This is a genomic window from Pelovirga sp. C15f (assembly GCF_057178085.1).
In genome coordinates this window covers 114,186-158,012 of the sequence record NZ_JBXUCV010000006.1, presented here as the reverse complement: position 1 = coordinate 158,012, position 43,827 = coordinate 114,186, and the positions used below count along the sequence as shown (strand labels likewise).

The window sequence follows — 43,827 nt, the reverse complement described above, 5'->3', positions numbered from 1 at the left end:
GTGGCCTTTGAGCCGTGCCCGAAGGGCATCGGTCTCCAAAGGCTGGTTCGTCCGCCTGCGGACGGACTAGCCGAACGGCTCAAAGGCCACCCCGTTCATTCCGACCGCAGGTCGGGATGAACGCCGCACTTGAGCCGCCGCTTGGCCTGGAGCACAGCGGAAGGGCAAGCGGTCGAACTCAAAGTGCTTGTTGGGCCTCATTTATAAATACTCGCGAGAGAAACGAATGAGCTCGTCGATATATCCGATTCCAGTGTTCAAGCTCGGCACATACAGTGTTGGATGGGCGCATTGATTTCGAGTCGCCAAATGGCCTTGCAGGACCCTGAGGCGCGCTTTCCCGATATGCGCAACATCCTTAGCTACGTCTAAAATTTGAGCCTCCGCCACGTTCTCCTTCAGCTCGGCCAAGTCCTTGAACTTCCATGCCGTTCTCTTTGTTCGCATTTCAGCTTCCTTATTGGAATACAATGAGAACGAAAATATCTCAAAGAATCCGCACCACGCCATGACCATTCCAGCACGGATGCACCCTGTCTCCAGGCACCTAATGGATTCCTTGAAATATTCCTGAATGTCGATCGGGGCGCCCGATAGATGATTAAGGAGAGAGTTTAAATGGATGACACGCGACCGCGATGCCTCGTAGGCAGCAAGAATCTTGTGTGCCTCTTTCTCGGCGGCCTCCGCTCGCTTTCGCCAGACCTCTATTGGAAACACGTCGCTTAGCCCGGAAACAAATGGCGCCGCAGAGCCTTGAAGAGTTCGTCATATACTTCCGGTTTATCCGTCTCGGGAAGCTGGAGTTGTATGTTGATTGCTATTGTAGGGGAAGCGGGTGTCGAAGAAGGTGGCTGTACTAGCGGCGTGGGCGAACCCGCGCCTTCGGGGGCAGCTTCAGCGGCTCGTTCTTCAGCAGCAGCTTTTTCACCTCCTAGTTCAGCGTCTTCGGCTGCCGTAGTTTGAAGCGCAGGGCTTGCGACGCGTAACTTGCCGTTGCTTTCCTCAACCAATCCCGACAAGGTAAGCAAGTCAGTCACAGTCTTTGCTCCCGTTCTATTCGCTTTGGTGTTCTTTGCGCCCGAGGCGAAAAGTATATGTCCCATCACATCATCGGGCGTCATTCCTCCCTTTATTCGAATGGTCGAAATGACGTTTGATAGAAACTCGTTACCTCTAACAACCTCTCGCCAAGATGCAGAGATCTGTTCTTGAATATTGTGATCCAGCGCCCGCGCTAGTTTCTTGCCCGATTCTGTAATCTGCTTTTTTTTTCCGCCCGCAATAATGCCGACTTGAGACAAGAAAGGATTGTTGGGACTGATCGTCGTTCTCCCGATCGCCGTAAGCTTTGAGAGTGTGTCCAGGTCGACCTCTTTCCCCACATGGCCGTAACCCTTAATAATTTTTTCAAGCTCTCCGCGAGACGAAGAAGGTAAGCTTATTTCTTCAGCCATGGGTACTCCTCAATCGAGTTAGAATTATCAGAACAATTGCTCTTTTACGTGGCCCAACGGTCGTGATAAGCGGCGGCGACGCGAACTTGCGTGACCTACCACAATTTTATATTTTGCTTTTCGTGAACAACACCAGCATATTCCGTCCGCTTGATTATCTGGTTGGGCATTTATTCATTCAATAAACTATTGATCAAATCGTCTGCACCTGAAACTTTAAACTTAATTACATTCAGTAAATCTTTTAATATTTCTTCTCTCGGGAAAGTCCACAAGGAATTGCCAATATCGCTTACAAGTTCAAGAACTACCTCGCTATACCAGCGAGTTTCTGTAGATTTTGCATTTGTTAGAAATACATTTATCTTGGCAGACAAAGATGGCCCCTTGTACTTCCTTCGATATATTCTTAGTTTTTTGTTTTTGTATTCAGTTACAAATACTGAATTTATCACTTCTTCATTGTCTTGCCTTGGGACTTCACCAAAATCAACCGAGTGCCAAATTAGTTTATTTTCTCTTGTTAGAGATATAATCTTTGCAATAGCTTCAATGTTTTTATCTTTATTCTCTTCCATTATCTACATCTCCCATCTAGCGTCTTCATATAAGCTGCTGCATTCTTTAGTTATTTTATAGAGTGAAACATATATTGTTTCCAGCACTTCTTTTTCTGTTTTACGTGAATTTCCGTTTGAAAGTGGATTAAAATCAATTATTAATTGAATAATAGGATGTCGATTTGTATTAACTTGATTAATGTCTTTGATTAGTGTTTTTACTTGTTTTTTTAGTGGTCCATCTATTTTTTTGGCTAAAGACTTAAGGTCAATTTCAGCAGTTGCTAGTATTTCAAATGTCCTTGTAGTGTAACCGCCGAAACCATTCAAATGGTCCGAAATAGATGATGCTATATCTGAAAGGTTTTCATTTAATTGTGGTACACGTGCTGTGAAAATGTAAAATTTTTTCATTTTCTTAACAGTCAATAATACAAATATTGACAATATGAAGCCGGCAATTGATCCAATTGACCCCGCCGCCGAAATATAATCACCATTTAAGATTTTCAAGATTTCATTTACGTTCATATTGATTTCTTTTTTCTATTAAGAAGCCCAACAATAAATAGACGGTCTTTATAAAACTGTAAACACAGAAAGTCAGAGCTATATAAAATTCTCGACCGAATTATCGATGAATCAAAATTTCACCCATACTTCAAGATTTTACAATTACATTGACCTTTTCACTTTCCGGTATATACAGATCAGCATAAACCGGTTCAGATACTATCCATCGGACTTTTCACTCCCTTTCCGCTTTTGTTGAAAACATGCGTGTAAATCATGGTCGTACTCACATCCTTATGTCCCAAAATAACTACCAAAAAAAACGCCACCGACCGGCATAATGCCGACGCGGTGGCGTTTGATATTCAGTGTGGTGTTTTCCTCATCCTCAGCCCCCCTGAAAATGTAACTTTGTCTAGATACCTCATTGGCAAGGAGTTGTCAATTTTTGCCGTCGTTGACCCTCTTTCCCATTGTGACGCAGCGACAATTTATCTGCTGGTGTAAAAGAAACCGTCACGATACCCCCGGTCCGGGCCTTTACCACCGAACGTACGCGCGGAATCCCCTGGCGAGCGCAAGCGAGAGGGGGCGCCTGTTGCCTTCCGTGAGAAGGGGCAGCGACCTGCCAATATCAGCTAGCGATGAGAAAAGCACCGCCCTGTGCGCACCACAAGTCGCCCCACGCCAGTGGAAAGCTCTTTTTGCTGACTTTGTGGAGCGCTTGCCAAAAAGTCAGGCGGCGGGCGGGGCCGCGATCCCGCGACCTTGATGCTGATTTGGATTGGTCAGGACAGTTTCCCCCAATAAGTTTAAGACCGGCGGTTCGCGCACCGCCGAGCGCCGTCCTTTTGATAGGCGTCAAAAGGATGCAAAAACGCCTCCACTGGCGTGGGGCGACGTGAGATAAACGGTTATGGCGTTGCGATCTGGTTGAAATCTACGGAACGGTGATGGCCAGCAAATGAAGGTTTTCAACCTGGCCGCCCTGCGCGCAAGCGCTGAGGGGCTTATGACGGTTGGCCGCTGCGATGATTTATTTGCTGGTGTAAAAGTAACCGTCACGGTACCCCAGATCCGGGCCTTTACCGCCGAACGTACGCGCCGAATCCCTTGGCGAGCGTAAGCGAGAGGGGGGGCCTGTTGCCTTCCGTGAGAAGGGGCAGCGACCTGCCAATATCAGCTAGCGATGAGAAAAGCACCGCCCTGTGCGCACCACAAGTCGCCCCACGCCAGTGGAAAGCTCTTTTTGCTGACTTTTTGGAGCGCTTGCCAAAAAGTCAGGCGGCGAGCGGGGCCGCGACCTCGCGACCTTGACCTTAATATTGATCTTTAACAATCGGGCGACGCATGCGTTGCCCCTACAAAAATCACTTCAAAACACGCCTGCGCAGCATCAGGCACTCCTGTCCTTGCCCTTGCCTCGCCTCGGCGGGAAACGCCACCAGGCCCAACCCACCAACAACGCAAAGCCGCTGTAAACCACGGCAAAAACCCACATCGGCGCATCAACGTAGAGGATGCGCTGGACCCAGTGCTCGATAAAGCTCCGCTCGTAGCCGCCTTGGCCCGCCTGCTCCCGCAGGAAGGTCTCGAGTTTTGTCAGGGAGCAGTAGCGCCCCAACCAGGCCTGCAACACAACAATGACAATCGTCACCAGATGAGCCAGCCGCCACCACAGGCTGTTGACCCAGCGCCAGCCGCTCCGGTTGCCGATAAGAATGGCCGGAAGACCCAGCACCACGAAGATGACGATGCCAAAATGGATGAGCAGGACGGTGTCTGCGAGTGCCTGATAGGGCAAGGGTGCTTCTCCCTGCAATGAACAGCTCACGATAAACGGCGTTGGCCTGCATGTCAGGCCCCAACCCGGGAGACGTTGATGCTGATGGCAACTATTTGATCACCAATTACCATGACGGCGGCAGAAAGACTGGTGCAGCCACGCCAGACATCAGAAAAATGCAGCAACCAGGAATGTCGCTTGATCACCAGGCCCTGGCATAAGGTTTCGCATGACCAGCCGGTGGTGCGGTTGTTATATGTTGATATGACTTTTTGATTCTATGGATTTAATGGCTTTTTCCAACAATATATTAAATTCTTCGGGCTTTTCCAGCATGGGAAAGTGACCTGTATCTTCAATATAAAACAGCTGATAGTTTTGTATATGCTTTCTGTTTTCTTCCGCTGCTGTCGGCCATAATCTGGCGTTTATTGAGACAACAGGGATAGTGATGTCCTTAAAGACAATAGCGGCCTCTCCGGTTACATACTGCCCCAGGTAGTTGCGAAAGGCACTTAATGCAATGTCCTTGGGGGCAGAAGACATATCTTCTTTTACCCAATTCATCAATTGTTGATCTGTTCCTGCAGGGAACATGGTTGCAACAAAATTCTGCGTGGCGCTTTTGAAATCAGCTTCAAAGGGTTTTGCCATTTCGTCAATGACCCTTTGAGGAGTGAGCTCGGCAACGTTTTGCAGGGTATCAACGCCTACAATCCCAACGACGCTATCTGGCATCAAGCCAGCCGCTTCAGCAATGACACCGCCTCCCATTGAATGTCCGATTAAAATAGCTCTATCAATATTTTCCCTGTCCATAACGGCTTTCATATCCCTGGCGAATGACAGCATGGTAAAATCGGATCTGTCTAATGAAGAATGGCCGTGGCCGGCCAAATCAACGGTGATCACTTGATATTCTTTTGCGAATACAGGAATCTGTTTGTGCCAGTAACGCCCATCACAATTCCAACCGTGAATAAAGATCAGCGCAGTCTTTCCTTTGCCGGCCACATCATAGGCGATCCATTCTGCATCAAAAGACAATGCGACGTCATGCCTGAGATGCAGCTGGCTGCTCGTGCATCCTGTTAACAGGAGGAAAGGAATTAATATAAATAATATCTGTTGTTTCATGTATGTTCCTTGGTTTTTATATAACGCCGCATTCAGTGGCTTGTCAGCTGCAATGCTGCGCTAGGGAAGACCATGTGTACAGAGCGGGATTGCCTGACTGATAACTACTTGCGTCAAGATAAGACGCTTTCCAGACTTGTCTAACTCATCCCAGTGATCTACTGGTAGTAGCTCAACAGTGGAAGGGTCTAGCTTTTCCGGATCACCTATCCTTGAGGCATTAACTATTGCTTCTTTTACCAGGCAATCTGTGACCTTGTCTCCTAATGACTCCATTTCAGAGGCAAAAGTTTGAATTTCTTCATTGGTCAAAGGGCCACGGCTCACCTTAATTTGAAACAGATCTTCTAACGAAAAATCACATGCGCTACATAGCAATATGACTAGACCCACACAAATTAACTTAGCTCTAAACTTCAAACGCTAATCTCCTCCCCTGTTCTTGCAAAACAACTACAATAAAAAACGCCACCAACCGGCACGATGCCGATAAGAATGGCCGGAAGCCCAAGCACCACGAAGCTGACGATGCCAAAAGGGATGATCAGGACGGTGTCTGCGAGTACTTGATAGGGCAAGGGTGTTCTCCCTGCGACGACTAACGTCGCGCCATGACGGCCGGTTTTGAGGCGCAGAAACAGAACATCACAATCCGCATTAGCTGAATATCGATTTTTATCCTAACCTTGCCCGTCCTTTTGCTGCTTTTTCTTCAACTTTTCAACATGAATGATCAACATATCGACCGTTTTTTTGAGCAATTCCAACTCTTCAACACCCAATTCGTCTAATTGCTCCAAATTATATTCTATTGTGTCGATTATCTTTTTCCCGGGTCGCTGAAAAGGACGCATAAAATATGTTGTGACTGTCGCCACGATGGTCCCAAAAAACAGCATGGAGCCAACGACTATCCAAATTCCACCAAATAATTGAGCCATACCGGACTTTGGTGCATCGGCGATTCCTGCTGTTGAAAAAGCGGCAACTCCCCAATATAGGGCGTTGCCGTAAGAATGGATCGCGCCATCTTCAATTGATCGTTCAGAAAAATAGATCAGCGCAGAAAAAAACAGCCACAACCCCACCATTAAAACGAGCATTTTTACAAATGGGGTATGGACCAAAATATCTTTGGTAAATCTTTTAATTCGTGTGTTGACCCTGGATTTATTCATGAACATGTCTTTTATTAGAACTGTTTCCCTTCCGGGTATTGACCTACTTGGAGTATACACCAAAAACAAGTCTTAACTTCGTTAATGGCGCTGGCACATTAGAATTTTTCCGCCAGGGCAGGAACAACTGAGATGTAAAAATAACCACTGTTTCAACCCGGGCCGAGCACTTATCACCGAATGTTCGACAAATATCCCATCACTCCGGCATCCATGCCAGACCCATCACGGTCACAGAAATGTCGGTCTTGCGCGGGCGGATGTGGGTGGTCTCAATCTGCACCTGATCGATATCAAACTCATCCTGAATGCGTTGCAGTTCCGTTTCCAGTTCCGCTTCAAGTGCTTGATAGCGACTTTCCACAGCGGCCAGGGACTCAGAGGCATCGTCGATGTCGCGCTTCTTAGCGGCGGTGCGGGCGCCGCCGCGCATGGTGGTGGTTGCCCGGCCCAGGGTCCCGGCGGATATGGCTTTACGTCCCAAAAGCGCCCCCAGCAAGGTGGCGCCGAAGGAAATCGCGGTAGTCATCTTCTGCTGGCCGTATTGGTCCTTCGACTTGTCAACCCGCACCTGCGCTTTACGTACCTGCTCCTGCAGGGTGGTTAAGCGTCTTGAATACCTTTTGCGCATCTTTTCTATCTGATCATCGCGCTTCTCGCGCAACACCAGGGCAATGCGGGCCCTGAAGTCACCTTCGCTCTCCTCCGACGTTGATGACAGTTTGACTTCGGGGCAGGTTTTCAGCTCCAGGGTGATTTCCTGGTAAATATGCGCCGGCAGCATCTTCCCCCAGATCTTGATCTGGTTTGGCCGCACACTGGCGTCGGGCACTGCGGTAAACTCTGCCCCGGCGAGGGGTTGGCGATCAAAAGCCGCCAGTTCGGTCAGCGATTGATCAGCCTGGTTCCAGGCGAATTCTTCGCTGTGTTCAACGGTCGGATGCATGAGTTGCAGCGTCTGCCAGCAATCGATTCCGGATCTGGCATTGACAAAATGCAGGCGCGCCTCAGCAAAGATAAGCGGTCGGTAATGGATCGTTGAAGCTCCCGGATGACGCGGGCGCAGGAAAACTTCTTCCACCCCGGGTGGCAACCTGGTACCTGACGTGAGCATTGCTGACAGGGCCGTATCCATCTCTGCCGGCGCAGAATTCATGCTGTCCGTCGTCGTGCGATTGGCGGTATCCCTGAACACCGCCGGCTTGCTAGCGGGAAGGGGGGACGGGGTCGCAGATCCGGTCAACAGCTTGATCTGGCTCATGGCCAGGGGACCGCGCAAAAAAGACATGGCCCAGCGTGACTGGAACAAGAGGGGATGACCCCGATGCACATTGTGCATCAGGAAAACCCGCTTGCCCAGACCGGAAAGCAGCTGATCAATTTCGGCGCGCGCGAATCCTGCGCCGGCCCCCTGGGTAGCGCTTTCCAGGCCATCCAGCACGCGGGCTTTATCGCGATCGGTTTGCAATCGCCCAATCAACCAGGTGCCGGTGTTGGCAAGCCCCTTGTAATCAAGATCGACCGGGTTCTGGGTTGCCAGCACCACGCCCAGCCCATAGGCCCGTGCCTGCTTAAGCAAAGTCAGCATCGGTTGCTTTGAGGGGGGATTCGCCGTCGGCGGAAAAAATCCGAAGATCTCATCCATGTAAAGAATGGCGCGCAAGCTGGACGTACCCGACTGTTGACGCATCCAGGCCAACACCGCGTTGAGCAGGATAGTAACGAAAAACATACGCTCAGTGTCCGCCAGGTGGGCGATGGAAAGAACAGCAACGCGGGGCTTGCCCTCTGAGGTATAAAGCAAACGCTGAATATCAAGGGGTTCTCCTTGCGCCCATACGGAGAAACCGGGTGACGCGATCAGATTGTTCAATGCCAGCGCCAGCGCCATCCGCTCGCTGGCAGGATAATAGGAGTCAAGATCAAAGACCCCCACCTTGCTGAAAGGGGGTTTTTGAACCTCATGGATCAACGTGGGAATATCCAGATCCTGGCCGAGACGCCAGTGGTGCTCCAGGATGGTCGACAGCAGGATATGTTCGCGACTGCGGATCGGATCACCGTTGATACCGGCAAGGGCCAGCAATCCGGAGACGGCCGCCAGCACGTAATCACGGAAAAGGGTGGTATCTGCAACGGTTTCGGCAGTCGGCGCGGCAAAGGAGCGCAGTATGCTTATGGGCTTCCCACCCTCGCTACCGGGGGTATAGATGCAAAATTCGGCGGCGGATTTGAGCCGGGCGATGCGTTCCACCGGCTGATGCCAGGCGGCCAGACCGGCTTTCCAGTTCTGCGCTGTCTGCTCCGACAGTTGGGTCATGGTCATGCCCTTGCGGGCGGCGTCCTGGGGTTCAATCCAGGGCGCAAAATCTGCTGCGGCGAGATCAGGAAAACTGAGCAGAAGATTGCCCATATCCCCTTTCGGGTCGATCACGATGGCTGGGATGCCGTCGATGGCCGCTTCTTCCAGCAGGCTGACACAGAGGCCGGTCTTGCCACTCCCGGTCATGCCGACGCATACGGCGTGGGTAGTCAGGTCCTTGGCATCGTACAACAGGAGATCATCAAGGGTCTTACCCTGCTGTGCATCAAACAACCGACCCAGGTAAAATGAGCCCAGCTTTTCATAATCGTGCATCATGGCCTAACCTCCCTGTTGATAAGCCGCCCCACGGGACATAGCAGAACTCAGGATACAGAAGGAAATCAAGGGCTGCGTGCGCGAGCCGGTTGGATGAGCTGACTATCCGATTTTTGATACCTCGTATCCTCGGACAGTATAAACCGCTTCACAGGCCATTCATTGTTTTTTTGTGCAACCGGCAACGAAAAAGGGTCGCCAAAACTTCCGGCGACCCTTTTTTGTACGTCATATAGATTCTTTGATCAACTTACACCGCGATTAAAACCCCAGACGAATGATCACACTGGGCACTCCGATGATAACCGAATTTTTAGGATACTGGGCATGATGCCTTACTACTTTTTTCGGCTGGTGACGATGTGAATAATACTTTTTATAGTAACCATAGGCCGGCGCATGACGGGGTGGCCGGTGATAGTTTCTGGGCTGCCGGTCATCCCACCGGTCTGAGCGCTCATAACGATGGTCACGGTGCTGGCTGGTTTGGTAGATGACCACCTTTTCCCTGGTCACAACCTTCTGACCGCCACCATGTCCATCACCTCGTGCAGCCGATGCCAGCGCCGGGGTTACCAGGAACAAACTTACTGCCAATAACAATACCAGAGTCCTTTTCATATTTGCCTCCTTGGTCTCAAGGCTGCGAAGGTGATCTTTGGCCCGGTGACTGCTGCCTTCACCTTGCCCACCTTGCTGCGTGATGATTTCAGTTATAGCCGACTAAAATCTTCTACGCATTGGACATCGACCGGAATACCTCTGGATGTCGGGTTACATTTATTTGATTTCAGTATGTTACAAGCTGGTTCCGGAGAAAGATAAAGCACTAAAAATCATCGAATCAGCGCTTTTTCTGAGCCCTTGCACCTGGCTGGCGCTTTTCAGGTACAGATCACCTGACGTTTCCGCCCACAAACTTCCGTGAGTGAGCTGTAGCATTAAACACTGTGGCGATTAGCACTCAAGCCAATTGAAACAGCCACATCAGGCCGACCGCAACCGCGACCGCCGGCAGGAGATTGCCTACCGGCAAGCGTTTTAAGCCGATCAGATCCAGGGCGATAGCAGTGATCAGCAGGCCACCAACAGCGTTCATTTCGACAATGACCGCCGGGGTCAGGAGCGCACGGCTCATCTCCGCTGCGAGGGTAATGGCGCCCTGATAAAAGAACAGAGGAATGATAGAGAAAATGACACCGATTCCGAGGGTCGATGCCAGGGCGATGGAAGCAACACCATCCAGAAAGGCTTTGGCATAGAGGATGGTCGGTTCCTCCCCCATGCCATCCTGCAACGCACCCATGATCGCCATGGCGCCGACGCAGTAAAGCAAACTGGCAGTGACAAATCCCTCGGCGACCTTGCCCATCCCGGAAAAGCGCTGTTGCAAATGCAGACCAAAGGATTCCAGGCGTTTTTCGATGGCCAGAAGTTCGCCAATCAGACCGCCGGCAATCAGGCTGCCGATGACAATCATGATCTGTTGGCTCTGCAAAGCCAGTTGCAGCCCGATTAACAGTACCGCCAGACCCAGACCCGCCATCAGGGTGTTTCTGATCCTGGCGGATAGATATCGCCCCGCCCACCGACCGATCAGGGAGCCGATAACGATAGCGCTGATATTTACAAGGGTTCCCTGCAGTATCATGAAGATATCCGGACCGTTCGGGTTGTACCTGAAGAGGCGTAGCACTCAACAAGCTCATTTTGCTGACGGGTTGAGGGTGCCACCATATCCCAAAAAAACTCAAAGGGAAACACGCAATATCAACGACACTAAACACCGTCACAGGCAGTCAAAAAGGCCTGAGTGCCTGTGGTCGCCTGAGTCAGTTAGCGTCCTTTCGTAGCCGCCGGGAACAGTTCCAGTAATCTTCCACGGCGATAATCAAAAATATCCCTTAGCATCTGCCCTACCTTCAGCGCGTGGACCATATCACCCACCGGCCCAAAGGGAAGTGCGTAGGTCACATGATCAATCATTTTTGTCTTGTTGGCACCCAGGCTTTCAACCTGGTGATAATGATACCACAGGCGGTAAGGGCCAAGACGCTGTTCATCGACAAAGGAAATCCCTTCACGTATATGTTTGATCTCCGTTAACCAGCGATGGGTACCGAACCAGGGAATGCGGATCCGGTACAAGATTGTCAGTCCGTTGTACATCCGTTCCGGCAATTCACTGACAATCCGGAAATCCAGATCGGGCGGGGTCAGCTGGTTAAGATTTTCAGGTGTTGCTATGAAATCCCACAGGGTCTCACAGGGAACATCAAGGAGTATTTCACGGTGAAGTTCATGCATGTCAAAGCCTCTTCAGGTTGAGGGAACAACCGATTGCCGACAAAAGTTTGTCTTCTTGTCATTTTTTTAAGTCAGGACGTCAAAAGACCACTGGTCACGCCGGATCTTTACTGATCTGTCTGCCCAGAGCCATGGCACTGGCCCAGGCATCCTCCACTGTGCGGCCGATACACCAGTCAGCACATATACCTATTTGCAAACCCTGACTCCACAAAAAGTCTTTTCCCAGAGGAGTCTTGGTAAAGGCATAGCGCCAACGGTGGGCAAATAACAACTGCGGGGGCGTTGCTGGAGAAAGACCCTGGCTCAATAACGCACCCAGCTCGGCGCCGACGGTCTCCGGTGCATCTTCAAGGTGCTCCTGCGACCAGTCGGCAGTCGCCTGCAACAGGTAAATACCTGTATTGTTGCGCCCGGCCTTGGCGCTGTTTGCGACAATCCGGCGCAAACCCGGAACCGGATCAATCATGACTTCTGCGGGCTCGCTCAAGGGTGCAGACAACTGCACGGCCGCAACCCAGCAAGGTTCCATCTGCGCCTTTTTCACCTCGTCAGCCATCCCGGCAATGTCGCGCACCAGCGCATAGGTCTGGGGCGCAGGTGCGGTGATGACCACCAGATCCCAGTGACCCAGCAGGGACTCCCCATCATTATAGAGCAACCAGTTGCTGCCCTCACGTTCCAGTCTGGCAATCCGGGTAGAGGGCTGGAAGGGGATCTCGCCGAGCAATGAGCGGGTGATGCTGCTGTTACGCGGGATTCCAATATAACCCGGCAATTCGTCCTGCTTCGGTACTCCACTCACCTGTGCCCGCCAAATCTGCCATACCCCGGGCGCAAGATGACGTTGCAGATAACCGGCAAAGGCACTTGACTGGGCGGCAAAATAGGGAGCGCCATGATCGATCCAGCCGCCCTGCCAGGAGCGACTCGACATGCGCCCACCGGTGCCCTTGCTCTTATCGAAGAGGGTAACGGCCTTGCCCTGTTCCCGTAACTGCCGGGCAATGGTTACCCCCGCCATCCCGGCGCCGATCACTGCTGCTCTCATCCTTGACTCCTGTCTATATCGGGGAATTCTATCTGCTGAAGGCACTCAGCCCTTACGGCTTCAAGTACGGCAATGGTTGCTTCGAGCCGGGCATCACCAATCTCGCCGCGCCCGGTCCAGTCGTTCCCCTGACGCACGTATAAACTGCGCAACTCGCGCTCCAGTTGTTCAAGCAATGATTCGGGAGCTTCGATCAGTTGCTCGGCAAAAAAACCGGGTAAGTTTTCCAGGATGGTCTCTTTGTGGGTATCAACATAGGTCATATTCATTATCTTTCTCTCCGTCATTGTTTGTCACGCAGCATCCAGGCGGCCAGCGCCAGACTGATCATCGACAATACGGTGCCGGGTCGGCTCAGCCATTGCTGAAAATAGAATGCCAGCGCCAGAAAAAAAATCATCAGGCCAAGGCGGCGCAACTGTTTGCCCATCTTTTTAACCAGATAATCCCGGTCGGGCCGCGCCATCCGCACCGTCAGGTCGCCCTGCTGTGCCTGTTCGATAACGGTTCGTGCCTGGGAAAGCGTCAGGGGTAACTGCACCAGCTCGCGCTTGAGCCGCTCTGCGACACCACGATCCTCGCCTAATGCGCGGGGCAGATTGTCTTTAAGGATCGGCAAAATATCCTTGATCCCGTTGAAGTTGTTGACATATTGGGTACCCAGTCCTTCAATCAGGGAGCTGACCCGCATCACATAGATGACATCCTGGGGCAGCTTGAAGGGCTGGTCCTGCAACAACTCCAGCACCCCGAACGCCAGGCCCTGCATACTCGCTGCGTCAAGATGATCGCTGTCAAAAATAGCGAACAGGTTTTCGGCAATCCGGCTTAAGTCACTACCGTCAGCCTCTTCGGTTAACATCCCCATGCGCCGCGTCGCGCCAACCAGCAGCGGATAATCACGCTCGTAAGCGGCTTTGACCGCATAGATCATCGCCTGGCGCATTTCCTGCGGGATTCTGCTGACCATGCCGAAATCAAGGAGAATGAGCTGCCCTTGTTCGGTTACCAGCAGATTGCCGGGGTGCGGATCAGCATGGAAAAACCCCTTGACCAGCATCTGTTCGGTATAAAACAGTACCAGGGTTGCCATCAGAGCAGAAAAATCAACCCCCCAGGCCTCGATCTGACGAACATCATCAATGCGCGCACCCTCTTCAAAACTCATGACCAGGGCATCATCGCTGGACAGGGCTTTAACCGGAACTGGAAAACGCACCCCGACAGTGCTGTAGGTCTGGCTGAAGAGCTCAAGATTGGCCAATTCCTGGGTCATGCTGACTTCCTGGCGGATCACCCTGGTAAACGCCGCCAGCACTGATTCGATGGAATGCCGGGTCTGATCGCTAAACAATGGACGAAACAGGCGTAAAAACAGGTTAAGCAGAATAATATCAACCCGTACCTGGACGCGGATATTCCAGCGCAACAGCTTGACCGCCACCTCCTGACCACCATCACGCAGACGGGCACGATGAACCTGACCGATAGAGGCGCTGGCGAGGGGCTGCTGATCAAAATACGCAAACACGTCCGGGTCACTAAAAGCGCGCCGGAAGACCCGCGAACGGTCAGCAGCTGACATCGCCGGCATACGGTCATGCAACTGCCGCAATGCGACGAGATAGTCCTCATCAAAAAAATCCGCCCTGGTTGCCAGCACCTGAGCCAGCTTGACAAAACTGGCGCCAAGCATGCGGACAGTATCAACAAGTTCATCGGGAGCTAACGGCCGCCACCACCACCAGCGTGAACGCCGCCGGAACAGCAGAAAAACCGTCATCAGAAAACTGAAAACGGCATAGCTGCGCCCCGGTCGGCAAAGATGCAAAATGAGTCTGAAGCTGTTCACTTAGCTTTTAAGATCCTTTTTGAGCGCCTCCAGATCCGCCTTGGTCGCCAGACCGAGTTCGTTGATCACCTCGGTAATCTGCTCGCGCAAAAGATCTTTTACATGATCTTTTTCCTGCGCTCCCCGTTGACTGAGCTCATCGAGAAATTCCCGTGCATTGGCTTCTGCTTCGCTCTGCCACTTTTTGACTTCCTCACTGTTATTTTCCAGCTTATCCTTCACCGACAGGGCTCCCCCCAAGGCAATATAAAAAAGCTGCTCCAGTTTCTTGTCCATAAATAACTCCTTTTACTTGATACCGGGTTTCCAAAAATTTATTTTTAGTATAGTATTCCAATAAATACCCTATTGTCTAGGACAAAACCATGATCACCATCCAGCAGCTGAGCCAGGAACTTGGCATTGGCGTAGACACCCTGCGGGTGTGGGAGCGCCGCTTTGGCTTTCCCGCCCCTGAACGCAACGCGCGCGGACACCGCCTTTATCCGCCGGCACAGATTGATGATTTGCGTATCGTCAAAAAGCTCCAGAATCTGGGTCATCGTCCCAAACAACTGTTTGCTTTGACACCAGCGCAGCGCAAAGCATTACTAGGACAGCAACAGCCTGACGAACGTCATCAGAACCTGCAACATCTGGTTACAAACGTTGCAGCGGCAGAGGTTGAAAGGGAACTGCGTACCCAGTTGCACCAGCGGGGAGCCAAGGCTTTTATCCTGGAGTTTGCGGTTCCTTTGCTGGAAGTGATGGATCGCGGCTGGCTGACCGGCGAGCTGAGTATTGCCCGCGAGCATCTGCTCTCAGATTGCCTGGCAACCCTCCTGAAGGAACAGCTGGTTCCCCGAGCGAATGGTCCGAGGATCGTCTTTATGACGTTGAGCGGCGAACGCCACAAGCTGGGCCTGCTGTTATCTGCGGTTTTGTTTCACCAGCAGGGGTGCGACTGCCATCTGGTCATGGAGGAGCTGCCGGTGGCGGAAGTAACGTCTATGGTGGATTTTTTTGCTGCGGATGCCGTTGCCCTGTCATTCAGTATTCAGATCACTCCACGACAGGCAAAGCAGGATCTGGCATGGTTACGTAAAAACTTGCCGAACCATATCAATATCATCGCCGGCGGGTTTGCCTTGCGTAACGGGCTGCACCTGCCGGGGATCAGTGTGTGTACCGACCTGGGCCAGATCAGCAGCCTGTGTGCCCGCGAATTCCCCGATCTCAATCCAGAAAAACCGCCGGGCTGAACGGTTTGCCTTGGGTTGAAACCGCAGAAACGGTTGCCTAATACTGGTACGCGCGGCGCATGCGCAATTCCAACCGCCCTGCCAGGGTTGAACAGCTATAGGTCAAAAGAAAATAGAGAGCGGTTACGGTCAACCACACCTCAAAGGTCAAATAAGTGGCGGCCATCAGTTCCAGTCCCTGGAAGGTCAGTTCCTGAACCGAAATCACTGCAACAATGGCTGAGTCCTTGATGGTCGAAATCGCCTGCCCGGTCAATGGGGGGATCATCCGTTGCAGTGCCTGGGGCAGAATCACCCGGCGCAGGATCTGCCAGTGACGCATTCCCAGAGCGCGGGCGGCCTCCCACTGACCCTCTTCGATACTGTTAATCCCGGCGCGGACAATTTCCGCTACATAAGCACCCTCGAACAGGGCCAGGGTAAAAGCGGCGGCGACAAAAGTTTCGATCTGGTCGATGGGAGCAACCAGCACCGGCACCAGGGTCTGCACCCAGTCGGGGGCGGCGTACAAACGTGCACCGATCTCAAGTTGCGGCAGAATCTGGTCGCTGATAAAAAAAAAGAAAATAAATATCAGCACCAGTGGTGGCAGATTGCGCAGCAGGGTGACATAGGTACCCCCCAGCAAACGGTTAAACAGGTGCGGGCTGATGCGCAACAGACCGGCAATAACCCCGAAGGGCAGCGCCAGCAGCAGGCTCCAGAAACTCAGACGGATGGTTGTCAGCAGACCGAGCAGGAGCATGTTGGGTACCCACCCGCCTTCGCTATCGCGGCGCAGCAGATACTGCGGGATGACCTGCCAGTTCCAACGATACTCGAGGCCAATACTGACCCGGTAGCCGAGATAGGTAATCAGGGTCAGCAGTGCCAGGAGCAACAGGGTATCAAGCCACCCCCAGCGCGGGGAATGTCGCAAAAAATCCTCCTATGAACAGGCCTTTTGATGCTCAAGCCGGATTGACCTGCAATCTATTCGATCTGATCACGCCAGTCTTCAGTAGTAAACCAGTAGTTATAGCGGTCCTCCAGCCAGCCGTCGGCAAAGCGCAGGCGAATCCAGTTGTTGAGAAAGTTAAGAAAATCAGGGTCTCCTTTGCGAACCGCAAAACCGATGGGTTCACGGGTAAAGGTTTTGCCGGCCAACGGCAGATAAAGCCGTTCCGGGTAACGCAAGGCCTGAAACTCCGGGAACGGCTGCGAAGCAACCATGGCGGCGGCCCGGTTGTTGAGAAGCTCCTGCAACGCCTGCCCTTCGTCATCGAACAGTCGCAGTTGCGCCTGGGGCAGGTAGCGCTCGGCGGCAGCGGCGGCGGTGGTACCGATGCGGGCGACGATCTCGACATCCGGTGAATTAAATTCTGCAATGCTGCTGCGTTCACCTGCCAAACGCCGATTAGCCAGGATCGACATGCCGGAATATTCGTAGGGATCACTGAAATTGACCTTGAGATTACGCGCCGGAGTGATCCCCATACCCCCGATGATGATATCGAACTTGCCGGTCAAAAGGGCTGGAATGATTCCCGACCAGCGGGTTGGCACCAGCTCCAGTTCAACCTCCATGTCCTGCGCAAGTTGTCTCGCCACCTCGATTTCGAAACCGGTAAAGCCGCCGGTCTTGTCCTTCATGGCCCAGGGCACAAAGGTCGAAAAGCCAACGCGCAGGCGGTTGTTTTGGATCACTTGCTCGAGGGTGCTCTCTTGAATCAATTGCTGCCGGGAATTGTTGGCCGATAAGGGAGCAGCGCAGAAAAGAACCAGCGATAGCAGCAGGATCAATCGGGTTTTCATTTTTTTTCTCCTTGAAAACGAGTGGTCAACGGGAAGGAAAAAACTTATTTTCCAGATATCTTACCAGAAGAGTCAGTATCAGGGTAACGCTAAGATAGATGGCGGCGACAACAAACCAGATTTCAAAGCTTAAAAAGGTTTCGGCGATGATCTGCTGGCCGCGCATGGTCAGGTCATAAATAGCAATGGTCGATACCAGGGCTGAATCTTTAACCAGGGAGATTCCTTGACTGGTCAGGGGTGGAATCATCTGGCGCAGGGCCTGGGGAAGGATAACGTGGCGATAGCACTGGGCTCTGTTCATCCCCAGGGAGGAAGATGCCTCCCACTGGCCGGAAGGGATAGCAAGGATGCCGGCACGGATAATTTCCGACGCATAAGCTCCCTCAAACAAGCTCAAGGCCAGGACGGCAGCAGCAAAACGTCCCATGTCAAAAATTGGTGCAAAAACAAAATAGATGACAAAAATCTGGATCAGTAGCGGGGTGTTACGAATCAGTTCCAGATAGACTTTTGCAAGACCGGTTGCCATCAGGCTGCTGGACAGGCGCATCAGCGCCACCACCAGGCCGATAACGAGGGACAATCCGAGACTGATCACGACAATTTCGAGGGTGACCCACAATCCCTGAAACAAGAGTCCGAAGCGCCAGCCGTCGGCGGTGGTTTCGATCAGGTAGCGGGTTACCCGCTGCCATTGCCAGTTGTAGCCGAGCCCCTCGGCACCACTCAGCAGCAGATAACAGCTCCCCGCAACCAGCAACATAAAAGCACTGACCTGCAGCAGATCAGCGATCTTTTTATTTAATCTAAAAGATGAAGAAGAGATGGCTAACCTCTTTCATATCAGTTTATCTTTGGGATTGTTTTTGAACATATCGCTGATGATATTCCTCCGCCCGCCAGAAGGTCGACGCCGGGACAATCGCGGTGACGACAGGATCATCATAATGCCCGGAGGCGTCAATCACCGCTACCAGTTCCGTGGCGAGTCGACGTTGTTCTTCATTGTAATAAAATACAGCAGAGCGATACTGGCTGCCGATGTCCCACCCCTGGCGATTGAGGCTGGTGGGATTGTGAAGGGTAAAAAAGCGCTCGAGCAATTGCTGATAGCTCACGCGGGCCGGATCATACTTCAGATCCACCACCTCGGCGTGGCCGCTTTCGCCACTGCAGACCTGCTGATAGGTGGGATGTTCGACATCACCCCCCATGTAACCGACCGCGGTATGAACAACACCATCAAGAACCCGTAACTTTTCTTCTACGCCCCAAAAACATCCTGCAGCAAAGGTAGCCCTGTTCATGATTTCACCTTTTTCAAAAACAACTGGAACTAGAGCCCGGACCGCTATAAGGTCAACAGGGCGAGTAGATTAATGCACCCGATCAAGAATCCCAAAAAGGCCCCGAACAGATTGATGTACTTGAACTGTTCCTTCATCACTCCCATAAGCAGATCCTCGACCTGGAGCAGATCAAGGCGATTGACCTTGTCTTCAACCATGCGCCGGACATTGAGGGTTTCGACCAGACGCGGGGCCTCCTGTTTCAGCATATCCTCCACCAGCCGGCAGACGGAAATGTCAATTTCACGGCGCAGATCCTGGGGCAGTCGCTCTGAGATTACGCCAAGGGGTTTCTGATAAATCCATACCTGTGTCTGTTCACTGATAAGTTCCTTCACCACCCGCTGCATCTGCTCTGAGCGCAGGGTTTCAACAAGATTCTCAGCAATCCGGTCAACCCCGCGCCTGATCCCGTCATCCGGCAGCAGCGCTGTCAGCAGTTGGTTAAAGGGGCGGTGCTTGATGCGATCCACGGCACTTTCTGTCAACACCAGGGCCGTATCAATGGTGGCACGTGACTGCAGACGATTCACCACCTGTTCACGGATAAATGCCTGGGTTCCCTCTATTTTTTGTGGGGAAAGATTTTCGGTAAAGCTTGCTACGGGACGATCAAGCAGCTGATCAATGCGCTGGCGCAGCAGGGTCGCCATCTGTTCGCGGGTACGTGGCTGGTGCAACCAGACAGCTATTTCATCACCGGCACGATCAAGAAATTCGGGGATCATGGCATAGAGCTTTTTCAGATCGATAAAACCGCTCAGCAGTCCGGCGAGCCCGCCCAGGGAATCAAGAAAACCGTCAATGGCCTTCTTCCCTTTTTTCACTAACTGGGCGCGAAAGACCGGATCCTGGAGCATCTCGCCAAACTTTTCAATCAGCGGTGGCAGCTCTTTTTCCAGTTGGGTCAGCAGGACCTCGACCAGTTCCGCCGGCAGATGATCCCGCAGCGGACGCTTGCTGGACAGCAACTGCTTGACCTTGCGATCAACGGCACCACCGACCAGGGCTGAGGTTGCCGGCGATTGAAACAGACGGGTATAGCGATTATCGAGATGGGTCTGCCAGGCGCGGTTGCGCTCCGGCGTCAGCAGGCCGGCAAGATCGCGCTCCAGCCACTGGTCCCCCTGCTCGCGCAAAAAACTGCGCACCTGTTCAGCAAACTGGTCACTGGCAAAGTATTTTAAAAGTAACGCAGCGAACTTGTTCCGGGACAGCAAGACAATTTCATCGAAGCGTGGGCGAAAATGCTCCGGTATCAGACTTGCCAGGGAGCCGCTGGGACGATCCAGCAGGAGGCTGAGCTTCTGCGTTACTGTCATCCGCAGTTCCAGCTGAATCGATTCTTTTCCCAACGATCGCCCGACATCGTCTGCCGTCAACAGATGATCACCGACCATCTCGCCCATGCGGCGTGCCAATTCAGCGCGCTTGGCCGGAATAATGCCGGGTGTCAGGGGAACCCGCAACCCGAACAGTCGCCACGCTCGTAACGGACGAAAGAGCATACGGATAGCGATGTAGTTGGTGACATAACCGATCAGCGCCCCGAGCAGTGGCGGTATCAGATAAGGTAGATAAGAGGTCAATTCCATGGTTACAGATGATACCGCCGGTTACTGATCCATTACGATCAGGGAATGGTCGCCGATATTCATGCGCCGCGGCACGCCGATCAGAGTGACTGAGTCGCCTAACAGCGACAGATGAAGGTTCATGTGGCTGACTTTGCAATCGGCATTGATAATCGAATCGCTGATGGTGCTGAAGTCGACATCGCTACCCGCAGCCACGGAGACATGGGGTCCGATAATTGAATGACGGATGCGCGCCCCCCGTTCAACATGAACCGGTTCAATCAGCACGCAATCCTCCACATCGCCATGAATATGGTGACGTCCTTCAAGCAGGTAGCGGTTGGTCTCAAGCAGGGTCTCGGGTTTGCCGCAGTCGAGCCAGGCATCGATCTGCGGTGCCTTGAATTTTTTTCCTTCAGTCATCATCCGCATGAAAACAGCGGGCAGATAATATTCCCCCTTGACCGTATCACCGGCGGCGATGGTGGCCTCTATCGCAGCAATAAATCCGGCACCATCCTTGAGATAATAGAGACCGACCTGAGCCAAACGTGAGACCGGGGTGTCGGGTTTTTCTACCATGTCAACGATATAGTCTCCGTCCATGACGTTGACCCCGAAACGCTGATAATCTTCAACTTCGCGGGAATAGATGAGGCCGTCGGCATCAGCGCAGAGATGATCGATCCGGGTCAGGTCGGTAACAAAGATGGTGTCGTTAAAGACCACCAGCAGATCATCGCCCGGCCGGATCGACGGCGCCGCCAGGGCTACGGCATGAGCCGGCCCGAGCCGCTGTTGCTGGACATGGTAGCTGCAGCTCAAGTCAGGGAAGTGCGCGGCCATAAAAGCTTTTACCTGACCGCCATTTTCATCCGTGATAAAAATATATTCATCGATATTCAGGGTCTTAAGGCGCTCAATGATGTGTTCGAGAACGGTTTTACCGGCGACCTTGACCAGTGATTTGGCCTTGGTATGGGTATGAGGACGCAGGCGGGTGCCCTTGCCGGCAACGGGGAGGATAGCTTTCATGGGTTTTTCTCCTTATTGTCCGCTAACGGTTTGTTCCGGCAGGTAGCGTCAGCCGTTGTCTGACGCGCCCGCGTTGTCACAGATCTCACCAATCAGATCGTAATCGGAAGAGTCGGTAATACACAGCTTCACGTAGTCGCCGATATTTGCCTGACCGGCAGTAATCAGACAGTGGCCATCAATATCCGGAGCCTGGCGGCGGCTGCGTCCTTTTAACAGCAGATCGGTTTCATCGCTGTAGCCTTCAATCAGCACATCTTCAATGTGACCGATCAGAGCACGATTTTTCTGGAAGGATACCCGCGCCTGAGCCTTCATCAAGCGTTTAAAGCGTGAGGTTTTGGTAGCGGCCGCTACTTGTTCAGGTAGCTGCGCCGCCGGGGTTCCCTCTTCACGCGAATAGCGGAATACGCCGACGCGCTCAAAGTGCCCTTCACCGACAAACTGCAGCAGTTTGTCGAATTGTTCGCGGGTCTCGCCGGGAAAGCCGACAATAAAGGTGGTACGCAGGGTCAAATCGGGAACCAGCTGACGCATACGTTTAAGCAGGGTCCGCGTGCCTGCTTCATCGAGGCGACGGTTCATCCGGCTTAAAATGCTGTCATCGATATGCTGGAGGGGCAGATCCAGGTAGTTACAGATTTTATCCTCCCTCGCAATCAGCTCCAGCAGTTCGTCGCTGATCCCTTCCGGATAGGCATAGAGCAGGCGCAACCAGACCAGACCGTCGATTTTGACCAGCTCACGTAGCAGCCCCGGCAGGGTGGCGCCATCGTTGCGGTCATGGCCAAAGGCGGTGATGTCCTGGGCGATCAGGTTCACTTCGGTGACCCCGTTCGCCACCAGGGAGTGCACTTCGGCGACCACCGAGTCGACGCTGCGCGAACGTAAATCACCGCGCAGCTGCGGAATCACGCAGTAGGAACAATGGTTGGAACAACCTTCGGCGATCTTGACATAGGTACTGTAAACCGGCGACGAGTTGACCCTGGGGGTGGTATGGTCATAAAGGAAATCGGGAATGCCGATTTCCCGCCGGGGAGTCGACAGCTGCAGTTGCTTGTCGATCAGTTCAACAATCCGTGCCCCTTCCGACGTGCCGATGAACAGATCGACCTCAGGCAGCTGCTCCTGCAGTTGCTCCTGATATCGCTGCGGCAGACAGCCGGCGACAATCAGCATTTGGCAGCGCCCGCTGTGCTTGTATTCTGCGACCTCAAGGATGGTGTCTACCGATTCCTCTTTGGCATCGTTGATAAAGGCACAGGTGTTGACGATGATAATGTCGGCCTGTTCTTCTTCGACAACGATATTAAAGCGACCGTCAGGCAAATGGCCAAGCATGACCTCGGCATCGACGAGGTTTTTCGGGCAACCAAGGCTGACCAGACTGACATTGAGTATGTTCACGGGCATGCAGATTTCCACGTGCAGAGGTTAACAGCAGATTCGACAGAGTGTGCCGGAAAGATAAAAAATCAAGAGCGCATATTCTCAAACTGCAGTTCAATCCCTAAGTCCTGGCCCTTGAGGAGCTGCATCACTTCCTGTAGATCATCAATTTTCTTGCCGGTAACACGAACCTGATCTTCCATGATCTGGGCCTGAACTTTGAGCTTGGTGTCCTTGATCAGCTTGACAACTTCCTTGCCTTTTTCCTTGCTGATCCCCTGGATGATGGCGACCCGCACCCGCACGGCTCCGGCTGATGCCGGTTCGACCTTGCCATAGTCAAAACATTTGGGGGACAAGCCGCGACGCACCAGTTTGCTGATCAGAATATCCTTGATCGCTTCGAGCTTGTATTCGTCCGCGGCAAGGATTTTCAGGGAATCCTTTTCCAGCTCCAGTTCATTGACGGTTCCTTTGAAGTCATAACGCTGGGTGATCTCCTTGATCGCCTGGTTGACTGCATTGTCAACCTCCTGCAGATCAACCTTGGAGACAATATCGAAACTTGGCATTTCTATCCTCCCTGAACTAAAGATCTGTTGATGATTATCCAAGCTGTAGCGTAATTATTCAGCTGCAGTCCTGCGCGCAGGGTCGGGGAACCTGTGGCAAGGGTTTTTGTCGCCATGGACGGCGACAAAAAGCGGTCATGGAAGACGAAAAGCGTCCCTTGACATAGGGTTCCCGACCCGGTGCAGAACAGATACGTTGTGGCTTTATAGCACAAAACCGCTCGCCGGCAATAGCGCAGGAGCGGTGAAAAAGGGCAGGGTGATGTCGCAAAAAAGCGGTCGTTATAGGTCCAGACGGAAGAAGTCACGTGCCTTGAACTGCGGCTCGCTGCTCATGCGGGTTGGCGCACTGCCTGGAGAAAAGGCTTCATAGTAGGCATCCTTGCTGTCTTCCGCGACGAGCAGGCCGTTCTGCCGGTCGATGGGATAAAACTCAATGGTATCGGGAACCGGAAAATGTTCCGGCGGATACAGTTTGATCGCCTCCTGCATGAACGCGATCCAGGCCGGCAGAGCTGCACGGCCACCGGTTTCTCTCCGGCCGAGGGGTTGTTCCTGATCATAGCCGATCCAGGAAACCGCCGCCAGCTGCGGGATATAACCGACGTACCAGGCATCTTTCAGGTCGTTAGTGGTGCCGGTTTTTCCCGCCGATGGACGGTTCAGCGCCCGTGCCTGACGCCCGGTGCCGTGCTGGACCACGCTTTCCATAATGTTGGTGGTCAGATAAGCGGTTTCCGGTGAGATGACCCGGCGTGGGGCTTGACGGATCAGGCGTTGGTCGGCGGCCATCCCAGTGGCAAAATCGGTTGGATCAATCGATTCGAGAATGCGCCCGTTACGGTCGCGGATCCGGGTAATATAGGTAGGTGGCGAGAGAATGCCGCCACTGGCAAAAACCGTATAGGCGGTGAGCATTTCCATGGGAGTAATGGCGGTGGAGCCCAGGGCCATGGACAAATCGCGCTGGAGCGGCGTCTCGATACCAAGTTTCTGTGCGTAACTGGCCGCATAACCGACCCCGATATCCTCAAGAATCTTGACGGTGACAACGTTACGTGAATGGGTCAGCGCTTCACGGAAGCGCGTCGGACCGTAAAACTTTTCTTCATAATTTTTGGGCTTCCACTCTTCCACTTCACCGGTTTCAACCAGCTGGTTTTCATAGATCAGGGGGGTATCAAGAATGATGCTCGCGGGGGTGTAGCCCCGATCAAGGGCGGCGGCATAAATAATCGGCTTGAATGCCGAGCCCGGTAACCGCTGAGCCTGGATAGCACGATTGAACTGGCTCTTGCGAAAATCATAACCGCCGACCATGGCGCGAATCTGGCCGGTACGCGGATCGATAGCAGCCAGGGCTGCCTGGGCCAGGGGTTCCTGCTCGAGTGCCAGTTCCAGTGGATCAGCGGCTGCATTGAGAACCCGGACATCGATGACAGCGCCTAAAGGCAGACGGGTAGAATCATTATCATCGGCATTGCCGGTGGGCTCCGTCCCGGCATCAACCACTTCAATGGTGCCTGCCCAGTCGGTTGCACTGATGGAAATCGTCGCGTTGCGGTCACCGATGCGGCAGAGAATCCGATCATCACTGCGACCGACAACCACGGCCTGGGTTTCTGTACCAACTTCTATTGCGCCATCAGCAAATTCCTGACCTTGGGCGGCCAAAAATTCAATCTGTTCTGCTTCATTGAGAATCATCTCAACCGGACGGAATCCACGGCGTTTATCATGGGCCCGCAGGTTCTGTTTGACCGCCTCCTGGGCCGCCTCCTGCAGTTTGAGATTGATGCTGGTTTCCACCTGCAGACCGCCGGTATAAAGCAGATCTTCACCAAAGCGCTGTTCAAGATAGCGGCGTACCTGCTCATTGAAATAGGCGGTGACATCCAGCAGGGTGTTAAGACGAGGGGTAATGATCACTTCTTCGTCTTCAGCGGCGATCTTCTCGGCCGGGGTGATATAGCCTTCTTCCAGCATCCGTCCGAGGACATATTTCTGGCGATCCATAGCCCGTTGATAGTTACGATAGGGAGAATAGCGGCTGGGGGCCTGGGGGAGTCCGGCAAGGATTGCCGATTCAGCCAGGGTCAGTTCTTCAACGGTTTTATCGAAATAGCTGCGGGCAGCGGCTTCGACCCCGTAAGAGCGGTGGCCGAGGTAGATCTGATTCAGATAGATATAGAGGATATCCTCCTTGGTCAGGGACTGCTCCATCCGCCAGGCGAGGATCGCCTCCTTGAATTTACGGGTAAAGGTGCGCTCCGGCGTCAGCAGCATGGTTTTGGCTACCTGCTGGGTAATGGTGCTGCCCCCCTGGGAAATGCCCCCAGCTTTAATATTATTGATAGCGGCGCGCATGATAGAGATAAAATCGATGCCCTGGTGCTTGAAGAAGCCGGCATCTTCGGAGGCCACAAATGCCTGGACCAGGGTTTTCGGCATTTTTTCGTAGGGCACCAAAAAACGCCGTTCGTGGGAATACTCGGCAATCACCGTGCCGTCGTCAGCGTAAATGGTGGTGATCAGCGGCGGCCGGTAATCGGCCAGGGACTCGACCTGAGGCAGGGTTGCGGAAATATAAAAATAGGCACCAAGCAGCACCGCAGCAGCCAGCACGGGAGTAGCGAGAACAGCGAAAAAAAGGTATGTTAGCAGACGCTTCATATGATTTTTATAGACTTGTAGTCAAAAAATTGTTTCTGTTAAACGGCACATCTATGTGAGTGCGAGAAAGATCAATGGAGATATATAACATGGGTACCGAGGGGGAGCAACCGGATCTGTGAGGCTGGCATCCGTCTAGTTAAAGGCCCAAGGTTGCAGCCAGTCTGTTTTTTTCAATAAGACCCTGTAGATGGCGCATAGCGCTGGAGGAAATGAATGTACCGACACACCAAAATTGTTGCCACGGTAGGGCCGTCCTGTGGCGAGCGTGAGCAACTCGAAAATCTGCTCAAGGCCGGAGTTGATGTGTTCCGGTTGAATTTTTCCCACGGCGAACTGGAACAGAAAAAAGTCTGGATCGACCAGATTCGTGAACTCTCGATATTGCACCGCAAAGCCGTATCGATTCTTGGCGATCTCCAGGGGCCGAAAATTCGCACCGGCATGATGCGTGGTGGCGTACAGACGCTGACTCGCGGCCAGAAAGTGATCGTCACCACCGCTGACGTTGAAGGCGGGGATGGTGTTATCCCGACCAATTATCAGGATCTGCCCGGTGACGTTGAGGCCGGCGACCGGATTCTGCTTGATGACGGACAACTGGAACTCGAAGTAGTGCGCAGCAACGGTGTCGAGGTTCATTGTGTGGTCAAACAGGGGGGACAGCTCAAGGACCGCAAAGGGATCAACCTGCCCGGCGTCAAGGTTTCGACCCCGGCGCTGACCGACAAGGACTATGCGGATCTTGAATTTGCTATCGCGCAGGAACTCGACTGGGTGGCTCTCTCCTTTGTTCGCACGGCGGAAGAGGTCTGTCAGCTCAAACAGATTATTTTTGACCATCATTCCCCGATCCGGGTGATTGCCAAAATTGAAAAGCCGGAAGCGGTAGCCAACTTCAGCAAAATTCTCGCCGCTACCGACGGAGTGATGGTGGCGCGTGGTGACCTCGGGGTTGAGCTTCCGTCGGAACAGGTGCCACTGATCCAGAAAGGAATCATCCGCCAGTGCAACGAAGCCGGCAAGCCGGTGATCACCGCCACCCAGATGCTCGAAAGCATGATCGGTAATCCGCGTCCGACCCGTGCGGAGACATCCGATGTTGCCAACGCGATTCTTGATGGTACCGATGCGGTGATGCTGTCGGGGGAAACTGCGGCGGGGCTGTTCCCGGTGGCTGCGGTCGAGGTGATGGCTCGCATCGCCCATGATGTCGAAGCCGATCAGATCCTGAATCCACGGCGCTCTTTTAAGGTTGAAATCTCAGGTGTTCACCAGAATATCCCCGATGTGATCGGCCAGGGCGCCTGCCAGGCCGCTGAACATGTTGGCGCGGCAGCTATTCTGGCTTTTACCCAGACCGGCAGCACCGCGACCCTGGTGGCCAAGTATCGCCCATCCCTGCCGGTTTACGCGGTAACACCGACCCAGCAGGTGCGCCGCCATCTCGCCATGTATCGCGGGATCAGCTCCCTGCGTGTCGACATCCAGGGGGATACGGAAGCGCAGATCGCTTCGGTTGAAAAAGTCGTGTTGGAAAAAGGGCTGTTAAAACCCGGCGATGTGGTGGTGATCACCATGGGCAGCCCGGTCTCGGCGCCGGGGACCACCAATCTGCTGAAGATTCACCGTCTCGGTACCGGCAAGTTTTATGAGGTGCACGGGGCACCTTATCGGGTGACATCATGAAAAAAGCCGTCGTTCTATACAGTGGTGGTCTCGATTCAACCACCTGCATGGCAATTGCCAAAGAGCAGGGATTTACTCCCTACGCGTTGAGTTTCAACTATGGCCAGCGCCATGCCGTGGAGCTGGAAAAGGCCCGTGAATATGCGCCGCTGATCGGTGCCGCCAACCACCTGGTGATCGATATCGACATGCGTCTGGTCGGTGGCAGCGCCCTGACGGCTGATATCGATGTGCCCAAGGACGCACCAGAGGATAGTGGCATTCCGATTACCTACGTGCCGGCACGCAACACGATTTTTCTCTCTTTTGCCCTCGGTTGGGCCGAGGTGCTTGGCGCCGGCGATATCTTTATCGGCGTTAACGCTATGGACTATTCCGGTTATCCCGACTGCCGGCCCGAGTTTATCAGCGCTTTTCAGGAGCTGGCTAATCTGGCGACCAAAGCGGGGGTTGAAGGTCAGGGCTACCACATTCAGGCTCCGCTGATCGACCTCACCAAGGGGGAGATTATTCGCTGTGGTCTCGACCTTGGTGTTGATTACCGGTTGACCCATTCCTGCTATGATCCGACCCCGGCGGGACTGTCCTGTGGCCATTGTGATTCCTGCCGATTACGTTTGAAGGGCTTTGCCGAAATCAACCAGAAGGATCCACTGACCTATGCACCCTGACCCCTTGCTTTCCATCCGCCAGCAGATGCCCGACCTGCAGCAGAGCCCCGACGAGCGCCGGATCGCTATCGACAAGGTCGGCGTCAAGGACATCCGTTATCCGATTGTCGTACAGGATAAACACCGTGAGCGCCAATATACGGTGGCGCGGGTCAATATGTATGTCGACCTGCCGGCCCACTTCAAAGGCACCCATATGAGTCGGTTTATCGAGGTGCTTAATCTCTATCACGGCGAGATCAGTGTCGATAATATCGAAACGATCCTGACCGAGATGAAAAACCGCCTGGGTGCCGATCGTGCTCATCTGGAGCTCGATTTTCCCTATTTTATTGAAAAGCGCGCACCGGTATCAGGCGCGCGCGGCCTGCTCGAATATCAGTGCCGAATGGTCGGTACTCTGGCAGATCAGTTTGATTTCATGCTCGAGGCGCGGGTGCCGGTGACCTCCCTGTGCCCCTGTTCCAAAGAGATCAGCGAGCGGGGCGCCCACAACCAGCGCAGCCTGGTGACAGTGCGCGTGCGCTACAGTGAGCATATCTGGCTTGAAGATCTGATCGCGTGGGTCGAGGAGTGTGCCAGCTGCGAGGTCTACGCCCTGCTCAAGCGTGAAGACGAAAAGGCAGTGACCGAACGTGCTTACGATAACCCGATGTTTGTTGAGGATATGGTGCGGGCAGTGACCGAAAAGCTCGCAGCGCAAAGGCGGATCCGCTGGTTCAGTATCCAGTGCGAGAATTTTGAGTCGATTCACAACCATTCGGCCTATGCCATGGTGGAACATGGAGCCCGCTAGACCGTGGATAAGTCTGTGGAAAAAGTGGATAAGTATCTTTCAGGCACAAAAAAAACCCGGATTTTAGGGATTTTTGCCAAGCAACCACTCCCCGGGAGGGTGAAAACCCGCCTCTGCCCTCCCCTGACACCTGAACAGGCTGCCGACCTCTACCGGGTTTGCCTGCAGGAGACCGTGACCCGCATGCGCTCACTCGCCGGGTGCGAACTGGTTATCTGTTACAGTGGTGACGAGGATTGGTTTGCTGCCGCATTTCCCGGCGTGAAGCTGGTTCCCCAATGTGGCAGGGACCTGGGTGAACGCATGGCGCGCTGTCTGTCGGACTGGCTGGCCGCAGGTTATGAGGCGGCGCTGCTGATCGGCAGTGATGCTCCGGATCTGCCGTTGGAAAGAATTTCACAGGCCTTCAGTGCCCTCGCGCGTGCCGACCTGGTTCATGGACCGGCGGTCGATGGCGGTTTTTATCTGGTCGGTGAAACAACCCATCATGCGCAGTTGTTCCAGGGAATTCCCTGGAGTACCGGTCAGGTACTTGCACAAACCCGGGCCAAGGCAAATCAACTGAAGTTGCGTTCAGTACTGCTCGAGCCCTGGGAGGATCTTGATGATCTGCCCGCCCTGTTGCGCCTGGTGACCCGCACGCCCCACTCGCCGACAGCAATCCATATCAAAAAAGTGCTAAAACACAGTCCCGATACCGTCGTCGACAGCTTGACTTAAATAGCTCCACTGCCGGATAATCCAGCGGCAAAAACCAGCGTAAATATCACAATAAACGCCCGCTGTAGCGGGAACAATCGTTTGCGAACAAAAAATCGGATAAAGGAGAGTCCCCCTTGCTCGAACTCGTATTAAGTTCCGGACCTGTAGTTAAAAGTGTCCTGCTGGTCCTGGTCTATTTTTCCCTGGTATCCTGGGCGATCATTTTTTACAAACTGGCGGTTATCCGCAAGGCGATGGGTGAAACTGACCGCTTTCTCGATTTTTTCTGGAGCAAGAAACGCTTCGATCTGATCGGCCAGGGAATCAAGGAATTCAGCCATTCTCCCGTCGCCTGCCTGTTCCGTGAAGGCTATCATGAGCTGCTGCAGCAAAAAAAACGCCCCGTCGGTGATGAAGCAACGGAAGAATTTACCAGTCGTATGGCCAATACCGACATTGTTGCCCGCGCCCTGCGCCGGGCCACGACTCAGGAAACCCAGCGCCTGGAAAAATATCTGACCTTTCTCGCTACCACCGGTTCCATCACCCCCTTTATCGGCCTTTTTGGTACGGTCTGGGGGATCATGGATGCCTTTCACGGCATCGGTCAAACCGGTAGCGCCTCTCTGGCGGTTGTCGCTCCGGGTATTTCTGAAGCCCTGGTAGCAACGGCCATTGGCCTGGCGGCGGCAATTCCGGCAGTCATCGGTTACAATCACTTCCTTAACAAGGTCAATGAATTGATCAGTGAAATGGATAATTTCAGCCAGGAATTTCTGAACATTCTCGAACGGATGGAGCGGGGCAAATAGCATGGATGTCAGACGTAGCGGCCCCCGCCGCAGTGCCATGGCCCAGATTAATGTCACGCCGTTTGTCGATGTCATGCTGGTGCTGCTGATTATTTTCATGGTTACCGCGCCGATGCTCGACCAGGGAATGGAGATTGATCTACCCCAGGTGCAACAAACCCCCGGACTGCCGGCGGATATCGAACCGATGGTCGTGGTATTACAGCGCAACGGCCAGATCAAGGTTGATCGGGTTGAGGTTGAGGGGATCGGTACTCTTGAGCGTGTTGTTCGTCAGGCGCTGCAGAATCGCCCCGATCTGCAGGTATTTCTCGAGGCAGACCAGGCTGTTGCCTATGGCCTGGTGGTGCAGGTGATGGCGGCCATCAAGCAGGCTGGAGTCGACAAGCTGGGAATGGTCACCCGTCTGCCGGAAGATTGAACAGCCCATGACGTATCAGTCTTCCGAGAAGAAACACCGCCGTCCGCCGCGCCTGGAGACCGACTTTTTCAAAATGCTGGGCGTGTCGGTATTGCTCCATCTGCTGTTGGTAGGCCTCTACTTTACGCCGTTTTTTCAGCGTGCTCCGGTAACGCCGCCGCCGGTCTATCGGGTTAATCTGGTCAATGCCCCGGTGCTCAACCCACAGGCCGGGCGTCCTGAGGCAGCGCCGCAGCCCCCGGCACCGCAACCGGCTCCCCCCGCTCCGGTGAGCGAACCTGATCCTGTCCCGGAACCTGAACCGGCACCGCTGCCAGAGCCGGAGCCAGAACCCGTTCCGGCGCCGGAACCGGAACTGATCCCCGGGCCTTCGCCGGAAGAACTTGAGCGTGAGCGTCTGGCCGAGGAGCAACGCAAACGCGACGAGGCCGAGAAGAAACGCCTGGCCGAAGAAAAACGTCGGCGCGACGAGGCTGAGAAGAAACGTCTGGCCGAAGAGCAGCGCAAGCGCGCGGAAGCTGAGCGCCAGCGCCTGGCGGAACAACAGCGCCAGCAGGAAGATCGCGCGCGCGAACAGCGCCTGGCGGAACTCGCAGCGCAACGCCAGCGTGAAGAGGACGAACGTGCACGCCAGGAGCGCCTTGACGCGTTGCGCGCTGCAGCCCGGGCCGAGACTGAAGCACCTGCGTCTCCCATTGCCAACGCGCCGGTCGGCATGCCCGATGGCCGCGGAAATGAAGAAGGTGTCAGTGCCAGCGCTTATGTTCAGGAATTTATCCGCCGGAACTGGACCTTTCCCCGCGCTCTGGCGACCGGTAATCCGGAGGCGGTGGTGCGGGTTACCTATAATGCGGCCGGTACCCGCACCAGTTTCAGCTGGGTTAGTCGCTCCGGCCATGCCGCCTTCGATGATTCCCTGGTGCGCGCCCTGACCCTTTCCCGGCAACTGCCCCAACCGTTGCCCCAGACCATGGAATTTACCATTACCTTCAATCTCAAGGAGATGCTTAATTGATGAAGTCATTGTTGCGCCTGCTGGTTGTCGCTTTGCTAACCCCGGTTCTTGTCAGCCCCGCTGTTGCCAGCAGTATTGAGATCAGTTCACCGGGACAACAGGCCATCCCGCTGGCGTTGAATCCGATTCTGCCGATTACCACAGCGCATCCGGAGATTGCCGCCGAGTTCGATCAGGTGCTGGAATATGACCTGGAGTTCTCCGGGCTCTTCCGCTTCACCGACCCTGCTTCCTTTTTGAGCGATGCCAGGCACCTCGGACTGCAACGCAGCGATGTCAATTTTCCCCAATGGCGGGTTCTTGGTTCCGAACTGCTGATCAAGGGGGGTTACCAGCTCAACGGTGATCAACTGACCATCGATATGCGGTTGTACGATGTCACCAGTCAACGTCTGCTGACCGGCCGACGTTATGTCGGCCAGCGCAGCGATGTGCGCAAGATCGCCCATACCTTTGCTGATCAGGTGCTGGAGCAACTGACCGGCGACAGCGGTCCTTTTGCCACCAAAATCGCCTATATTTCCGAGCAGACCGGCAACAAGGAACTCTACCTGATGGATGTCGACGGCCATGGTGCGGTGCGTCTGACCGCTCATCGCTCCATCGTGCTGAATCCTGATTTTTCACCGAGGAGCAAGGAACTGATCTTTACTTCCTACAGCCAGGAAAACCCTGACCTGTTCCGCAAGGAGATCTACACCGGTCAGGAATCACGCCTGTCGTTTCAGCAGGGGCTCAATATCAGTGGTCGTTTCAGCCCGGATGGGCGGCAGATTGCCCTGACCCTGTCAAAAGACGGCAATGCCGAGATCTATCTGATCGGTACCAACGGGACCCTGTTGCGGCGCCTGACCAACCACTATGCGATAGATGTCGACCCGTCCTGGAGCCCGGATGGTAATCGTCTGGCCTTTGTCTCGGATCGCCTCGGCAACCCCCATATCTTTATCGTTGACATCCACAACCGCGAGGTCAAGCGCTTGACCTATGACGGCCGCTATAATGCCACTCCCGCCTGGAACCCGAAGAGCGATCGGATTGTCTTTTCACGCATGGAGGACAGCATCTTTAATCTCTTCACGATCAACCCTGACGGTAGCGACGAGCGCCAGATCACCTTTGGCCCCGGCAACAAGGAGCACCCGCGCTGGAGCCCTGATGGACGCTTTCTGGTGTATTCCTATGATGATGGCCGCGGAAAATCAATGTGGATGATGCGCGCCGATGGTAGTGGTGCCAGGCGTATTGCTGCTGCCGGAGACCGGGCATCGCATCCAGCCTGGTCAGAGCGCTGGTAATTTAACGGCTTAAGCGATGTTTGTTGTTTTTCTACCGGGTTATTGTATAATGCGGATTGACCGATGTATTTTAAATGCTAGGTTATAATCATTTTCTCGCGTAGGCGAAAGGAGCAGTTGGGTATGAAATTTTTGTCTGTTGTACGTTTTCTGGTTATCGGTTTTGCTTTTACTGTGTTGGCAGTCGGGTGCGCCAAGCAGCCGGTTATGGAAGAAACCCCTGTTCCAGCCCAGCCGGCCCAGGTTGTTGTTGAACAGCCGGTACCTTCGGTAGTGCAGGAAGCTCCCATTACTGATACCAGTATGGCGATGACTGCTGAAGAGGCCGCAGCTGAGGCGCGTCGCGCCGCCGCTTCCGGTCTGCAACGCATTCACTTTGAATTCGACAGATCCGACCTGACCGAAGAAGCCAAGCAGATTCTGGTCAACAATGCCGGTCTGCTGCGTGCCGCTCCCCAGGTGAATGTGCTGATTGAAGGACACACCGATGAGCGCGGCTCCGATGAATACAACCTGGCCCTGGGTGAGCGTCGTGCTATTTCTGCCCGCAACTTCCTGGTTTCCCTTGGGGTTGCCGCAGATCGTCTGCGCATCATCTCCTATGGCGAGGAAATGCCGGTTGCGCTGGAGCGCAATGAGGACGCCTGGGCCAAGAACCGCCGGGCTGAATTCAAGATTTCCCGTTAATATGTCCATATGATGGATCAGGGCCGCCCATTGTCATGATGTGCGGCCCTTTTTAGTTGCAGCAGGAGGAAAAAATGCGTTTAGCGCTGGTTATAATGCTGATGTTGTTGATTGGCGGCTGCGTCCCCCCCAGCCAGACTCAGTTACGGCTGGAAATGGATCTCGAGCAGATGAAGCGACGGCTGGCACAGCTTGAAGTGCAGCGGGCCGACACAGCGCAGACGGAAGTGGTGGATGGCACCGGCTTGCAGCGTCAGGTGGCGGAAATGCAGGCCGGTCTCGACAACCTGCGGGTGGAGTCACATTCAGTTAATGGCCTGATCGACGACCTCGGGCGCCGGCAGCGTGATCTTGGCGATGAACTGCGGCTGATCCAGGATGATCTGAACCTGCAGATCGATTCCCTGACCAGCCGTATCGAAGAGCTGGAGGCCGGCGGCATGACGGCTGGCGGTGAAAGCGCCGCACCGACACAGCCGCAACCTGCGGCAGCACCTCAGCAGACTCCGGAACAGCAGTATGAGCAGGCATTGCAGCTGATTCGGGATGGTATCGATTTCGTGCGTGGGCGTGAGCAGATGGAAGCCTTTATCCAAAACTATCCGGATCATGATCTCTACGTCAACGCTCTCTACTGGACCGGTGAAGCCCTGTACGGCGAAAAAAAGTTTGAGCTGTCGATCCTTCAGTTTCAGGATGTCATCAGCCGCTATCCACGCCACAGCAAAGCACCGGATGCTCTCTACAAGCAGGCCCTGGCCTTTAATTCCCTTGGGGATGGTCAGAATGCCCGGGCAACCATGCGCAAACTGATCGACAGCTACCCGGCCAGTGACCAGGCCCGGGCCGCCGAGCGTTTTCTGCAGAATTGATCATCTTGTTAGCGATCAGCAGTATAAGGATCTATCAGAAAGGGGCAGCTTTCAGCTGCCCCTTTTAAGCCCTGCCGTCACGAAGAGCTGGCCGTATGTCGCAACTTTCCCACAGTGAAATTACCGCCCTGTTTCTCGCCCTGGGGCTGCTCCTGGCTTCGGCCCGCCTCTTGGGAGAACTGACGCGGGCCATGGGCTTGCCGGCCGTGCTCGGGGAGATAACCGCCGGGATATTATGGGGGCCAACGGTATTCGGAACCCTTTTTCCGCAGTGGAGCGCTTTTCTTTTTCCCGTTTCCGGCGGCGGGGCCCTCGCTTTTGATGGGCTGATCACCCTGGCGATCACCTTGTTTCTGTTGGTGGCAGGGATGGAGATTGACCTGTCGACGGTATGGCGTCAGGGCAAGGTTGCTCTTTATGTCGCCCTGCTGGGGATGTTCTTTCCGTTCGCTTTTGGTTTTATGGCGGGCTGGTGGACGCCTGGGTTGCTCGGCTTTGAGCCGGGCGCTCATCCTCTCGCCTTCGCTCTGTTTATGGCAACGGTCCTCTCTATTTCGGCACTACCGATCATTGCCAAGATTCTCATGGATCTCAACATTTATCGTAGTGATCTGGGTGTTATTGTTATCGCCGCCGCGGTTTTTAATGATCTGCTGGGTTGGCTGGTTTTTGCCATGGTGCTGGGGATGCTTGGCGTCGGCCAGATGATGCCTCTGGGTTATACCATCGGCATGACCCTGATATTTGTGCTGGTCATGATCCTGGTAATGCCGTTGCTGCTCAATCAGATTCTCCCCTGGATTCAGGCTCACAGCAGTTGGCCGGGTGGAATTCTTGGGTTCGCTCTTTCATTCTGTTTGCTGGCCGCGGCATTTACCGAATGGATCGGCATCCACGCAATTTTCGGGTCTTTTCTTGCGGGTGTCGCTCTGGGTGATTCGAAGCATCTGAATGAGCGTACCCGGACCACCATCGAACAGTTTGTTTCCTTTATTTTTGCCCCGCTGTTTTTTGCCAGCATCGGGTTAAGGGTTAACTTTGTCGATAACTTTAACCTGTGGTTGACGCTGGTGATCCTGCTGCTCGCCATGTCCGGCAAGATTCTGGGGAGTACCCTCGGGGCCCGTCTGGGCGGGCTGCCCATGCGCGAATCGTTGGGCGTCAGTTTTGGTATGAGTGCCCAAGGTACCATGGGAATCATTCTTGGGGTGCTGGCCCTGCAGTTTGAGCTGATTTCCCAGGAAGTATTTGTCAGTCTGGTAGTGATGGCACTGGTAACCTCGCTCCTGAGTGGTCCACTGATGCAGCGCGTGTTGCGTCTAAAAAAAGCCCGGCGGTTTGTTAACTTTTTTCCACCCCAGGGTTTTATCCTGCGACTCAGTTCGAGCGACCGCTGGTCTGCCATCCATGAGCTGGCCAAGCTGGCCGGTCCCTTGATCGATAAAAAATCCGAGGAAATCACCCGCGCGGTGTATGCCCGGGAAAAAATGATGGCCACCGGTATTGGCCAGGGGGTCGCAGTGCCCCATGCGCGCCTGCCGGGGCTGACTGCGCCGTTGGTACTGGTCGGCCTGTCACGTACCGGAATCGATTTTGATGCACCGGATGCGGCGCCCGCCAAGGTGATTTTTCTCATCCTGGCCCCCCTGGATGATGACGGCGTGCAGCTGGAAATTCTGGCAGATATCGCCGCAACCTTCAAGGTAGCAGAGATCCGCGAAAAAGTAGGCAACGTCAATAACTATGTCGAGTTTCTTGCCCTGGTGCGCAGCGCGCGCGGGCAGTAGGTGCATGGGGTAGCAACCTTGATGACGAATACAACCACTTCCAGTCTGACATTTACCTGCATCGGCAGCGGCGATGCCTTCCACTCCGGCGGGCGGCTGCACAGCTGTTTCCATCTTGATGCTGCTGACACGCGGTTGCTTCTCGACTGCGGCTCATCCAGTCCGGCCGGTCTCGCGCGCTATGGCATCAACAGCGACCAGCTCGATGGCGTGATTGTCAGTCATCTGCACGGCGATCACTTCGGCGGCATCCCTTATCTGTTGCTGGCCGGTAAATACCTGCAGCGCCGTACCCGTCCGCTGCTCTGCGCTGGTCCGGAAGGCCTGCAGCAGCGGGTTGAGCAGGTGTTTGAGGCCCTTTATCCGGGGGTTCTCACAGACGGCCTCGGATTTGCGGTCACCTACCGGGTCCTGGAGCCTGCCGCTGCCCTGAATATTCAGGGTGCACGCATCAGTTGCGTACCGGTTGCCCACGGTGGTGGTGCGCAGGCGTTGGGAATCCGCATTGAGATCGGCGGGCACATCATCAGTTTCAGCGGCGATACCGAATGGACTGAACAGTTGCCGGTGCTGGCACAGGGAAGCGATCTGTTTATCTGCGAATGTTTCAGTTACGATCAGCCTGCTCCAGGTCACCTGGACTATGTCACCCTGATGCGTGAGAAAGAGCGTTTTGCCACCGGGCGCCTGGTGTTGACTCACCCGGGACCGCAGTTGCTGGAACGGGCCGAGCAGCTGGAGCTGGAGCTGCTGGAGGATGGGACACGGCTTTTGTTATGAAGACTGTCAGAGGGCAGCAGGTATAATGAGCACCAAGAGAGATCGAACCTGGCTGACACGTTATCGCAAGGAGCGGCAGAAAAATATCCTCGCCCAACCCGGTCCCCATGAATTTGTCCTGATTCTCGATCAGCTCAAGGCCGGGTTCAACGTGCCGAAAATCTTCCGCAGCGCCGAGGCCTTCGGTGCTGCCGCTGTTCACCTGATCAATATCGGTCCCTTTGACCCGGCCCCGGCTAAGGGGTCTTTTCGCAAGGTGCCGGCGGTCTTCCACGAGGATTTTGGGTCCTGCCACCAGCTGCTCAGCGAACAGCAGTACCGTTTTTTTCAGCTCCGCCCTGACGCCGAAACACCGCTGCACGCGATAGACTTGCCTGCCAGAAGCGCCTTTGTTTTAGGCCACGAGGAGTTCGGATTCAGTTTCGGCCAGGACTCCTATGCGGGTATTGAGCCCCTGGCGATTCGCCAGTTCGGCTCGATCCGCTGTCTAAATGTCAGTGTCGCTGCCACCATCGTAATGTATGAATATGTCAGACAGTTCAGCTAGTTTCTGCCCGGAAAAGGGCCGTTTCCGGAGCAGAAACTTATCAGCTCGTCGCTTGAGTTTCCAGTTACGCCCGCTTGTAGGTTCCGATCAGTCGGTTCATGCCGATGATATGGGGTTCAAGTTTTTCCAGTAATTGCCACATATTCAGCCCTTCCGGTAAATCTGTCGCTTTGTCCAGCGCCAGAATCCAGAAATAATACTGATGGGTACCATGGCCTTCCGGGGGCATGGGCCCGCCATAACCTGCGTTCCCGAAATTGTTCTGGCCCTGAGTATATGCCGACACACCTTCTTCCAGGCTGTTTATGTTTGCCGGGATGTTATACAGCACCCAGTGAACAAAGCCATAGGTGCCGTTGGGAGAGACCAGCGGGGCATCGGGATCATGACAGATGACCGCGTACCCCTTGGCGCCATCAGGCACATCAGTCCAGGATAACGGTGGTGAGACATCAATCCCTTCGCCCGTGTACTTGCTCGGAATGTCACCACAATTCTCAAAAACATTGCTCTTTAGTTGCATCGCTGAGGGTGCGAATCCCATGATGTAGGCCTCCTTAACTGTGGATTGTGAACAGACACATGGTCGTAGCCGGGGATAAACGTGGGCAAACCGGCAACAACGGTTTTAGTTTCACAGGTCCGCTCCTTGTGCGAACCGGCGTCGATAACTTACCGCGGGTAAAGGCAAGGACCGTCCACCCTTGTGCGCGGATCGTTCAGGCGTCCGTATCGCGCCCAAAATTCCGGAATTCCTCAAGATTACTGAATTCTCCCCAGGCAAGGTACTCGTTGGGGGCATTGACAAAATCATACAGGTTTTCAATGATGTTGTAATGCTTTTGCTCCTCTTTAATGACGCGCTGGAGCAGATCCTTCACCTCGGGGTTGGTTTCATGGGTCAAGGCTTCTTCGTAAACCCGCGCAGCTTCTGCTTCGATTTTCATGGCATGGCGGTAGGCGCCGAGATTATCCTGAAGGTGGCTTACCGCAGGTTTTTCCTGCAGCAGTTTTTCAAAGGTGTTTTTGGCGTTGTTTAACGCCTCGCTATCCCTCATGGCAGCGATACCAGGACGTTCCTTCATGGACTTGAAGATCTCAAAGTGTTTTTTTTCGTCAGCAGCCAGATCCAGAAAAATATTTCTGATGCCTTCCATGTCAGTCTGTTCCGCCAACCTCTGGTAATAGGCTTCGGCATCCGTTTCCATCTTTATCGCAAAATCAAAAATATCCATCGTCTCTCCTTTGGTTGTGGGCGTTATCATGGAGATTAATAATCGTATCAACAGCAGGCTTGCTGTCAAGGTGTGTTGAAATATCTCTAAATAAAACACCCCAACGGCGGGGTAGAGCCTTGTGTGGTGGTTATTGTTTTAATGCCGTCGTGGCAGCAACGACCCTTCAACCCTTGAGCTTTTTGGCAATCCGCGCAACATGGGCGCCCTGGAAGCGGGCTCCGGCCAGCTCGTTGTCGCTGGGCATCCGTTCTCCCTGGCCACCGGTAATGGTTGACGCCCCGTAGGGAGATCCTCCGGTAATCTCGCTGTTGTCCATCTGGCCGGCAAAGGAATAGGGGAGTCCCACCACGACCATGCCGTGGTGCAGCAGGTTAGTGTGGAAGTTGAGAATAGTCGACTCCTGGCCGCCGTGCTGGGTGGCTGAACTGACAAAGACGCTGCCGACCTTGCCGATCAGCGAACCGTTGAACCACAGGGCGCCGGTGGCATCGAGGAACTGGCGCATCTGCCCGCACATGTTGCCGAATCGGGTCGGCGTACCGAAAATAATGCCGTCAGCTTCCGCCAGATCATCCACCGTCGCCACCGGGATATGCGCCATCGACTTCTGCGCTTCAACCGCGCCCATCTTCTCCAGCACCTCATGGGGCAGGGTTTCCGGTACCCGCTTGATGACGACCTCGCAGCCATCAACCTCACTTACGCCTTCTGCTATCGCTTCTGCCATTTTATAAATGTGACCATACATGCTGTAATGAACAATCAGAATTTTAGCCATGGTGCGCTCCTTCCATTATCAAGTTAAAGGTAATTATTCAAACAACCGCGTTACATGGGAGCGGGGCTGCCATAACGAGGGCGTCTGTCGCCATGGACGGCGCAATCGTGGTAATCCCGCTCCCGTGCCGAACGGTTACAGTTAAAGCCGATATCATGCCAGGTCAAACAATAATGCCTCGGCGGACTGCTGTCCGGTCAGGGTCAGTTGTACTTCAGCGCTGACGGCGGCTCCATCTCCCTGCTGTAAGAGGGTTCCGTTTGCCCTGATAGTGCCGCGCACGACCTGAACCCACAAATAACGCTCTGGTGACGTCCGGTGGACAACCTCTTGTCCCTGATCCAGCACCGTGGCGTACAGACAGGCATCCTGATGGATGGTCACAGAGCCGTCACGACCGTCGGGCGAGGCAAGCAGGCACAATCTCCCGCGTTTTTCCGCTGCGGGAAAATATTTCTGCTCATAACCCGGCGTTATTCCCTGTTGCTCAGGATGAATCCAGATCTGCAGAAAATGAACCGGCATCTTTTCCGAATGATTCTGTTCGCTGTGGATAACCCCGCTACCGGCGCTCATGAGCTGGACATCGCCGGGACGGATGACCGAGCCGTTGCCCATATTGTCCTGATGTCCCAACTCCCCTTCAAGAACATAGGAGATGATCTCCATGTCACGGTGGGGGTGGGACGAGAAGCCCCTGCCCGGAGCCACCCGATCCTCGTTGATCACCCGCAGGCAGCGAAACCCCATGTGCCGGGGGTCGTGGTAGTCGGCAAAGGAAAAGCTGTGGTAGCTGTCCAGCCAGCCGTGATTGGCATGACCGCGTTCCGATGAAGGTCTGATGGTAAGCATGGTGGAGCTCCTTGTAGCGATGGTGATTGAGCCGAACCTTTATTTATTACAATTATAGTCAGGCATAGAATAGAATAAAAATATTTTATATGGATTAACTTCATAGTTAAAATCTATAGTGTGAGTTGCCTGCCACTGCGAAAGTGCTTGCGTAATAACAGAAGGAAGGAACTTTTATGACCCTTGACCAGCTCAGGATTCTGACCGCTATTGCCGATCAGGGCAGCATCCTTGCCGCGGCCGGGACGCTACATCGTACTCAGCCAACCATCAGCGTCGCCATGCGCAAACTGGAAGATGAACTGGATCTGTCCCTCTTCGATCGCAGCAGTTACAGAGCCCTGTTGACGCCCCAGGGCGAACAGCTGTGTCAACATGCCCGCGAGATTCTCAAGCAGGTAGAACATTTTCGATCCCGCGCTAAATATCTTGCAACCGGGTACGAGCCGACAATTTCCCTGGCAATCGAGGCCGGCTATCCACTGCCCCAGATTCTGGGAGTGTTACGCAGAAGCGAAAAGACCTACCCGGAAACCCGACTCCATCTGCAGATTGAAAACATCGGTGGGGCCCTCGATAAATTACGACAAGGCGAGGTCGATCTGGCGATCAGTCCCTGGCTCGATGACATCCCGGAGCTTGAGTCTATCCCCTTGACCTTTACCACCCTGGTGACGGTCGCTACGCCCCGCTTTATTCGGGATCACCAGATCAGTGATCTGGACTCGCTGAAACGGCAGGTACAGATTGTCGTGCGTGACAGTGGCGATACCGGCACCGTCAGGTCGCCGGGAACCTTGCCCGGCGGCCGCCACTGGGTGGTAAACGATCACTACAGTAAAAAAGAGCTGATTCTGGCGGGAATGGGCTGGGGCAAGCTGCAGGATTATCTGATGACCGATGAGCGTGCAACCGGAAAACTGGCTATTCTTGAGGTCAGTGGCTACCCCAGTGAGAGTGCCATCGAAATGCGCGCCGTGCGCCGCCGCGATGAACCGGTCGGTCCTGTCGCTGCAGCCCTGTGGCGGAATCTGGTTGAATTGGGCGCCAAGCCGTTTGATCCTAAACAGACAGGGCCGGGGGTAGCAATCGAGGAATAATCTCTCAGGTCAGGTTGGAGCCGGTGGTGGTCATCACCAGTTTGCCATGTTTGACCCCCTTGGTGCCGATCAGTTCATCGGCGAGTTTTCTGACTTGCGCGGCGCTGCCACGAACCACGGCGACTTCCAGGCAATTGTGCGCGTCAAGGTGAACATGGAGGACGGAAATGATGTCCTGGTGGTGGTTATGTTGATGCTCGGTGAGTTTGTCGGATAAGTCGCGGGTGTGGTGATCATAGACCAGGGTGACGGTAGCGACGGTCTTCCCGTCTTCCTGTGACCATTCCCGTTCAACCAGGGCGTCACGCATCAGGTCACGCACCGCTTCACTACGATTTTGGTACCCCTTCTCGGCAATTAACTGATCAAACTGGTGGAGCAGGTTCGCATCGATAGAAACACCGAAACGGATTGTGTCGTTCATAAACGGGCCTCATAAAGGAAGGGCTGCCAACATGCGAAGCCTTTCCCGGTCACGTTACCGGGCAATCGGCTTATACCTGGCAGGCGATGGTCCCGCAACTTGACGCCTGTGGCCGGGTTTGGCAGTCTATACTAACAGCTTATCGATCCTGGCGGGGCAACAACCTTGTACCTGGAGAATTTTTCGGTAGCGCCCCGGCTGAAAGGCAACCACCATGACAGACCCCGAAAAGCCCCTCTATCCGGCACTGATCAGTGTCCATGGCTTGCTCCGCGGACACAACCTGGAGCTGGGTCGTGACGCCGATACCGGCGGTCAGACCCTGTATGTGCTGGAACTGGCCCAGGCCCTGGCGCAGCGGGACGATGTTGACCGGGTGGACCTGATCACCCGCCGGGTGGTCGATCCGGCTGTTGACGCTGATTACGCTGAGCCGCTTGAAGAAGTTTCCGCCAAGTTGCAGATTGTCCGGGTGACTGCCGGGCCCGACGAGTACCTGCCGAAAGAGCAGTTGTGGGATCATCTGCACACCTTTGTGGATCAGCTCTACGATTACTTTCGTGAACAGGGGCGTTGGCCCGACATCTTCCACAGCCACTACGCCGATGCCGGCTGGGTGGGAGCACGCCTGTCGCAACTGACCGGAATTCCCCTGATTCATACCGGCCACTCCCTTGGTCGGGTCAAACGCAGGCGCCTGCTGGCAGCCGGCCTGAGTCGGGAAGACATCGAAGAACGCTATAATATGGCCAGACGCATCGAAGCCGAAGAGTTGACCCTGGCAACAGCGGAACGGGTGATTACCAGTACCCAGCAGGAAATAGAGGAGCAGTACGGGCTCTATGATTATTATCAGCCCAAGCAGATGCGCGTGGTGCCACCAGGGACCAATCTGGAACTTTTTACCGCACCAACCGGCAATGAACTCGACCTGCCGCAGTTTGCCCTGCTGACCAGGCATTTGAAAGATTCTCAAAAACCGATTATTTTCGCCCTGTCCAGACCGGACAAACGCAAGAACATCACCAAGCTGGTAGAAGCCTATGGTGAGAGCAGAACGCTGCAGGATCTTGCCAATCTGGTGATTATTGCCGGCAATCGTGAGGATATTGACGATCTGGACGAGGGCGCTCGCGATGTTTTCTACGAATTGCTGGCGACGGTTGATCGCTATGATCTCTATGGTAAGGTAGCCATTCCGAAGCAGCACAGGCGAGATGATGTGCCGTTTTTTTACCGT

49 protein-coding genes (1 of these 49 cut by a window edge) are annotated in these 43,827 nt (G+C 54.1%); 17 read left to right on the top strand and 32 right to left on the bottom strand.

Annotated features, from left to right (window positions below; genetic code table 11):
* Positions 1–201: 201 nt before the first annotated feature.
* The 4 genes from AC1931_RS13310 to AC1931_RS13295 form a co-directional block, all read right to left on the bottom strand.
* Positions 202–720 carry a hypothetical protein gene (locus tag AC1931_RS13310; RefSeq protein ID WP_483877765.1) on the bottom strand — a complete coding sequence of 173 codons (519 nt, stop codon included), beginning with the start codon at positions 718–720 and terminating at the stop codon, positions 202–204.
* Positions 721–725: 5 nt separating this feature from the next.
* Positions 726–1,457, bottom strand: a complete 732-nt coding sequence (locus tag AC1931_RS13305; protein WP_483877764.1) for a hypothetical protein — start codon at positions 1,455–1,457, stop codon at positions 726–728.
* A 170-nt stretch (positions 1,458–1,627) separates the two neighbouring features.
* Positions 1,628–2,035 (bottom strand): hypothetical protein, encoded by a 408-nt coding sequence (locus tag AC1931_RS13300; protein WP_483877763.1) that lies wholly within the window; start codon positions 2,033–2,035, stop codon positions 1,628–1,630.
* A gap of 3 nt (positions 2,036–2,038) precedes the next feature.
* Positions 2,039–2,548 carry a hypothetical protein gene (locus AC1931_RS13295; protein ID WP_483877762.1) on the bottom strand — a complete coding sequence of 170 codons (510 nt, stop codon included), beginning with the start codon at positions 2,546–2,548 and terminating at the stop codon, positions 2,039–2,041.
* Positions 2,549–3,494: 946 nt separating this feature from the next.
* Between AC1931_RS13295 and AC1931_RS13290 the strand changes: the two genes are divergently transcribed.
* A complete protein-coding gene (locus AC1931_RS13290; protein ID WP_483877761.1) occupies positions 3,495–3,656 on the top strand; it encodes a hypothetical protein in 162 nt (53 codons plus the stop codon).
* A 270-nt stretch (positions 3,657–3,926) separates the two neighbouring features.
* On the opposite strand, the gene AC1931_RS13285 is transcribed toward AC1931_RS13290, so the two are convergent.
* The 14 genes from AC1931_RS13285 to AC1931_RS13220 form a co-directional block, all read right to left on the bottom strand.
* Positions 3,927–4,334: a DUF2784 domain-containing protein gene (locus AC1931_RS13285; RefSeq protein WP_483877760.1), complete on the bottom strand. Its 408-nt coding sequence runs from the start codon at positions 4,332–4,334 to the stop codon at positions 3,927–3,929.
* A gap of 53 nt (positions 4,335–4,387) precedes the next feature.
* Positions 4,388–4,522 (bottom strand): hypothetical protein, encoded by a 135-nt coding sequence (locus AC1931_RS13280; protein WP_483877759.1) that lies wholly within the window; start codon positions 4,520–4,522, stop codon positions 4,388–4,390.
* A gap of 46 nt (positions 4,523–4,568) precedes the next feature.
* The gene (locus AC1931_RS13275; protein WP_483877758.1) at positions 4,569–5,453 is read right to left on the bottom strand and encodes an alpha/beta fold hydrolase; all 885 of its coding nucleotides are present in this window, start codon (positions 5,451–5,453) and stop codon (positions 4,569–4,571) included.
* A 60-nt stretch (positions 5,454–5,513) separates the two neighbouring features.
* The gene (locus AC1931_RS13270; RefSeq protein ID WP_483877757.1) at positions 5,514–5,873 is read right to left on the bottom strand and encodes a hypothetical protein; all 360 of its coding nucleotides are present in this window, start codon (positions 5,871–5,873) and stop codon (positions 5,514–5,516) included.
* Entirely contained in the window at positions 5,870–6,031 is a 162-nt protein-coding gene (locus AC1931_RS13265) for a hypothetical protein (RefSeq protein WP_483877756.1), read from the bottom strand. The genes AC1931_RS13270 and AC1931_RS13265 overlap by 4 nt, the downstream gene beginning before the upstream one ends.
* A gap of 102 nt (positions 6,032–6,133) precedes the next feature.
* Positions 6,134–6,631, bottom strand: a complete 498-nt coding sequence (locus AC1931_RS13260) for an ion channel (protein WP_483877755.1) — start codon at positions 6,629–6,631, stop codon at positions 6,134–6,136.
* A 199-nt stretch (positions 6,632–6,830) separates the two neighbouring features.
* Positions 6,831–9,272, bottom strand: coding sequence for an ATP-binding protein (locus AC1931_RS13255; protein WP_483877754.1), 2,442 nt, complete (start codon positions 9,270–9,272; stop codon positions 6,831–6,833).
* Between the two features lie 261 nt (positions 9,273–9,533).
* Positions 9,534–9,893 carry a hypothetical protein gene (locus AC1931_RS13250; RefSeq protein ID WP_483877753.1) on the bottom strand — a complete coding sequence of 120 codons (360 nt, stop codon included), beginning with the start codon at positions 9,891–9,893 and terminating at the stop codon, positions 9,534–9,536.
* 343 nt (positions 9,894–10,236) lie between these two features.
* On the bottom strand, positions 10,237–10,923 hold the full coding sequence (locus tag AC1931_RS13245; RefSeq protein WP_483877752.1) for a DUF554 domain-containing protein: 687 nt from the start codon (positions 10,921–10,923) through the stop codon (positions 10,237–10,239).
* Between the two features lie 185 nt (positions 10,924–11,108).
* Positions 11,109–11,579, bottom strand: a complete 471-nt coding sequence (locus tag AC1931_RS13240) for an SRPBCC family protein (protein WP_483877751.1) — start codon at positions 11,577–11,579, stop codon at positions 11,109–11,111.
* Positions 11,580–11,673: 94 nt separating this feature from the next.
* Positions 11,674–12,630 (bottom strand): NAD(P)/FAD-dependent oxidoreductase, encoded by a 957-nt coding sequence (locus AC1931_RS13235; RefSeq protein ID WP_483877750.1) that lies wholly within the window; start codon positions 12,628–12,630, stop codon positions 11,674–11,676.
* A complete protein-coding gene (locus AC1931_RS13230) occupies positions 12,627–12,899 on the bottom strand; it encodes a hypothetical protein (RefSeq protein ID WP_483877749.1) in 273 nt (90 codons plus the stop codon). The genes AC1931_RS13235 and AC1931_RS13230 overlap by 4 nt, the downstream gene beginning before the upstream one ends.
* Positions 12,900–12,913: 14 nt before the next feature.
* Positions 12,914–14,482 (bottom strand): ABC1 kinase family protein, encoded by a 1,569-nt coding sequence (locus AC1931_RS13225; RefSeq protein WP_483877748.1) that lies wholly within the window; start codon positions 14,480–14,482, stop codon positions 12,914–12,916.
* Entirely contained in the window at positions 14,483–14,758 is a 276-nt protein-coding gene (locus AC1931_RS13220) for a hypothetical protein (RefSeq protein WP_483877747.1), read from the bottom strand. It lies immediately after the preceding gene.
* Positions 14,759–14,847: 89 nt separating this feature from the next.
* On the opposite strand from AC1931_RS13220, the gene AC1931_RS13215 reads away from it, so the two are divergent.
* Positions 14,848–15,723, top strand: coding sequence for a MerR family transcriptional regulator (locus AC1931_RS13215; RefSeq protein WP_483877746.1), 876 nt, complete (start codon positions 14,848–14,850; stop codon positions 15,721–15,723).
* 37 nt (positions 15,724–15,760) lie between these two features.
* Here the strand turns inward: AC1931_RS13215 and AC1931_RS13210 are convergent, their stop codons facing one another.
* The 9 genes from AC1931_RS13210 to AC1931_RS13170 form a co-directional block, all read right to left on the bottom strand.
* A complete protein-coding gene (locus AC1931_RS13210; protein ID WP_483877745.1) occupies positions 15,761–16,642 on the bottom strand; it encodes an amino acid ABC transporter permease in 882 nt (293 codons plus the stop codon).
* 53 nt (positions 16,643–16,695) lie between these two features.
* Entirely contained in the window at positions 16,696–17,517 is an 822-nt protein-coding gene (locus AC1931_RS13205) for a transporter substrate-binding domain-containing protein (RefSeq protein ID WP_483877744.1), read from the bottom strand.
* A gap of 25 nt (positions 17,518–17,542) precedes the next feature.
* Positions 17,543–18,283, bottom strand: coding sequence for an amino acid ABC transporter permease (locus AC1931_RS13200; RefSeq protein WP_483877743.1), 741 nt, complete (start codon positions 18,281–18,283; stop codon positions 17,543–17,545).
* 85 nt (positions 18,284–18,368) lie between these two features.
* Positions 18,369–18,827 (bottom strand): peptide-methionine (S)-S-oxide reductase MsrA, encoded by a 459-nt coding sequence (gene msrA, locus AC1931_RS13195; protein WP_483877742.1) that lies wholly within the window; start codon positions 18,825–18,827, stop codon positions 18,369–18,371.
* 44 nt (positions 18,828–18,871) lie between these two features.
* Complete coding sequence (locus AC1931_RS13190) at positions 18,872–20,464, bottom strand: DUF445 family protein (RefSeq protein ID WP_483877741.1); 1,593 nt, start codon at positions 20,462–20,464, stop codon at positions 18,872–18,874.
* Positions 20,465–20,485: 21 nt separating this feature from the next.
* Positions 20,486–21,481 (bottom strand): sugar phosphate nucleotidyltransferase, encoded by a 996-nt coding sequence (locus tag AC1931_RS13185; RefSeq protein ID WP_483877740.1) that lies wholly within the window; start codon positions 21,479–21,481, stop codon positions 20,486–20,488.
* A gap of 48 nt (positions 21,482–21,529) precedes the next feature.
* A complete protein-coding gene (gene rimO / locus AC1931_RS13180) occupies positions 21,530–22,897 on the bottom strand; it encodes a 30S ribosomal protein S12 methylthiotransferase RimO (protein ID WP_483877739.1) in 1,368 nt (455 codons plus the stop codon).
* A gap of 62 nt (positions 22,898–22,959) precedes the next feature.
* Complete coding sequence (locus tag AC1931_RS13175) at positions 22,960–23,445, bottom strand: YajQ family cyclic di-GMP-binding protein (RefSeq protein ID WP_483877738.1); 486 nt, start codon at positions 23,443–23,445, stop codon at positions 22,960–22,962.
* 282 nt (positions 23,446–23,727) lie between these two features.
* Positions 23,728–26,118: a penicillin-binding protein 1A gene (locus AC1931_RS13170; protein WP_483877737.1), complete on the bottom strand. Its 2,391-nt coding sequence runs from the start codon at positions 26,116–26,118 to the stop codon at positions 23,728–23,730.
* Between the two features lie 216 nt (positions 26,119–26,334).
* Here AC1931_RS13170 and pyk point away from each other — a divergent pair, with 216 nt between their 5' ends.
* The 13 genes from pyk (at position 26,335) to AC1931_RS13105 (ending at position 38,195) form a co-directional block, all read left to right on the top strand.
* The gene (gene pyk / locus AC1931_RS13165; protein ID WP_483877736.1) at positions 26,335–27,807 is read left to right on the top strand and encodes a pyruvate kinase; all 1,473 of its coding nucleotides are present in this window, start codon (positions 26,335–26,337) and stop codon (positions 27,805–27,807) included.
* The gene (gene queC, locus AC1931_RS13160) at positions 27,801–28,478 is read left to right on the top strand and encodes a 7-cyano-7-deazaguanine synthase QueC (RefSeq protein ID WP_483877769.1); all 678 of its coding nucleotides are present in this window, start codon (positions 27,801–27,803) and stop codon (positions 28,476–28,478) included. The genes pyk and queC overlap by 7 nt, the downstream gene beginning before the upstream one ends.
* Positions 28,479–28,503: 25 nt before the next feature.
* The gene (gene folE2 / locus AC1931_RS13155; RefSeq protein WP_483877768.1) at positions 28,504–29,274 is read left to right on the top strand and encodes a GTP cyclohydrolase FolE2; all 771 of its coding nucleotides are present in this window, start codon (positions 28,504–28,506) and stop codon (positions 29,272–29,274) included.
* 3 nt (positions 29,275–29,277) lie between these two features.
* Positions 29,278–29,994, top strand: a complete 717-nt coding sequence (locus AC1931_RS13150) for a TIGR04282 family arsenosugar biosynthesis glycosyltransferase (protein WP_483877735.1) — start codon at positions 29,278–29,280, stop codon at positions 29,992–29,994.
* A gap of 116 nt (positions 29,995–30,110) precedes the next feature.
* Positions 30,111–30,788, top strand: coding sequence for a protein TolQ (tolQ, locus tag AC1931_RS13145; protein ID WP_483877734.1), 678 nt, complete (start codon positions 30,111–30,113; stop codon positions 30,786–30,788).
* Between the two features lies 1 nt (position 30,789).
* Positions 30,790–31,209, top strand: coding sequence for a protein TolR (gene tolR, locus AC1931_RS13140; protein ID WP_483877733.1), 420 nt, complete (start codon positions 30,790–30,792; stop codon positions 31,207–31,209).
* Between the two features lie 7 nt (positions 31,210–31,216).
* Positions 31,217–32,224 (top strand): cell envelope integrity protein TolA, encoded by a 1,008-nt coding sequence (tolA, locus tag AC1931_RS13135; RefSeq protein WP_483877732.1) that lies wholly within the window; start codon positions 31,217–31,219, stop codon positions 32,222–32,224.
* Positions 32,224–33,522 (top strand): Tol-Pal system beta propeller repeat protein TolB, encoded by a 1,299-nt coding sequence (gene tolB / locus AC1931_RS13130; RefSeq protein ID WP_483877731.1) that lies wholly within the window; start codon positions 32,224–32,226, stop codon positions 33,520–33,522. The genes tolA and tolB overlap by 1 nt, the downstream gene beginning before the upstream one ends.
* A gap of 123 nt (positions 33,523–33,645) precedes the next feature.
* Entirely contained in the window at positions 33,646–34,209 is a 564-nt protein-coding gene (pal, locus tag AC1931_RS13125; RefSeq protein ID WP_483877730.1) for a peptidoglycan-associated lipoprotein Pal, read from the top strand.
* Positions 34,210–34,283: 74 nt separating this feature from the next.
* Positions 34,284–35,081 (top strand): tol-pal system protein YbgF, encoded by a 798-nt coding sequence (gene ybgF, locus AC1931_RS13120; protein WP_483877729.1) that lies wholly within the window; start codon positions 34,284–34,286, stop codon positions 35,079–35,081.
* Between the two features lie 95 nt (positions 35,082–35,176).
* A complete protein-coding gene (locus tag AC1931_RS13115; RefSeq protein WP_483877728.1) occupies positions 35,177–36,868 on the top strand; it encodes a cation:proton antiporter domain-containing protein in 1,692 nt (563 codons plus the stop codon).
* Positions 36,869–36,889: 21 nt separating this feature from the next.
* Positions 36,890–37,648, top strand: coding sequence for an MBL fold metallo-hydrolase (locus AC1931_RS13110; RefSeq protein ID WP_483877727.1), 759 nt, complete (start codon positions 36,890–36,892; stop codon positions 37,646–37,648).
* A 25-nt stretch (positions 37,649–37,673) separates the two neighbouring features.
* Positions 37,674–38,195, top strand: coding sequence for a TrmH family RNA methyltransferase (locus tag AC1931_RS13105; RefSeq protein ID WP_483877726.1), 522 nt, complete (start codon positions 37,674–37,676; stop codon positions 38,193–38,195).
* Between the two features lie 64 nt (positions 38,196–38,259).
* Here the strand turns inward: AC1931_RS13105 and AC1931_RS13100 are convergent, their stop codons facing one another.
* The 4 genes from AC1931_RS13100 to AC1931_RS13085 all read right to left on the bottom strand — a co-directional run bounded on the left by AC1931_RS13100 (position 38,260) and on the right by AC1931_RS13085 (position 41,063).
* Positions 38,260–38,739 (bottom strand): YbhB/YbcL family Raf kinase inhibitor-like protein, encoded by a 480-nt coding sequence (locus tag AC1931_RS13100; RefSeq protein WP_483877725.1) that lies wholly within the window; start codon positions 38,737–38,739, stop codon positions 38,260–38,262.
* A 175-nt stretch (positions 38,740–38,914) separates the two neighbouring features.
* Complete coding sequence (locus AC1931_RS13095; protein ID WP_483877724.1) at positions 38,915–39,430, bottom strand: ferritin-like domain-containing protein; 516 nt, start codon at positions 39,428–39,430, stop codon at positions 38,915–38,917.
* A 166-nt stretch (positions 39,431–39,596) separates the two neighbouring features.
* The gene (gene wrbA, locus AC1931_RS13090; RefSeq protein ID WP_483877723.1) at positions 39,597–40,211 is read right to left on the bottom strand and encodes an NAD(P)H:quinone oxidoreductase; all 615 of its coding nucleotides are present in this window, start codon (positions 40,209–40,211) and stop codon (positions 39,597–39,599) included.
* Positions 40,212–40,364: 153 nt separating this feature from the next.
* Complete coding sequence (locus AC1931_RS13085) at positions 40,365–41,063, bottom strand: pirin family protein (protein ID WP_483877722.1); 699 nt, start codon at positions 41,061–41,063, stop codon at positions 40,365–40,367.
* Positions 41,064–41,239: 176 nt separating this feature from the next.
* Between AC1931_RS13085 and AC1931_RS13080 the strand changes: the two genes are divergently transcribed.
* Complete coding sequence (locus AC1931_RS13080) at positions 41,240–42,163, top strand: LysR family transcriptional regulator (protein ID WP_483877721.1); 924 nt, start codon at positions 41,240–41,242, stop codon at positions 42,161–42,163.
* Positions 42,164–42,167: 4 nt separating this feature from the next.
* Here the strand turns inward: AC1931_RS13080 and nikR are convergent, their stop codons facing one another.
* Positions 42,168–42,587 (bottom strand): nickel-responsive transcriptional regulator NikR, encoded by a 420-nt coding sequence (gene nikR, locus AC1931_RS13075; protein ID WP_483877720.1) that lies wholly within the window; start codon positions 42,585–42,587, stop codon positions 42,168–42,170.
* Positions 42,588–42,801: 214 nt separating this feature from the next.
* On the opposite strand from nikR, the gene AC1931_RS13070 reads away from it, so the two are divergent.
* On the top strand, positions 42,802–43,827 hold the start of the coding sequence (locus AC1931_RS13070; RefSeq protein ID WP_483877719.1) for an HAD family hydrolase. 1,140 nt of this gene lie beyond the right edge of the window; 1,026 of the gene's 2,166 nt are visible here — the first part of the coding sequence; the start codon lies at positions 42,802–42,804; the stop codon falls past the right edge of the window.

Bases quoted from the DNA above. Each gene is read 5' to 3' on its own strand.
- AC1931_RS13110 (WP_483877727.1), top strand. From the start codon at position 36,890: ATGACGAATACAACCACTTCCAGTCTGACATTTACCTGCATCGGCAGC.
- AC1931_RS13190 (WP_483877741.1), bottom strand. From the start codon at position 20,464: ATGGAATTGACCTCTTATCTACCTTATCTGATACCGCCACTGCTCGGG.
- nikR (WP_483877720.1), bottom strand. From the start codon at position 42,587: ATGAACGACACAATCCGTTTCGGTGTTTCTATCGATGCGAACCTGCTC.
- AC1931_RS13235 (WP_483877750.1), bottom strand. From the start codon at position 12,630: ATGAGAGCAGCAGTGATCGGCGCCGGGATGGCGGGGGTAACCATTGCC.
- pal (WP_483877730.1), top strand. From the start codon at position 33,646: ATGAAATTTTTGTCTGTTGTACGTTTTCTGGTTATCGGTTTTGCTTTT.
- pyk (WP_483877736.1), top strand. From the start codon at position 26,335: ATGTACCGACACACCAAAATTGTTGCCACGGTAGGGCCGTCCTGTGGC.
- AC1931_RS13295 (WP_483877762.1), bottom strand. From the start codon at position 2,548: ATGAACGTAAATGAAATCTTGAAAATCTTAAATGGTGATTATATTTCG.
- AC1931_RS13200 (WP_483877743.1), bottom strand. From the start codon at position 18,283: ATGTTGCTGGTTGCGGGGAGCTGTTATCTGCTGCTGAGTGGTGCCGAG.
- AC1931_RS13100 (WP_483877725.1), bottom strand. From the start codon at position 38,739: ATGGGATTCGCACCCTCAGCGATGCAACTAAAGAGCAATGTTTTTGAG.
- AC1931_RS13215 (WP_483877746.1), top strand. From the start codon at position 14,848: ATGATCACCATCCAGCAGCTGAGCCAGGAACTTGGCATTGGCGTAGAC.
- AC1931_RS13170 (WP_483877737.1), bottom strand. From the start codon at position 26,118: ATGAAGCGTCTGCTAACATACCTTTTTTTCGCTGTTCTCGCTACTCCC.
- AC1931_RS13255 (WP_483877754.1), bottom strand. From the start codon at position 9,272: ATGATGCACGATTATGAAAAGCTGGGCTCATTTTACCTGGGTCGGTTG.
- rimO (WP_483877739.1), bottom strand. From the start codon at position 22,897: ATGCCCGTGAACATACTCAATGTCAGTCTGGTCAGCCTTGGTTGCCCG.
- tolR (WP_483877733.1), top strand. From the start codon at position 30,790: ATGGATGTCAGACGTAGCGGCCCCCGCCGCAGTGCCATGGCCCAGATT.
- AC1931_RS13105 (WP_483877726.1), top strand. From the start codon at position 37,674: ATGAGCACCAAGAGAGATCGAACCTGGCTGACACGTTATCGCAAGGAG.
- AC1931_RS13115 (WP_483877728.1), top strand. From the start codon at position 35,177: ATGTCGCAACTTTCCCACAGTGAAATTACCGCCCTGTTTCTCGCCCTG.
- AC1931_RS13230 (WP_483877749.1), bottom strand. From the start codon at position 12,899: ATGAATATGACCTATGTTGATACCCACAAAGAGACCATCCTGGAAAAC.
- AC1931_RS13275 (WP_483877758.1), bottom strand. From the start codon at position 5,453: ATGAAACAACAGATATTATTTATATTAATTCCTTTCCTCCTGTTAACA.
- AC1931_RS13245 (WP_483877752.1), bottom strand. From the start codon at position 10,923: ATGATACTGCAGGGAACCCTTGTAAATATCAGCGCTATCGTTATCGGC.
- AC1931_RS13185 (WP_483877740.1), bottom strand. From the start codon at position 21,481: ATGAAAGCTATCCTCCCCGTTGCCGGCAAGGGCACCCGCCTGCGTCCT.
- AC1931_RS13220 (WP_483877747.1), bottom strand. From the start codon at position 14,758: ATGGACAAGAAACTGGAGCAGCTTTTTTATATTGCCTTGGGGGGAGCC.
- AC1931_RS13290 (WP_483877761.1), top strand. From the start codon at position 3,495: ATGAAGGTTTTCAACCTGGCCGCCCTGCGCGCAAGCGCTGAGGGGCTT.
- AC1931_RS13250 (WP_483877753.1), bottom strand. From the start codon at position 9,893: ATGAAAAGGACTCTGGTATTGTTATTGGCAGTAAGTTTGTTCCTGGTA.
- tolA (WP_483877732.1), top strand. From the start codon at position 31,217: ATGACGTATCAGTCTTCCGAGAAGAAACACCGCCGTCCGCCGCGCCTG.
- AC1931_RS13095 (WP_483877724.1), bottom strand. From the start codon at position 39,430: ATGGATATTTTTGATTTTGCGATAAAGATGGAAACGGATGCCGAAGCC.
- AC1931_RS13175 (WP_483877738.1), bottom strand. From the start codon at position 23,445: ATGCCAAGTTTCGATATTGTCTCCAAGGTTGATCTGCAGGAGGTTGAC.
- AC1931_RS13300 (WP_483877763.1), bottom strand. From the start codon at position 2,035: ATGGAAGAGAATAAAGATAAAAACATTGAAGCTATTGCAAAGATTATA.
- AC1931_RS13205 (WP_483877744.1), bottom strand. From the start codon at position 17,517: ATGAAAACCCGATTGATCCTGCTGCTATCGCTGGTTCTTTTCTGCGCT.
- AC1931_RS13085 (WP_483877722.1), bottom strand. From the start codon at position 41,063: ATGCTTACCATCAGACCTTCATCGGAACGCGGTCATGCCAATCACGGC.
- AC1931_RS13240 (WP_483877751.1), bottom strand. From the start codon at position 11,579: ATGCATGAACTTCACCGTGAAATACTCCTTGATGTTCCCTGTGAGACC.
- AC1931_RS13305 (WP_483877764.1), bottom strand. From the start codon at position 1,457: ATGGCTGAAGAAATAAGCTTACCTTCTTCGTCTCGCGGAGAGCTTGAA.
- folE2 (WP_483877768.1), top strand. From the start codon at position 28,504: ATGCCCGACCTGCAGCAGAGCCCCGACGAGCGCCGGATCGCTATCGAC.
- AC1931_RS13080 (WP_483877721.1), top strand. From the start codon at position 41,240: ATGACCCTTGACCAGCTCAGGATTCTGACCGCTATTGCCGATCAGGGC.
- AC1931_RS13260 (WP_483877755.1), bottom strand. From the start codon at position 6,631: ATGAATAAATCCAGGGTCAACACACGAATTAAAAGATTTACCAAAGAT.
- tolB (WP_483877731.1), top strand. From the start codon at position 32,224: ATGAAGTCATTGTTGCGCCTGCTGGTTGTCGCTTTGCTAACCCCGGTT.
- ybgF (WP_483877729.1), top strand. From the start codon at position 34,284: ATGCGTTTAGCGCTGGTTATAATGCTGATGTTGTTGATTGGCGGCTGC.
- msrA (WP_483877742.1), bottom strand. From the start codon at position 18,827: ATGAACAGGGCTACCTTTGCTGCAGGATGTTTTTGGGGCGTAGAAGAA.
- wrbA (WP_483877723.1), bottom strand. From the start codon at position 40,211: ATGGCTAAAATTCTGATTGTTCATTACAGCATGTATGGTCACATTTAT.